This is a genomic window from Pseudomonas sp. T8, from assembly GCF_024610635.1.
GTDB classification, from domain to species: Bacteria; Pseudomonadota; Gammaproteobacteria; order Pseudomonadales; family Pseudomonadaceae; genus Aquipseudomonas; species Aquipseudomonas chlororaphis_I.
Map to the genome: position 1 here is coordinate 623,695 of NZ_CP102374.1, position 56,073 is coordinate 679,767.

59 protein-coding genes and 3 pseudogenes (2 of these 62 cut by a window edge) are annotated in these 56,073 nt (G+C 51.7%); 41 read left to right on the forward strand and 21 right to left on the reverse strand.

All coding sequences use genetic code 11. The features are described from left to right. Positions 1–462, reverse strand: partial view of a glutathione S-transferase gene (locus NRG23_RS02685; protein ID WP_110175483.1) — the 5' portion only. Its footprint begins 219 nt before the window's first position; the window shows 462 of its 681 coding nt (coding positions 1–462); it begins with the start codon at positions 460–462; its stop codon lies beyond the left edge, outside the window. A gap of 186 nt (positions 463–648) precedes the next feature. Here NRG23_RS02685 and NRG23_RS02690 point away from each other — a divergent pair, with 186 nt between their 5' ends. The 3 genes and pseudogenes from NRG23_RS02690 to NRG23_RS02700 all read left to right on the forward strand — a co-directional run bounded on the left by NRG23_RS02690 (position 649) and on the right by NRG23_RS02700 (position 3,945). After that, positions 649–1,221: a TetR/AcrR family transcriptional regulator gene (locus NRG23_RS02690; RefSeq protein WP_257373659.1), complete on the forward strand. Its 573-nt coding sequence runs from the start codon at positions 649–651 to the stop codon at positions 1,219–1,221. A 124-nt stretch (positions 1,222–1,345) separates the two neighbouring features. Beyond that, positions 1,346–1,740: pseudogene (locus NRG23_RS02695) on the forward strand (IS3 family transposase); the annotation flags it as partial. A 1,575-nt stretch (positions 1,741–3,315) separates the two neighbouring features. Next, positions 3,316–3,945: a response regulator transcription factor gene (locus tag NRG23_RS02700; protein ID WP_257373660.1), complete on the forward strand. Its 630-nt coding sequence runs from the start codon at positions 3,316–3,318 to the stop codon at positions 3,943–3,945. Positions 3,946–4,442: 497 nt separating this feature from the next. On the opposite strand, the gene NRG23_RS02705 is transcribed toward NRG23_RS02700, so the two are convergent. After that, positions 4,443–5,849 (reverse strand): ATP-binding protein, encoded by a 1,407-nt coding sequence (locus tag NRG23_RS02705; RefSeq protein ID WP_257373661.1) that lies wholly within the window; start codon positions 5,847–5,849, stop codon positions 4,443–4,445. Between the two features lie 527 nt (positions 5,850–6,376). Between NRG23_RS02705 and NRG23_RS02710 the strand changes: the two genes are divergently transcribed. Continuing rightward, positions 6,377–6,679, forward strand: coding sequence for a hypothetical protein (locus NRG23_RS02710; RefSeq protein WP_257373662.1), 303 nt, complete (start codon positions 6,377–6,379; stop codon positions 6,677–6,679). 62 nt (positions 6,680–6,741) lie between these two features. Here the strand turns inward: NRG23_RS02710 and NRG23_RS02715 are convergent, their stop codons facing one another. The 3 genes from NRG23_RS02715 to NRG23_RS02725 are packed head-to-tail and all read right to left on the reverse strand — an operon-like array spanning position 6,742 to position 8,289. Continuing rightward, positions 6,742–7,800 (reverse strand): reverse transcriptase family protein, encoded by a 1,059-nt coding sequence (locus NRG23_RS02715; protein ID WP_257373663.1) that lies wholly within the window; start codon positions 7,798–7,800, stop codon positions 6,742–6,744. Then, the gene (locus tag NRG23_RS02720) at positions 7,760–8,083 is read right to left on the reverse strand and encodes a helix-turn-helix transcriptional regulator (protein ID WP_257373664.1); all 324 of its coding nucleotides are present in this window, start codon (positions 8,081–8,083) and stop codon (positions 7,760–7,762) included. The genes NRG23_RS02715 and NRG23_RS02720 overlap by 41 nt, the downstream gene beginning before the upstream one ends. A gap of 41 nt (positions 8,084–8,124) precedes the next feature. Next, positions 8,125–8,289, reverse strand: coding sequence for a hypothetical protein (locus NRG23_RS02725; RefSeq protein WP_257373665.1), 165 nt, complete (start codon positions 8,287–8,289; stop codon positions 8,125–8,127). Positions 8,290–8,940: 651 nt separating this feature from the next. Here NRG23_RS02725 and NRG23_RS02730 point away from each other — a divergent pair. From NRG23_RS02730 to NRG23_RS02820, 19 genes are all read left to right on the forward strand, one after another. Next, on the forward strand, positions 8,941–10,542 hold the full coding sequence (locus NRG23_RS02730; protein WP_257373666.1) for a hypothetical protein: 1,602 nt from the start codon (positions 8,941–8,943) through the stop codon (positions 10,540–10,542). Continuing rightward, positions 10,535–11,527 carry a hypothetical protein gene (locus tag NRG23_RS02735; RefSeq protein WP_257373667.1) on the forward strand — a complete coding sequence of 331 codons (993 nt, stop codon included), beginning with the start codon at positions 10,535–10,537 and terminating at the stop codon, positions 11,525–11,527. Before NRG23_RS02730 ends, NRG23_RS02735 begins: the two co-directional genes overlap by 8 nt. Next, complete coding sequence (locus NRG23_RS02740; protein ID WP_257373668.1) at positions 11,527–13,296, forward strand: KAP family NTPase; 1,770 nt, start codon at positions 11,527–11,529, stop codon at positions 13,294–13,296. The genes NRG23_RS02735 and NRG23_RS02740 overlap by 1 nt, the downstream gene beginning before the upstream one ends. A 211-nt stretch (positions 13,297–13,507) precedes the next feature. Continuing rightward, positions 13,508–14,212, forward strand: a complete 705-nt coding sequence (locus NRG23_RS02745; protein WP_257373669.1) for a hypothetical protein — start codon at positions 13,508–13,510, stop codon at positions 14,210–14,212. A gap of 49 nt (positions 14,213–14,261) precedes the next feature. Next, entirely contained in the window at positions 14,262–14,885 is a 624-nt protein-coding gene (locus NRG23_RS02750) for a hypothetical protein (RefSeq protein WP_257373670.1), read from the forward strand. A gap of 540 nt (positions 14,886–15,425) precedes the next feature. Then, positions 15,426–16,001 carry an abortive infection family protein gene (locus NRG23_RS02755; protein ID WP_257373671.1) on the forward strand — a complete coding sequence of 192 codons (576 nt, stop codon included), beginning with the start codon at positions 15,426–15,428 and terminating at the stop codon, positions 15,999–16,001. A 154-nt stretch (positions 16,002–16,155) separates the two neighbouring features. Beyond that, a complete protein-coding gene (locus tag NRG23_RS02760; protein ID WP_257373672.1) occupies positions 16,156–16,374 on the forward strand; it encodes a hypothetical protein in 219 nt (72 codons plus the stop codon). Between the two features lie 595 nt (positions 16,375–16,969). Then, entirely contained in the window at positions 16,970–17,983 is a 1,014-nt protein-coding gene (locus tag NRG23_RS02765) for an AraC family transcriptional regulator (RefSeq protein WP_257373673.1), read from the forward strand. 532 nt (positions 17,984–18,515) lie between these two features. Then, positions 18,516–19,880: a DUF1329 domain-containing protein gene (locus NRG23_RS02770; RefSeq protein WP_257373674.1), complete on the forward strand. Its 1,365-nt coding sequence runs from the start codon at positions 18,516–18,518 to the stop codon at positions 19,878–19,880. A gap of 21 nt (positions 19,881–19,901) precedes the next feature. Next, positions 19,902–21,755, forward strand: coding sequence for a DUF1302 domain-containing protein (locus NRG23_RS02775; protein ID WP_257373675.1), 1,854 nt, complete (start codon positions 19,902–19,904; stop codon positions 21,753–21,755). Between the two features lie 67 nt (positions 21,756–21,822). Continuing rightward, the gene (locus tag NRG23_RS02780) at positions 21,823–24,183 is read left to right on the forward strand and encodes an RND family transporter (RefSeq protein WP_257373676.1); all 2,361 of its coding nucleotides are present in this window, start codon (positions 21,823–21,825) and stop codon (positions 24,181–24,183) included. A 15-nt stretch (positions 24,184–24,198) separates the two neighbouring features. Then, positions 24,199–25,173: a YCF48-related protein gene (locus NRG23_RS02785; protein WP_257373677.1), complete on the forward strand. Its 975-nt coding sequence runs from the start codon at positions 24,199–24,201 to the stop codon at positions 25,171–25,173. A 288-nt stretch (positions 25,174–25,461) separates the two neighbouring features. Next, the gene (locus tag NRG23_RS02790; protein WP_257373678.1) at positions 25,462–26,685 is read left to right on the forward strand and encodes an amine dehydrogenase large subunit; all 1,224 of its coding nucleotides are present in this window, start codon (positions 25,462–25,464) and stop codon (positions 26,683–26,685) included. Next, positions 26,679–27,242: a MauE/DoxX family redox-associated membrane protein gene (locus NRG23_RS02795; protein WP_257373679.1), complete on the forward strand. Its 564-nt coding sequence runs from the start codon at positions 26,679–26,681 to the stop codon at positions 27,240–27,242. Before NRG23_RS02790 ends, NRG23_RS02795 begins: the two co-directional genes overlap by 7 nt. Before the next feature lie 10 nt (positions 27,243–27,252). Further along, the gene (gene mauD, locus NRG23_RS02800; RefSeq protein WP_257373680.1) at positions 27,253–27,882 is read left to right on the forward strand and encodes a methylamine dehydrogenase accessory protein MauD; all 630 of its coding nucleotides are present in this window, start codon (positions 27,253–27,255) and stop codon (positions 27,880–27,882) included. A 2-nt stretch (positions 27,883–27,884) separates the two neighbouring features. Next, on the forward strand, positions 27,885–28,403 hold the full coding sequence (locus NRG23_RS02805; RefSeq protein WP_257373681.1) for a methylamine dehydrogenase light chain: 519 nt from the start codon (positions 27,885–27,887) through the stop codon (positions 28,401–28,403). A 4-nt stretch (positions 28,404–28,407) separates the two neighbouring features. Next, positions 28,408–28,875 carry a hypothetical protein gene (locus tag NRG23_RS02810; RefSeq protein ID WP_257373682.1) on the forward strand — a complete coding sequence of 156 codons (468 nt, stop codon included), beginning with the start codon at positions 28,408–28,410 and terminating at the stop codon, positions 28,873–28,875. Continuing rightward, positions 28,859–29,479 carry a cytochrome c gene (locus NRG23_RS02815; protein WP_257373683.1) on the forward strand — a complete coding sequence of 207 codons (621 nt, stop codon included), beginning with the start codon at positions 28,859–28,861 and terminating at the stop codon, positions 29,477–29,479. The genes NRG23_RS02810 and NRG23_RS02815 overlap by 17 nt, the downstream gene beginning before the upstream one ends. Positions 29,480–30,333: 854 nt before the next feature. Next, entirely contained in the window at positions 30,334–31,173 is an 840-nt protein-coding gene (locus NRG23_RS02820) for an enoyl-CoA hydratase/isomerase family protein (RefSeq protein ID WP_257373684.1), read from the forward strand. Between the two features lie 135 nt (positions 31,174–31,308). On the opposite strand, the gene NRG23_RS02825 is transcribed toward NRG23_RS02820, so the two are convergent. The 5 genes from NRG23_RS02825 to NRG23_RS02845 form a co-directional block, all read right to left on the reverse strand. Then, on the reverse strand, positions 31,309–31,542 hold the full coding sequence (locus NRG23_RS02825; protein WP_257373685.1) for a cytoplasmic protein: 234 nt from the start codon (positions 31,540–31,542) through the stop codon (positions 31,309–31,311). Between the two features lie 112 nt (positions 31,543–31,654). Continuing rightward, positions 31,655–31,939, reverse strand: a complete 285-nt coding sequence (locus tag NRG23_RS02830; protein ID WP_257373686.1) for a Rho-binding antiterminator — start codon at positions 31,937–31,939, stop codon at positions 31,655–31,657. Between the two features lie 10 nt (positions 31,940–31,949). Continuing rightward, on the reverse strand, positions 31,950–32,204 hold the full coding sequence (locus tag NRG23_RS02835) for a DUF2024 family protein (RefSeq protein WP_257373687.1): 255 nt from the start codon (positions 32,202–32,204) through the stop codon (positions 31,950–31,952). Then, entirely contained in the window at positions 32,201–32,941 is a 741-nt protein-coding gene (locus tag NRG23_RS02840; RefSeq protein ID WP_257373688.1) for a hypothetical protein, read from the reverse strand. Before NRG23_RS02840 ends, NRG23_RS02835 begins: the two co-directional genes overlap by 4 nt. Before the next feature lie 10 nt (positions 32,942–32,951). Then, complete coding sequence (locus tag NRG23_RS02845) at positions 32,952–33,182, reverse strand: thioredoxin family protein (RefSeq protein WP_257373689.1); 231 nt, start codon at positions 33,180–33,182, stop codon at positions 32,952–32,954. Positions 33,183–33,286: 104 nt separating this feature from the next. Between NRG23_RS02845 and NRG23_RS02850 the strand changes: the two genes are divergently transcribed. From NRG23_RS02850 to NRG23_RS02880, 7 genes are all read left to right on the forward strand, one after another. Beyond that, positions 33,287–33,853, forward strand: coding sequence for a MarR family winged helix-turn-helix transcriptional regulator (locus NRG23_RS02850; protein WP_257373690.1), 567 nt, complete (start codon positions 33,287–33,289; stop codon positions 33,851–33,853). A gap of 117 nt (positions 33,854–33,970) precedes the next feature. Continuing rightward, complete coding sequence (locus NRG23_RS02855) at positions 33,971–34,660, forward strand: MOSC domain-containing protein (RefSeq protein ID WP_257373691.1); 690 nt, start codon at positions 33,971–33,973, stop codon at positions 34,658–34,660. A 270-nt stretch (positions 34,661–34,930) separates the two neighbouring features. Beyond that, complete coding sequence (locus tag NRG23_RS02860) at positions 34,931–35,671, forward strand: hypothetical protein (RefSeq protein WP_257373692.1); 741 nt, start codon at positions 34,931–34,933, stop codon at positions 35,669–35,671. Positions 35,672–35,712: 41 nt separating this feature from the next. Continuing rightward, positions 35,713–36,330, forward strand: coding sequence for an isochorismatase family cysteine hydrolase (locus NRG23_RS02865; RefSeq protein ID WP_257373693.1), 618 nt, complete (start codon positions 35,713–35,715; stop codon positions 36,328–36,330). A gap of 20 nt (positions 36,331–36,350) precedes the next feature. After that, positions 36,351–37,817 (forward strand): catalase, encoded by a 1,467-nt coding sequence (locus NRG23_RS02870; RefSeq protein ID WP_257373694.1) that lies wholly within the window; start codon positions 36,351–36,353, stop codon positions 37,815–37,817. Positions 37,818–37,911: 94 nt separating this feature from the next. After that, complete coding sequence (locus NRG23_RS02875; RefSeq protein WP_257375119.1) at positions 37,912–38,460, forward strand: cysteine hydrolase family protein; 549 nt, start codon at positions 37,912–37,914, stop codon at positions 38,458–38,460. A 133-nt stretch (positions 38,461–38,593) separates the two neighbouring features. Continuing rightward, entirely contained in the window at positions 38,594–39,541 is a 948-nt protein-coding gene (locus NRG23_RS02880; protein ID WP_257373695.1) for a helix-turn-helix domain-containing protein, read from the forward strand. A gap of 12 nt (positions 39,542–39,553) precedes the next feature. Here the strand turns inward: NRG23_RS02880 and NRG23_RS02885 are convergent, their stop codons facing one another. Beyond that, positions 39,554–39,961: a helix-turn-helix transcriptional regulator gene (locus NRG23_RS02885; RefSeq protein ID WP_257373696.1), complete on the reverse strand. Its 408-nt coding sequence runs from the start codon at positions 39,959–39,961 to the stop codon at positions 39,554–39,556. Between the two features lie 203 nt (positions 39,962–40,164). On the opposite strand from NRG23_RS02885, the gene NRG23_RS02890 reads away from it, so the two are divergent. From NRG23_RS02890 to NRG23_RS02910, 5 genes are all read left to right on the forward strand, one after another. Then, complete coding sequence (locus NRG23_RS02890; RefSeq protein ID WP_257373697.1) at positions 40,165–40,701, forward strand: hypothetical protein; 537 nt, start codon at positions 40,165–40,167, stop codon at positions 40,699–40,701. A gap of 232 nt (positions 40,702–40,933) precedes the next feature. Beyond that, positions 40,934–41,758, forward strand: coding sequence for an alpha/beta fold hydrolase (locus NRG23_RS02895; protein WP_257375120.1), 825 nt, complete (start codon positions 40,934–40,936; stop codon positions 41,756–41,758). Between the two features lie 60 nt (positions 41,759–41,818). Beyond that, the gene (locus tag NRG23_RS02900; protein ID WP_257373698.1) at positions 41,819–42,319 is read left to right on the forward strand and encodes a hypothetical protein; all 501 of its coding nucleotides are present in this window, start codon (positions 41,819–41,821) and stop codon (positions 42,317–42,319) included. A 180-nt stretch (positions 42,320–42,499) separates the two neighbouring features. Next, positions 42,500–42,850 carry a Rho-binding antiterminator gene (locus NRG23_RS02905; protein WP_257373699.1) on the forward strand — a complete coding sequence of 117 codons (351 nt, stop codon included), beginning with the start codon at positions 42,500–42,502 and terminating at the stop codon, positions 42,848–42,850. Next, positions 42,847–43,380, forward strand: coding sequence for an HD domain-containing protein (locus tag NRG23_RS02910; RefSeq protein ID WP_257373700.1), 534 nt, complete (start codon positions 42,847–42,849; stop codon positions 43,378–43,380). Before NRG23_RS02905 ends, NRG23_RS02910 begins: the two co-directional genes overlap by 4 nt. A 222-nt stretch (positions 43,381–43,602) precedes the next feature. Here NRG23_RS02910 and NRG23_RS02915 read toward each other — a convergent pair whose 3' ends face one another. Beyond that, positions 43,603–44,151, reverse strand: coding sequence for an AAA family ATPase (locus NRG23_RS02915; RefSeq protein ID WP_257373701.1), 549 nt, complete (start codon positions 44,149–44,151; stop codon positions 43,603–43,605). A 44-nt stretch (positions 44,152–44,195) separates the two neighbouring features. Beyond that, the gene (locus NRG23_RS02920) at positions 44,196–44,774 is read right to left on the reverse strand and encodes a TIGR02391 family protein (protein ID WP_257373702.1); all 579 of its coding nucleotides are present in this window, start codon (positions 44,772–44,774) and stop codon (positions 44,196–44,198) included. A gap of 260 nt (positions 44,775–45,034) precedes the next feature. Between NRG23_RS02920 and NRG23_RS02925 the strand changes: the two genes are divergently transcribed. Further along, a complete protein-coding gene (locus tag NRG23_RS02925; protein WP_257373703.1) occupies positions 45,035–45,352 on the forward strand; it encodes a hypothetical protein in 318 nt (105 codons plus the stop codon). A gap of 414 nt (positions 45,353–45,766) precedes the next feature. Further along, positions 45,767–46,147, forward strand: coding sequence for a histone-like nucleoid-structuring protein, MvaT/MvaU family (locus NRG23_RS02930; RefSeq protein WP_257373704.1), 381 nt, complete (start codon positions 45,767–45,769; stop codon positions 46,145–46,147). 147 nt (positions 46,148–46,294) lie between these two features. On the opposite strand, the gene NRG23_RS02935 is transcribed toward NRG23_RS02930, so the two are convergent. Next, entirely contained in the window at positions 46,295–46,477 is a 183-nt protein-coding gene (locus NRG23_RS02935; protein WP_373922245.1) for a type II toxin-antitoxin system CcdA family antitoxin, read from the reverse strand. Positions 46,478–46,660: 183 nt separating this feature from the next. After that, positions 46,661–46,975, reverse strand: coding sequence for a helix-turn-helix domain-containing protein (locus tag NRG23_RS02940; protein ID WP_257373705.1), 315 nt, complete (start codon positions 46,973–46,975; stop codon positions 46,661–46,663). Positions 46,976–47,066: 91 nt separating this feature from the next. Between NRG23_RS02940 and NRG23_RS02945 the strand changes: the two genes are divergently transcribed. From NRG23_RS02945 to NRG23_RS02955, 3 genes are read left to right on the forward strand one after another with little or no spacing between them, the layout of a single operon-like run. Continuing rightward, on the forward strand, positions 47,067–47,480 hold the full coding sequence (locus tag NRG23_RS02945) for a hypothetical protein (RefSeq protein WP_257373706.1): 414 nt from the start codon (positions 47,067–47,069) through the stop codon (positions 47,478–47,480). Continuing rightward, positions 47,473–48,069: an MbcA/ParS/Xre antitoxin family protein gene (locus NRG23_RS02950; protein WP_257373707.1), complete on the forward strand. Its 597-nt coding sequence runs from the start codon at positions 47,473–47,475 to the stop codon at positions 48,067–48,069. Before NRG23_RS02945 ends, NRG23_RS02950 begins: the two co-directional genes overlap by 8 nt. Further along, entirely contained in the window at positions 48,066–48,569 is a 504-nt protein-coding gene (locus NRG23_RS02955; RefSeq protein WP_257373708.1) for a hypothetical protein, read from the forward strand. Before NRG23_RS02950 ends, NRG23_RS02955 begins: the two co-directional genes overlap by 4 nt. Positions 48,570–48,996: 427 nt before the next feature. Here NRG23_RS02955 and NRG23_RS02960 read toward each other — a convergent pair whose 3' ends face one another. The 4 genes from NRG23_RS02960 to NRG23_RS02975 all read right to left on the reverse strand — a co-directional run bounded on the left by NRG23_RS02960 (position 48,997) and on the right by NRG23_RS02975 (position 54,148). Then, the gene (locus tag NRG23_RS02960; RefSeq protein ID WP_257373709.1) at positions 48,997–49,596 is read right to left on the reverse strand and encodes a hypothetical protein; all 600 of its coding nucleotides are present in this window, start codon (positions 49,594–49,596) and stop codon (positions 48,997–48,999) included. A gap of 128 nt (positions 49,597–49,724) precedes the next feature. After that, on the reverse strand, positions 49,725–50,609 hold the full coding sequence (locus tag NRG23_RS02965; RefSeq protein ID WP_257375122.1) for a hypothetical protein: 885 nt from the start codon (positions 50,607–50,609) through the stop codon (positions 49,725–49,727). A 192-nt stretch (positions 50,610–50,801) separates the two neighbouring features. After that, a complete protein-coding gene (locus NRG23_RS02970; protein WP_257373710.1) occupies positions 50,802–52,427 on the reverse strand; it encodes a UvrD-helicase domain-containing protein in 1,626 nt (541 codons plus the stop codon). Positions 52,428–52,429: 2 nt separating this feature from the next. Continuing rightward, positions 52,430–54,148: an ATP-dependent endonuclease gene (locus NRG23_RS02975; protein ID WP_257373711.1), complete on the reverse strand. Its 1,719-nt coding sequence runs from the start codon at positions 54,146–54,148 to the stop codon at positions 52,430–52,432. A gap of 424 nt (positions 54,149–54,572) precedes the next feature. On the opposite strand from NRG23_RS02975, the pseudogene NRG23_RS02980 reads away from it, so the two are divergent. After that, a pseudogene (locus NRG23_RS02980) lies at positions 54,573–55,106 on the forward strand (DUF808 family protein); the annotation flags it as partial. 59 nt (positions 55,107–55,165) lie between these two features. Here the strand turns inward: NRG23_RS02980 and NRG23_RS02985 are convergent. Together NRG23_RS02985 and NRG23_RS02990 are read right to left on the reverse strand one after the other, a co-directional pair. Continuing rightward, a pseudogene (locus tag NRG23_RS02985) lies at positions 55,166–55,258 on the reverse strand (DUF808 family protein); the annotation flags it as partial. A gap of 53 nt (positions 55,259–55,311) precedes the next feature. Further along, positions 55,312–56,073: the 3' portion of a site-specific integrase gene (locus NRG23_RS02990; protein WP_257373712.1), read on the reverse strand. The gene runs 645 nt beyond the window's last position; only the last 762 of its 1,407 coding nucleotides appear in the window; its start codon lies off the right edge, out of view; it ends in the stop codon at positions 55,312–55,314.

A 56,073-nucleotide genomic window follows, 5' to 3' on the forward strand; every position in this document is an offset into this window, starting at 1 on the left:
GTGTTCCAGAAGACTGTCGAAATAGCGCATGCCTCGCACCGCCTTGTCGCGCATACGGAAGCCCCATTCGGGATTTTGATAAAGCTCGACCTGCGGCCCAAGGCCTGCAGTGGCGTGATGAAAATACACGCTGACCGCATCCAGGAACTCGATTTCAGCACGCTTAGTCATCATGTGGATGAGGCCTTTCTCCAGAGGCGTCTGGCCCGTCAGGGTGGGGTTGCCGTCCAATGCGTCCAGGTACTGGGTAATGGCTGTGCATTCAGCGATGAGGGTGCCGTCATGCAACTCCAGTACCGGAAGCGTCCCGGAATAATTGATCGCCAGGAAATCTGGCGTCTTGTGCTGGCCTGTCCAGAGATTGACCGATATGAATTCAACTCGTGAAAGCAGGCCTTTTTCTGCCAGCGCGATACGGACGCGAGCAGGGTAGGGGCCATCGAACCAATCGTGAATTTTCATTACGGGAAGAGTGGATATGTCGAATTGCGGTATTGAAATCGCCATGATTTTTCTCCCTGCCTGTCAGTTGGTAGGTAAAGATTGTGCCTATTCCATGGGTACGTCAACCCCTACCTTCCAGTTGGCAGGTGCACTGGATGGGAGTTAGTATTCACGGCATAAGCTTGACCAGTGAAGGAATCCAATATGAGTGCAAACTCCCGAGAAGCCATCATGGCTGCTGCAAAAACGGCAGCGCAGCGGCACGGATACAACGGCATAAACTTTCGCAGCATCGGTGAAGCGGTGGGGATCAAGAACGCCAGTATTTATTACCACTTCGCCAGCAAGGCTGAGCTTGGCGCCGCTGTTGCACAGCGCTACTGGCAGGACACAGCCAGCGTTCTGAAGGGGATACGCGAGTCCAATCCCGACCCGATTCGGTGCCTGGAAATCTATCCATCGATTTTTCGCGCGTCGCTGGAAGACGGTAACAGGCTGTGTCTATCGAGTTTCATGGCGGCGGAATATGAAGACTTGCCCGAAGAAGTCATGCATGAGGTCAAAGCATTTGCGGATATCAATGTCACATGGCTGACGCAGATGCTGGTGGACGCCGGGCCAGGTAGCACAGAGAGCTGTGAATGCCGTGCCCGCGCGATTTACACCGCTGTTGCGGGCGCTCAATTGATCGCCCGTACCCGGGTCGATATCGGGCTGTTTGACGAGCTAATTCGTAGCTACCGGGAAGTGTCGCTTATACCTACGTCTCGGGCTTGACCACTATGGCCGCTTTTGACCGATTTCCGCCGGCACCCACCGGTTGAGGCCACAGTCGGAAGCTGACAGTCGTGGAATGCGTGGCTGTTTACGGAGTAGGAATGAAATGGTGCTCCAGGATTTTGTGCCCGCTTCCGAACTAGCCGATGCGCTTAAGCAGATCCGTGAGCTACAGCGCATGCTCGGCAAGAAAATCATGTAGGTCGAGATTCTTCAGGAGGCCGTGGAGATTGCTCGGTCGTGAAAATGGATTGCGCACTCAACCTTGTCGCCGGGGGGCGACCAGTGAAGCTGATCAGTGAAAGTCTCGGTGTAGTGTGCTCGCAATTGACGGTTCGACTTAACCCTGCTGCTCAGATCGAGCGGCGTCGTCGAGTGCTGGACGATACCGCGTTGGTCAATGAGATTCGCACTGAGGTCAGCGAGTTACCCAGCTATGGCTACCGCCGTGTTTGGGACTTACTGCGACACCGGCGTGAAGCGCAGAGCCAAGCGCCGGTCAACGTGAAGCGGGACTACTTGAACACGGTGGCTCAGATGGGAGGGCTTTCACAGCTTGATGTTGCTAAGTGGAGCGGTCGGGCGAAGATTACACATAACAGATGCTACGATCATCAATCTGATCGAGACATTCTCGCTCTGGCCAGGGAGGCGTTAGGCAACCCGGAGAAATCAGCAGGTCACGTTGCAAGTCTTCCCCCAAGTAGTTTGATTACGCGTGATCAATTTGCTGAATTGAAGATTTTGACTGCCCACACTACTGATCTAGGGTATTGCGCGCATGATTTTTCAATGCTGCCTTGCCAGCTACATCGAGACTGTTCGAATTGTGATGAGCATTTTTGTATAAAAGGGGATCATGTTCGAGAATGCGCCATACGGCAACACCATTAAGAAACGGAATCACTTTTGCAACAGGCATTGACAGCGCTCGGTGAAGAGCAGTTTGGCGCTAATCGTTGGGTGGAGCATCAGACGCTGACGTTGAAGCGGCTGAACGATTTGTGCGCGATCTTGGACGACCCGTCCGTTCCGATTGGCGCAGTGATCAGACCTAGTGGCGTCTTACCTGCATCGAAGCTGTAGCAGTTTGTGGGCGCTATCCAGGTTCTGCAGAGCTCCAGTGAGGTAGAGCTAAACCTTGAAAGACCAAATGTGCGCCAGGTCCTGGCTTCCGACGGGGATACAGCATGAGCCGCTCAAGAAATCTCACCCCATCAGCAATTGAACAGGTCGTATCAATCCTGGACGGATGCTCCGGGAGATTGACCTGGGACTTGTTAATCGTTGCAGTCTCTCGGCATTTGAGGAGTACCTATACGCGACAAGCTTTGCATAAGCATGAGCGTATCCGGCACGCATTCGCCCTGCGCAAGCAAGTGCTCACGGCTTCACCTGCATTGAAGAAAGCTTCTAGCCCTGAACTGCAAGTGGCTGCCGATCGTATCGCGCTTGGAGGGGGAAAATCAGCGCCTTCGAATGGAAAATGACCAGTTACTCGAACAGTTCGTGCGGTGAGCCTACAACGCTTACAGCCGGGGATTGGATGAGCAATTTCTATCCCGCCCGCTACCCATCATCAATCGACAGCAGACTCCCTAGCTATAATGGCTTGCAATCGAAAACGCCCGTGTTCGCAATCAGCGCGATTTTCAGCTCAGATTAACTGCGACTGACTGAGTCCTACGGCTCACTCTTTGGCATAGGAGCAGCGGGAGGAGCTAGCTTGGCCTGGGGGGACGAGCCTGCGTCGCTAGTATTTTGGATTGGGCAGGTGGATGTAGGATAAATCTGATGAAGGGGTTCGTTTTGTCTGGATGGGCATTTGGAAACGTGTACTTTTTGCCAGGTGGCTATTTGGGTAAGCTTTTCCAGCTCTCCAGAAATCAAGTGCAGAAGTTAATCTGCCGTCCAATTAAACTTGGCGACTTTACGTACTCAGCTTATTTTTCTGAGCGACGATTCGTCGGGCCCTAGTCTTGTGTGGCCGCGGGAGTGAAGGGCAGAACTCTCTGCGCTTGAAGTACCGGAGTTTCGGACTGCGCCTTCGGCATTTGCAGACAACAGGCATCGATTTTTTAGGGAAAGCTGCACATGGGTAGCATCGTTATCGTTGATGATCATCCCCTGATCCGTTTGGCGGTCAGGATGATGCTGGAGAAAGAAGGCCATACGATCATGGCCGAAGTGGATAATGGCTCGGATGCGTTGGAGACCGTGCGCAAGCTTCTGCCCGACCTGATCATCCTTGATCTCAGCATTCCCAACATGGATGGCTTCGCGGTGATTTCCTGCCTCAAATCCATCGGTCTGGCGGTGAAAGTCCTGATCCTGACTTCGGGTGACTCGCGTAATTTCGCCATGCGCTGCCTGCAGGCAGGAGCGGCTGGATTCATCTGCAAGGACGATAACCTGGATGAGCTGGTGGGGGCGGTCAAGGCCGTGCTGTCGGGGTACTCCTATTTCCCTGCGGACACCCTTTTCATGCTGCGGGAAAATGTCCAGGCGGTCAACCAGGAAAGCACCCTCATTGCGCAGCTTTCCGACCGTGAAATAACCGTGTTGAAGCTGCTTGCCCAAGGGCTTGGCAACCAGGAAATTGCAGAGACCCTGATCATCAGCCACAAGACCGTGAGCACTTATAAAGTTCGCTTGCAGAGAAAACTCAACGCACCGAACCTCGTGGCCCTGGTTGAGTTGGCCAAGCGCAACGACGTTGCGTGATCGTAGCCAGGTTCGACTCCACTTTCCCGATCGGCAGCTGGTCAGATAATTCTGAGTTAGTTTTCGATAAATCCTTAGGGGTACGAATAATCTGCTGACATTCGGTCTGGCAGCATTTGGATAGCATCAGGTCTCTCCTTATCCCTGGCTCGGCCTGATGTCGATAAACGAAACTACCCATCCAAAATTCATCTTGTATAGCCAATCCCCGGGATTGTTGTTGCAGTACTGGGCTTCGCTGAATGCCCTTGGGATTTACAACGTAATGCCGTGCTCTACCTGGGCAACCCTTATGCAACGTCCCCCATCAGATGATCGCTATGATCTGCTGCTGTACGATCATTTTGGCGTCGAGAAGTGTCTGAGCGATGTGTTACCACGCCTGGCTGAACGAAGGTTGGCCCGGCAGATCATTGTGCTGACTCATACCCAGCCCGCGTCCCGTCATCGATTGTTGGCCTGGGGTATAGACGAGGGAATTGCGCTGCTCGATGTCGTCAATCCACCGGTGGGCAGCAGGACCTTGCTCGGTCTGCTGGAAAAATGGGGCGCCGGTCATCAGCAATCCCTCTGTCCATCAGGCTGAGTCCGCGCTCCAGTTCGAGCATGGCCTGTTCTACCAGGGCAGCTTTATCCCCAAGCACCGATAGGTCGCTGGAGCAGGCCTCTTCTATTTCCCGGCAATAGTCGATCAAATGTTTGGCCTTTACGACGCTAGCGGCCCCCCTTATCCGATGCGACAACTCGCAAAATGCCCGGATGTCTCGCTTTTGCAAAAGCAGACGGAGCGTCCCCAGATCCTGTCGGTTGCTCCTCAGTAATTCGCGCACCAGATCCTGCACCAGTGAAGCATTACCTCCGGCCATTCGACTTAAGGTGCCGATACCGATGCGATACTGATCGTCTTCGGTTTTTGCTGGCCGTTGAGGTTCGGCAACGTCGTGTTCTTGCGTTGGCCCGCGGCCGAGCGTGAGCGAGGACAGGCGCGTCTCCAGTTCATCCAGGCTGGTCGGTTTGATCAGGCAGTCATCCATGCCGATCGAGAGGTAGCGCTCGATGTCCACTTGCCGGGCATCGGCAGTCAAACCCAGGATCACTGTCGGAGTGAGGCCCAACAGCGGTTCTTCCTTGCGCACCGCCATGGTCAGTTCGGCCCCTGTCATGACCGGCATATGGCAGTCGGTGATGATCAGATCGCAGCGAAGATTGCGCCATGCCGCCAGGGCCACCTCGCCGTTCTCGGCACCAGTAGCCTCATAGCCGAGGAACTGGAGTTGTTGAAGGAGCAACTGGCGGTTCATGACATGGTCATCGACGACCAGTATTTGCATCCGGCCATGACGCGGTGGCACATTTATCGACCGGGGTGGGGGCTCAAGTGGTGGTAGCGCGTCGAGTCGTGTCAGCATGAGGCTCACCTTGATCCGGGTGCCGTTGCCTGGCGCACTGATCATGTGCAGTGTGCCGCCCATCATTTCGCACAGCGAACGGCTGATGACCAGTCCCAGCCCGGTGCCGCCTCGTGCGTTCGCCGGGTCCTGATTCACCTGTACAAATGGACGGAACAGGCGACGCTGGTCTTCCGGCGAGATTCCGATTCCGCTGTCCTCAACCAGCAGCGTAAGCGCAAGGCTGAACGGTTCAACCAGCTCGCCGCCCACGGTGATTTTTACGAAACCTTCGTGGGTGAACTTGATGGCGTTGCTGACCAGATTGGACAGCACTTGCTTGAATCGCAGCGGATCGATGAGCACATCGCCATTGATGTTAGGGTCCACGTCCAGAATCAGCTCCAGGTCTTTGTGCCGAGCCAGTCCATCGAAAATCCGGAATACCGACTCCACCAGTTCCCGCGGATAGCTGCGCTTGGGCGCAAGGCTAAGGCGGCCGGACTCGATACGCACGTTTTGCTATTTACGCCAAGATAAACAATTTGTTGTCATTCTTTTTCTAAATCATATTATGAGCGACAGAAAAAATTAAAACTCAAATTCTGTATCAGTGATGTGCGTTGTTTTGTTTGAATTTAGTCATTACTTACAGATTTTTTGTATCGGCAAGGCTTGGAGTTTTGAAATTACTAAGAATTTATAGAGCTGGGCAGTAAAAAACTGAAGGTTTATTGGTTTGTGGCGCGTTATGGGTAGCTCGGTGCGCTTGCAGCACAATTTTCAGTGTTGTTTTATTTTGTCAATCTGACAGTTTCTGAAGGCCGAGCCTGAGGCTGTGTGAAGGGTTAGTTTGGTTTTTTTCTGGAATATGAACTCAGGTTTAAGTTTTAGGATAAGTGATGTACTAAAATATAGGCGGAGCTAGTTTTAGGTGATTGGTTCAATACGTCTTTTAACTCGGCTAAGGTTTTATATGCCCCCATAGGGGTTTGTGTGTTTTTACATGATATTCTTTCCGAACTAAAGGAAAAGGAGAGAAGATGAATACCTATGGTTTTCGCGCTGAATGTCTGCATGATGTTTTAAATTTTTTAGCCGTAGTGGGCGAGCGTTCAAGAATTTCTGCATGCCGCTTACATCAGGATGCAGTATTTCCAGATGTTGAAGTTGAATTGGTTGTATTTATGTCTCTGGTGGAACTCCGCAAGGTGGCTCATGAGATTATAGATTTACACGTTATAGTAGAGTCGTTAGAGCTGAAGCGAAGATGGATTTGCGATGGGTTTGTACTGACGGCTTTTCAATCTTTAGTTTTACAGTCTTCGCTTATCATTGCTTCATAAAAGCACCATTGGCGTTGAAATAGTGTTGCCTCTGACTGGTACTAGATTATTGGATGCAGCTGTTAGTCTTGCCAAGGCGGGACGAAATTTTCGTCGATGTTTTCTAATTTTGGAGGGTTAGAATACCCCTGCTCGCTGCCGCCTGATGTGAGAAGAAACTTCTGCGTAGCTTTTCCAAACTCAATTGCAGCAGGTAAATTACGCGGGTCGAGGTACGCGGCCTCTCCGAGTAAACCTCCAAGTTTGTATTCAAGCTCTTTTTTTGTCAGCCCATAATTCTTCCCATTGCCTTGAATCGCCGCCTTGATCAGCCTCATTTTTCGGTATCTTACATTCGGTACTCGAATACCGCCCTCATGGACTACAACGCCAGTGATGTGTTTGGGAACGTCAGCGTCAAATACTCTGGTTTTTTTGGAAGCGACCACGTGTCCGTATTTGCGAATCATGTCTTCAATCTGCCACAAGAAATTGCGGCTAATGCTTTTGCCTGAAAAAGTGAGGTCGTCCACGTAACACGTGAAGGTCAGTCCGTGCTTGCTAGCAATCGCGTTTAACTCATCGAACAGTGATTTATTCGCATAAAATGATAGTAGTGGGCTAAGTGGACTTCCTGTTGGTAGGCAATTTTCAAAGGTCGTCAAGTCGGCATACAAGTTTGCTACATCACCTGGCGCTTTTAATGGGCCGCTGAAGAAATTGAAGACTTTAGATTTGGATGTTGAGCCAAAAAAATTACGAATGTCTAACGTTGCAACGCATTTTCCTGAAAGATGCATTTGGGCATTATTTTTGTATGAAGTACCTTTTAGCGCAAATTGCATATATTCAGGAACTTGAACGCAGCGAAGGAGCCTCAGGATTCGCTCATGCATCGCAAGAAGTCTTGGATTTGGCTTCTGGACCTGCCGAACCTTAGGTTGCTTGCCTAGTTTGAAGGGATCTAATTCAGGCACTAGCTCGAATTGTTTGTAATCACCGATGCAATCGGTGATGTTTTTAATGTCAGTAGATAAGGCAGCTGCAAGCTTCGCTTTGGTAGAGGTGTTATATAAAGCGCTTTGAGAGATGTCGTAAGACTTACGCTCTTTTTTGGTTTTCTTTTCTCGTCTTGGCTTCATTCTTGTTTTCCATCCATTCCAAGAGATGAATCACTTTTTTTGCGACGCTTGTTCTTAACTTTGTCGTAGGTTTCGCGGCGTCCATATTTTCCGAGAAAAATAAAATGGAAGACAACGGGATCTCAAAATACTCACTGTATTTATTTAGCAGTTCAATAGTAGGCTGCTTTTTGCCTGACTCTAATTCTGATAAGTGCGAGTTTGATATCCCAAGCTCTTTGCAAAGCTCTGTCTGGGACATGTCGTGGTATGTTCGAATCAAGCGTAGTGCCTGGTTCAGCATTATCGATTCCTCCAAAAGTGACAACAGCGGGGGTAAGGCAGTCAGAATAGGTCACGAACGCTTTCCGAGATCTTAGGCCAGTGCTTGTCGATCAGAGCTAAAGCAAATCCGATCCAACGTACGGCACCGAAAACCACCTTTAACCACCTCATCTTGCGTCGTGTCTTAACTGCCGGGCGTTGCTTGGCGGGTTTTTCAATTTTCATCTCTGTGTCCTTATTGCCCCCTCGGATTGAGAGGTCTCGCGCGCAACTGGACTGAAAATTGGAGCAAGCAATACTTTTCCCCCCTTCTGAGCACCTGCTTCCGGCTCGCGCGGAAGCAGTATCCCTTCGCGGCCCGAGACCTGTGACACTGAGGCATCGGAACGCGTGGGGAAGGGTCAGAGGCGAACCTCCACAGGGCCGAGGCCCCCACATCTACGAGTAAATCTCCCTACCGCATGTGCAGGCTATTCTCGGCAAAGCGAAAAGTCAAAATAATTTCGCTATTAGCGAAATATTTTCTTTGGCTGGGCGCTTTCCCACTCCCGTTTTCAGCAGGTTACTGAATCACTAGCTTAAATTTCCCAGCTCGCCAGGTTCGATTTTTTTGACCGCAGCAGGGGCATGGAATGGTCGTCGTGACGATGTTTCTTTAAGGCACGTTTACATCGATCCACCGCAGGATCAGCAATGGAAGGTCTTGCGCTCCAACTTCCCTGGGATTCGTATGACTGTAGCAACACCAATTCGTGGTGCGCCTGAGCGTTCGATGTTAAAACGCCTGTACAGGATTCCGTTCATAAGATTGGCGAGTTACGAACGATGGCACCACGGAAGAACAGAGCATCAAAGGTCGTTGAAGAAAGGGCCAGCGTGAGCACCCGTGACGACTTTTCGGATACGACTAAGATTGAGCTACTAGTGAGAGCGGCGAATCTCTGTTCGCGTTGTCGCGTCTTCACGATTGGCTCCACTGATGCTGGCGACAGGAAAAATAGCATTGGTGTTGCTGCACACATTTGTGCGGCTGCGAGCGGGCCGGGTGCCAAGCGATATGACGCAAGCCAAACGAAAGCCCAGAGAAGGCATTTCGATAATGGTATCTGGATGTGCTATTCGTGTTCAAAGTTGATCGATAACGAAGAGACATTGCACACGGTCGCTCACTTGAAAGAAATGAAGGCCCGTCATCAAGCCTACGTGTCTTCATTGGTCGGCGTGATACCTATGGCACCCTTTGAAGCCCAGCATGAAATACGTGCAGGAATCATCGGAGCTACTCATTTTTTGATTACAAAAGCAGGTAGTCCAGCAAAATTCGATGTCTCAGCAGTCGTGGAAGGATACGAAGAATCGATAAACAGTATCGATCCAAACTTTAGGGTTGTTGTCACTGCAACAAGCGGATCGGTCGTGCATGAGCTGATTCCCGTCGCTAACCCGGCACCTGAAATCCAGATGGTTTTCAATGATGATGCCGTTGCTTCGGCTCACCTCGCTTGGCAAAACATGATTGAGGTAGGGGAGAGTATCCACATTCCCACCAATGACTTTAAATTTGTAGGGTCAAAATTATTTGAATACCTGAATGAAGTTATTGTAGGAGGAACGCTAACTCTCACGCCCAGCAAAAGACGCCTCGAAACGTGTATTTATTTTGTAAGTGATGAAGCTGAATTTGAGCTGGCTACTACTGATTCATTCATGGGGAAGGGGTCAAAACAATTTGATATTGAAGGTTCTGCATTAGACGGATTCTTTACCTATCGTTATTATATTCATGACCGCTACAAGGTAGACGCAACCTACACATTTGATGTGGCTGGATGGCTTGGGCAGCCGATCAACAGTCTCAGACATTATCATAGGATTAAAAAAGCCTATGATTTCGTTTTAAAGTATCCAAAGTATAGAGTTTCTGTGGAGGTTGTGTTGAATGGAAATCCTATGCGTCTATGGGATGGGACATATAGTGACTTTACTGAGCTATTTGCTCGATTGAAAAAAATTGTTGAGGTTGCTGAATGCTCCAAAGCTATTGCTTCGAGAATTTCAGAACAACTGAGGTTAAAGACCCTAGATTTGACATTGCAGGATGAACGATACATTGAGCTATATGCTCAGCTTTTCAAAGGCGACGTTATTCGCAAGCTCGATTATGGCGAAAATATCTTCACTGCTCGCATTGATGATAAAGAAAGTAAGGCTATCAAAACCTTTTGCTCAGAAAATGAGCCTGAAGTCATCATAGCCAAGTCTCCAACTATAGATTTCTTTGGTAACACTGTGTCGCTACCTAGAAGGTCTAAAAAAGTATCGTGTTTCGACATTGTTTTCTTTTCAAGCATTAGAAAATCCGACTGGCAATCTTTGTGGTGTGTTGGAAGAGCCAACCATTCTAGCGATTCTGTAATCTCCATCGCTCCTGATGAAATGCCGCTGCTCTGCGATGATGAGGAAATTATAATTGGATGAGCTTATGCTGATGGATCGGAGTCGCGTTCTTCATGAAGCACTTGAACAAAGTGGGTGGGAGAATCCTGAAGAAGTTATTCAGCGTGTGAAGCGTCTCGACCTAGGGCTACCGGCAGAGGATGAATTCGCCGTCATCTGTAGCTGGCTTGGGAAGTGTTCGCTTGTCCATAAATTGGATCAGCAGCAAATCCCAAAATCTTCCCGAGAAACCTATCAGGTTCCCGATTTGCTGGCGGTTTTCAACACGGAAAATAACCAGTACAGGGTTCTCATCGAGGTCAAAACTAAGCAAGAAAAAAGCCTTAATCTCAGAGCGAAGGACAGGGAAAAATTGCTCAAGTATGGTGAAATGCTTGGGCTACCTGTCTTGTTTGCGTGGAAATATCACGGCCTTTGGATGCTGTTTGATATTTCCTTGTTCAAGCGATTTAACAAAAATTATCGGATTGATTTATTCTCTGCTATATCCAATAGCTTAATGAGTCTCCTGGCGGGTGACATGAATTATCAGCTAGGGGAGGGTGTAGGTCTTCACCTTAAATTAAAGAAAGATGAAATGCATGGCATTGATGAAAATGTTGAGACGTGGAAAACAAGAATAGAAGACGTATATCTTCTTGATTTCAATGGCGAGAAAAATTACACGTTTTCGCCTAAAACACTCTCGATTTTGAATACGTGCGAAATTGAAGAAAATACTGAAGTAGATGATGAGTACATCAGTCAGAGCTTCGTTGTGCGTCCCGGCATGGGGAACATGGCACACAGAGCGATGGAGAAACTTTTAAAGATGGCTGATGCTGATACTAATATTCATTGGCGGTCTTTGCTCGTTGATGAATCACCTCTTCATTCTATCGCTGATTTTCAAAGTGCTTTAGATGAAGCATTGAAACAAAAACTTGTAAAATACATTCTTCTCCAACATCCTCAAGAATATCCCGCTTTCATAAAGGATGATGACAAAGCCAATGGAGTGCATTAATGTCGGTTAGTAAGGTCAAGTCAGCTCTTATAGATTTTGTCAAAGGCGAAAAGGACAGGGCCATTGTTCTGAAAGGGGATTGGGGGACCGGTAAGACCCACCTCTGGAAACAGGTCGTGCGTGAAAGCCGTGATTCGTTTAATAAACGTAATTATTCTTACGTTTCTCTCTTTGGGCTGAATAGCCTGAAAGACTTGAAGAAATCAATCTACGAAAACAAGGTTTATCGGGAGCGTGCCCATATCGCTTCTGATGAAAGCTCGTTTGAAGAAAACCTTAAGGACATTTCAGGTCGATTCGCTGGGTTGATGCGTAAAGGTTCATCATTGTTCAATGATGTATCAGCAATGGGCGTTAAAGGCATTGGGCCTATCGTTGAAAGTCTTCAATTCATTCGTGTCACTGACACTCTTATCTGTCTAGACGATTTTGAGCGGAAAGGCTCAGGGCTGCATGATAGGGAAGTGCTTGGTTTAATCTCCCTGCTGGTGGAAAGTAAAAACTGTCGTGTTGTGATGCTGCTCAATGACGGCACCTTAAAATCTGGTGATGATTTCTTCTCTTATCATGAGAAAGTATTTGACTATGAAGTGACCTTCAATCCTTCAATAGATGAGTCGGTGAATCTTGTTTTTAGTTCTGCTGACAATTTTCATGGAATACTTGCCAAGAACGCGACTAAGCTAAAAATCAACAATATACGTCTTCTCAAAAAGATAGATTATTTCGCCGGTCTGTTGAAAAAGACTTTGCAGGGCTGTAATGCTCAGGTGGTTGAGCAAGCATTACACGTACTCCCATTGGCTATTCTGGCTAAATACGGTGGTGACGCTTCAAAGGCAGATATTGATTTTATACTAAATTATGAAGGAGGGTATGTTGATTCGACGTTGCCCGGTGAGGAGCTAGATGAAGCTGAGATAGAGATTAAAAAATCTATAGAAGCAAAATCAGATTACCTTGAAGAGTATGGTTTCACTCGGTGCGATGAATTTGATATTGCTATCATTGATTTGGTAGAAAAAGGATATGCTGATGAGGAATCATTAGGCGGTGTTATTCAAGCTCTGGAAGCCAAAATCAAACACGATTCAGAAATTGCACTTTTACAGTATGCTTGGGTAATATTTCATGGTTCATTTCTGACAAATGATGATGAGGTATTTGCCGCTTTCGATTTGGCTATTGAAAAGTCACTTGTAAATTTTTCAATCAATGATTTGGATTCTGTTGCATTTGTTTACACCGAGGCGGGCAAGGCCTCCATCATCAATCCTATTATTGATAGGTATTTTAATAGTGTGCTGGCTTCGAGCAATGTTCGTGAGAAAAGCGAATTGTTCCGTTGGCCCCAACATCCTTACGTTCAGCGAAAGCTTGATGAGTATTTTGATGGATTGGTGATTGAGCAAGGCCTAGCTGAGCTTATTGAATACGCTTATAGCGTATCAGGATTCAATAATACGAATATCAGGAATAGCGTTGCTAAAAAAACAGACGGTGAATTTTACGAGTATTTCAGTTCTCTCAATGATGAACATCTGACTCACTATGTAAGAATGTGTCTTAAATGTGGTCAGGTCGCTTCTCCTGAACAGCACATTCAAAATTCCTACAATCAGATTTTCTTGAAGACATTTCGATGTCTAGAAAGGCTGTCTGAGGTTTCTTTGCTGAACAAAGCAAGAATGAACAAATTCAAAGGTTATGAAACACTTTACGCTCAGGCAGTGCAGGAACTGGCTAGTCAACAAGATCGACCTGAATAGCCCCTGCGTGTTGGGAAAGGTGCCACACAGGGAAGGGTTTTTCTCGATGGTGCTGAGCTTCGCCAACGCAAGCGGTAGGCGTCCATCCACGCCTGCCATTAAGCTGACTCATTTTTCCGCGTGGCACAACCCCTGGGGGCCAATCCGTCATTCAGTTGGCTATAGGTGACGGTCCGCACCAAATTCTGGACATATTTCAAAAGGAAAGGGAATGAGCGAAATCAACGTTCCGGCTGAGCAGCGAAAGTCTATCGCCGCATTGGATATCAGCCATCTTGGCAACCTCCTCGACCAATCTCTGCGGGAAGAGCGCCTAGTTGGACTGAGCGATCTTCGTCTCTACGACTGCGGCGATTACATCGGCGAACAATTGAGGAAATTTGAGAGGGCAGTGCAAGGACACGCGGCAGCGAAGGCTCCGAAAAAACGAGCCCAAACGGAACAGGACGTTCGGCGAGCTGGGAGTGCGTTGATTTCTGCTGTGCAGCTGATGCAGGGCAGGGTCGAACAGGAGCAAATAGAAGCTGAGTTATTTGTAGTTGATGATTACGTAGGCCAACCTTATTTGCACAGCAATCGTCTGTCAGTGTCTGTCAGCTACCGCTGGCGTAACCAAGCCACGGAACATTGGGAGATTGGCTGCATTAAATTCACTCATACGCATAATTTCGCACCGGCATATCTGTCTTCTCAGCCAAAGAGGAAACCTAGCGCGGCGGCTCAAGCCACAGAGAAGGAGGCTGAGTTGCATCGCGTCTGGGATCACTTGCGGCGCCTAGCCTTGCACTCTGTGAAAGAGTATTTCCAGGAGGGCGGCGACGGCAGCAAGATCCCCCAAGCCTTCCAAGCCAAACACGGTGCATACGGAGGAGGCCTGAATAACTTCAGCCTCTCGTTCTGGAACGACAAACGCTAAGTTTTTTCAGCCTCATCACCTCCATTGAACAGACCAGAAGACATACAACGTGGCCAGACGTAGAAATAGGAAATCCCAGCCGGATACTGCCAGCAAGCCAGATGATTTTGGGCTATTTAAAAAGGCTCGTCTTGCAGTCATTTCTGCAACCGGTGGCGTTTTCTTGGGGGCTTATACAAGCCTTATCACTGGATACGTGGGACCTTTTCTGACATCGATGGTGGAATGGACTCAAGACCACCTTCTACCGATGCCTGCTGACCAACAAATCGTTGCAGAGGCCCATTTCTTCGTTGCCAAGAAGTCCGGAACACCTCGCTCTGGTGAGGTGATGGGTGTCGCGTTGAGGGGGATCGATTGCCTCAAGCCAGGCGGCGCCAGTGATTACAAGTTGTATGAATTTGGTGACGAAGTCGTATACACGAACGCTCTTCTGCACACCACGTGCCGACCTTCAGGCAAAACCAAGGTGACAATCACCCCGCGCAACGGCAATCCAATGGTCCTGTTCAACGGCTTCATCAACGGCAGGGAGCAGGTTGAAATTGGAGGTGTTGAAGGTAGCTATGAATACGGGATGCTCACAGTTTCGTATGTAGGTACGAAAGAGCCAACCGGACCGTACAGGCCTCTCAATCAGACACCGCCCCCGCCTGCTGAAAACCGCCAGTAAAAGTGTGGAAAGCTCTAGGAGGGTAGGGCTCAGGGGCCTTGGCTTCGATGGGGCTGAAAGAGACCGGAGGCCAGATACCGCGCACGTTGCCGGTGAGTGGGTCGATAAATCCGAGGTCGAGCTGGCCGTGTCGAGCCTCAGACACCAGAAGCAAGCGGGATAGCGAAATAAGACTGAGCGCAATCCCAAGGCACCTGTTTCACTCCTTGTCAGTTTGAGACAGAGGGGCGATCAGCTCTGGCCTTTGATTCCTGACATTGCCAAGGGCTTTGCCGACTAGATACCAATGAAATTCGGCGACCGGTGACATACGTGTGCGGGCTGCTATAACGGGTTGGTACTACAAGACGGTGAAGGTGCGAAATCCATGGCTCTCATTGATGACGTTGACAGCTTGCAATCGATTTACATCAATCGTGCCACCGGAAACGGAAACGGGAACGACGACGATGAGCGGGATTACCCTCTTTACCGGCAGAGCGTTCTTGATGACCCTCGTGTGGCCTCACTGGTTCCCGCGTGGGTGCGTCGTATAGGAACTTGGATCAGTTTTGGGGGTTCATCCAGCCCAAATTTCCAAGCTACGCCGAACGCAGGAAGTTCATCTGGGAAGAGTTTAGGTCGCTCGTTGACTTCGCTGAATCTGGTGGGGGGCACCCTTCTGATATCGTTGTTTCAGAGGCGCTGGATCGCATTGACGCTGAGCACGTTCGTATCGCATGGACCAAGGCGCTTGAAAGGCGCTCAATTGATCCGGAAGGAGCTATCACGATGGCTCGTACTCTCCTGGAATCGGTATGCAAACACATTCTGGACGAAGCCGGAGAAAGCGACCACGAGACGACTCCTGACCTGAACAAGCTATACAAGCAAACCGCTACGCTTCTAAATCTGACGAAGGCGCAGCATGAAGAGGTTGTGTTCAAGCAAATCCTTGGAGGGTGCACAGCAGTTATCGAGGGTTTAGGGGCGCTTCGGAATCGTTTGAGCGATGCCCATGGCAAAGGAAAGGGCGGAGTGAAGGCCGCCCCCCGTCATGCAGAGCTGGCAGTGAATCTTGCGGGTTCGACTGCGCTTTTCCTGCTTGCCACATGGGAGGCAAAAAACGGGGATTGAGTGTGGTAGCGCCTAATAAGGGGACGGATCAAATTCGGTGCGGATGGGTGGTCAAATCAACCCAGTACCGACATATCAGCGGATTTGTATAAGTGACTTAAACCAGGAGTGAATTCAACTAGCCTTTCGCTCCGGACATCCAAGGACGACATTTATGCCAGATAATTCTGAAGCCAACATACACATAGCTGACACTCTCACACTGCTACTGCACAACCAGCATGCCATGGCTGCGGCCATCGAAGAAGTGACGGGTTGGCTTACAGAGAATGGAGTGGGGAATGTCGCCGCTAACGCGATAGCTGCCCTGAACACGTTGGACACAAATGCCAAAGGCATCACAGATTCCATTATGCGGCTACGTCAGTTGTAAGCATCCTCCCCTCCACGATGGAGGCACGACCGCCGACTCGCTCCAGTCTGCTGCGCTATCAAGCCGAGATCTATCTCAGCTCAATAGGCCTAGTGCGGCAGGAAGTCCGGCGCCAACGGCAGAAGCCACTAGCGGATGGGCAAGGAAAGCATTCAGTCGGTTTTTTGCCTCCTCCCTTCGTTCCTTCGGAGCATCTGCTTTGTCGATGGAAGACAGCACCTCTTCCAAGGCGAATTGCAGATTTTGCACGTTGTGTCCACCAATCTGGATGCCTGTAGATCCATGAATGTTGATGTGGTTCCTAGTAGATGATCGGGATCGCTCGGGAAATGCCGAATCTTAGATATTTGAAGGGTGTAGTGCGGCGGTATGCCTCGACCTTTAACCGCTGACCGAAGAGCCCTCAAGCCCCAAGTCGCATGGGCCGGTCTATCGACAATTGAAAGCAGACGAAGTACTTTGGTGACATTCTTTGCAAAATGTTTCGTGATTTCTAGAATCGTGTCCAGTGCAAACCGTTCTCGTATGCATGGCTCACTTTATAACTAAAGATTTCACCGTGATTTGCGGATTTCGGTGGCGGGCTCGGTACATCATGCTCACTCAACATACTCATACCATCCTCGCCGAAGGCTTTTTTCAGCAAAATATGGAGATGTTCGCGCCATTTCTTGCTGAGGTCGGCTTGAGTGAGCAGGTTTTGTGTGCTCCGGAGTCCGAGATTCCATTGTCGCAATATGTCGCCCTTTGGGAGGTTATGGGCAACAAGGTTTGTCCTTCTATCGGTCTACGTCTCGGTATGCAAACCGACAGTAGCGCATTAGGTGCATACGGCCATGCTGTGCGGTCTGCTCCGACCATGTCGCTGGTACTCCGGTGCTTAAGTCACTTCATCGTGGTTTTTAGTCAGGCTACCCAAGTGAACGTCGATGACGACGGCAAGCTCGTCTCCCTTTCCTACCAAGTAACCGCTCCCGCCATTGTGCAACGCCGCCAAGACTCAGAGTTTGCGATGAGCCTTGCTTTGAGCTTGCTGCGGGAGGTCACTAAGAACCCAAGCCTTGTGCCTGTGCGTGTGGACTTCGAGCACGCGTCCCCGACTGATCTAGGGATGCATCAGAGGATTTTTGCATGTCCCGTGCGCTTCAATCAGCCAGACAATCGGCTGTATTTCTCCCGCGAGCTGTTACTGAATATGCCAGTACGCACAGCAGACCCGCGATTGTTCCAGGCGCTGGCTCCGTTTCTGGAGACGCAGCGACAGAGCAGAGCAGCGGCTACGGATTTGCTCAGTCAACTAGGGCGTCATATTGCCAGCGCACTGGGCAGCGGAGGAGTAAGTTTGGAACTCGTTGCAAATGGAGTGGGCATGGGGACACGGACCTTACAGAGACGGTTGGCTGAGCATGGTGTTGAGTTCAGTCACTTGGTTGAGGAGGTTCGTCGTTCTCTGGCTGAAGCCTATGTAACACAGGGCGATTACAACCTTACCGATATAGCGCTGCTGCTCGGATATGCCGAAGCGAGTTCATTCAGCCGAGCTTTTCGGCGTTGGACTAAACTGTCTCCGCAGCAGTATCGCCAGCAAGCCAAGGCAGCAAAATCATAGCTTTGTAAGTACCGACATCATTACAACAATGGGCCGGTTCTACCGGGACCTCAGAAAACCGCGATCCATGTGCGCGCTTAGGCGCTTGCTTACGTTGAAAATTTCCGTATATCCCCTTCATTCATAATTGACTTCTAGCCGTCGAGTGCTTGGATTCCCTGCGAACGGGAGCTTTGACTCGGTGCGGGCGTAGGAAGGTACTGCGCTGATCTGATTTTCGGATCGCTTTGACGCTTCGTCGTTCAGTTGTGGATGCAATGGTTTGCGCATTCCGGAGCCTCATATCGATTGTTGGCGCCTGCTGTCATGAACTCTGACGTGCGTTGGCAAGCCGTCAATCATCCCCCCCTGTAGCTTTCTCACCAAAGGTGGGTATGACTCTCGCTTTCTGCGACCAGGCATTTTTTCTGCCGGGCCCCCACCCTGATGAGCCGACCATTGTTAATAAAGCCGGCCTGTGACTTACGAAATTTTGCCCTACCTCATAGAGATGGGGCGCTCCTGCCAAAATAATTCTAATAGGAGAAAGCACATGAAAAGCCAAATCAGACGATCTTTGGTGAGTGGTAGTTTATGGGCGCTGATTGGCATTACCGATCTTCAGGCAGCTAACTTAGTTGACTTCGCCAGGCTAGGTAATGACTTGACGCCATTCGGCGCAGAAAAAGCCGGGAATGCCAGCGGTACTATTCCCGCTTGGAGCGGCGGTTTAACTAAGGCTCCAGCCGGATGGCAACCCGGTCATGGTGATCCTTATGGTTCTGACAAACCGCTCTATTCAATTGATGGCAAGAACATTGCCGAATATCAGGCACAACTGCCAGCGGGTCAGATAGCTTTGATGAAAGCCTACCCAGGTTACCGAATGGATGTCTATCCGACACATCGCAGTTGTACCTTCCCAGATGAGATCGGCAAGCGCACCAAAGAATTCGCTGCTCAAAGTAAGATTGGTAGCGATGGATGGCATCTAGAGCAAGCCGCCGGTGCATCGATCCCCTTTCCGATACCGCAAAACGGCATCGAAGTCATGTGGAACTATAAGCTGCGCTATATGGCTATGGGGCGGCGTGCGCAGTACTCGCTGTTATTAAGAGAGAGTGGTGGAGCGCTCGCAGAGTTCAAACAGTGGTCCAACGAGTACTACCCTTATAACGACACAGCAGTAAAAAGCCCGGCCGACCTCGAAAACATTGGTAGCAAACAACTCTACGATGTGTTGTCGCCATCCGCCCGTGCCGGAGAGATGTATCTGGTGCACGACTATCTGGATAAACCACAGGACTCATGGATCTACTTTCCGGGCCAACGCAGAGTACGCCGTGCTCCTTCATTCGCCTACGACAATCCAATTACTGGTACCGACAGCCTTTACTTCGTCGATCAAATTAACATGTTCAGTGGAGCCCTGGATCGCTACGATTTCAAGCTGGTTGGTAAGAAAGAAATGGTAGTGCCATACAACTCATACAAGTTGATCGACAAGGCCAATAAGTATGTCGATCTCATCGGCCAGGACTACCTCAATCGTGACGTGCAACGTTACGAGAAGCATCGCGTTTGGGTGGTGGAGGCTACGGTCAAGGCTGACAAGCGGCACACATTTGCCAAGCGCGTGTTCTTCATCGACGAGGACAGTTGGGCGCTATTGCACGTGGACATGTACGACGCCAAAGGCAATCTCTGGCGTGTACAGGAAGGAAGCCTTTGGGCCGATCCGCAGATCCAGTCCTGTACCAGCTACGAGTACACCAGTTACGACTTGATCGCTAGACGGTATATCGCCGATGGCTTTACTCAAGAGGGTGAGGTGCTTGACTTGACAGCCGGCGTTGAAGGACGCGTCAGCGACAAACTTTTCAACGCCAGCGAGTTGCGCCGTCGCGGCGAACGCTAAGTCTAGTTAGGGGAAGAACTCATGAGCAACAACAAAGAAGACACGGCGTCAGCCGTGCCGGGGTTCCTGCGCTCGAAAAACACCCTTGCTATCGCGATAGTGACCACTTCAAGTCTAGTTTGGATAACTCCCAGTCACGCGATGCGATTCGGTTCTGAGGATAATATATCCGGGAGCTTTGATTCTACGTTGTCGTATGGCATGGCCACACGCATGCAATCACGCGATTGCCATTTGCTAGGCGGCGACAGCGGTGGTTGCAATGATGGCACTAATACCGGTACGGGACGGTTCTACAATCTCGAAAAAGGTAACGGTTACGCAAATGCTGATATCAGCTACACCAATGCGGACGACGGTGACCTTAACTACAACAAACACGATGTGTTCTCCAGCGTGCTCAAGGGAACTCATGAGCTGAGTCTGAATTTCGGAGATGGTTGGAGTGCCCTTGGACGGGTGAGTTGGGCGAAAGATTTCAAGATGGATGATACTCGGCGTACTGAGCTTGATGATAATGCCAATCGTGAAGCTACCGAGCGCATTGATCTGCTGGACTTGTGGGTGGCCAAGAGTTTCGATCTGGCGGAGATGCCCGCCAAGGCCAAGGTGGGCAATCAGGTAATCAGCTGGGGCGAGGAAATTTTCGTCACTGGCGGGATTAATCAAATTAACGCTATCAACTTACCAAAATACCATACGCCTGGCACTCAGCTTAAGGAGGTCTTTGTCCCGGCACCGATGGCCTCGTTCAATCTAGGGTTGACTGAGAACCTGAGTCTTGAGACCTACTACCAATTCAAGTGGAATGCCTATGGTCTGGACCCGGTTGGTACCTACTATTCCGGAACTGATGTGGTGGGTGAGGGCAACCGGCCTATCTACTACTCAACCAGCTATGTTGATGGCCTTCTTGGCGCTGGCACCTGCCAGGCGCTGACGCCAACCGGCCATTGCGGCGAGCCGCTAATTAGCGGTCTCGACGACGCGACCCTAGTCGCGAATGGACTGGCAATACCGTATGCCGGTGAGCGTAAGGCAAAAAACAGTGATCAGTACGGTGTTGCCCTGCGTTGGACGGTAGAGGACATCGCGACCGAGTTCGGCTTTTTCTACGAGCGCTATCACGACAAGCTGCCCTTCGTAGGCTACACCGCCATATCCAATCCGGACGCCTTAGTAGTCGACAATTATTACTGGAACTACGGAGAGGACAAGGACCTTTACGGTCTGTCACTCAATACCATGGTCGGCCCTGTGGCAGTGGGTGCGGAATTGTCGTTCCGTCCAAACGACAGCGTCGGGATAGATCCAACGGTACCCTTCGGTTCGGCGTTCACCGGTCAGTTCAACCAATACAGCGTGTTCGATACAGGTAGGCAAAATGGCTTCGTCGAGGAAAAAAAATGGCAGGCTCATGTGAATGCCATCTACACCTTCTCGGCTAGCGATTCGCTGGGATTTATTCCCTTGAGCGTGGGGGCCTCAGACGGCTTTGTGCTAGCTGAAGCGGTGGTCACCCGTTATCCGGATCTAGATACATCGGGCAAAACGCCGTACTTCCTTCCGGACTATTCGCTACCGGACAGGACCTCGTGGGGGTATGTAACCGAACTGGGTATTAACTACCCGAATGTGTTCGGTACTGGCATCACCGTCACGCCGCAGTTGGACTTCACTCATGATGTCAACGGAACTTCACCGAACGCCTTACCGTTCGTTGAGGGGCGTAAATCCCTCACCAGTGCATTGCTATTCAACTACCGAGACCGCTGGAAAGGTGGTTTGCAATGGGTTCAATACTGGGGTGGCGGTGACAACAATTTAATGGCTGATCGTGACTTTTTGAGCGGCAATATTTCTTACTCATTTTGATTGAAGGCCGAGGGCGGGGTAGTCCCGCCCAATGTCGTTTATCGAGCCAATTCAGGAAGACAAACCCATGCTGGCTTCCCTAGTGCTCTGGCTAGAGCGCTTCTTTTTTCGTTTTCGTTTGTCCACGCTTATCGTGTTGGCCTTGGTAACTTTGGTGATGGGCGGCTACGCGTCGCAGCTACGTATGTCTGCCGGCTTCGATAAGCAGTTGCCTCAGCAGCACGAATTTATCAAGACCTTCAACAAGTACCGCGATGTGCTTTTCGGTGCCAACCGAGTCATCGTGGTGTTGCATACCAAGGGCGGTGATATATGGAATAAGGAGGCTATGACCAGGCTTTACGACTTGACTCAGACGCTGTTTTTCATGCCTGGTGTCGACCGACGTACTGTGACTTCGTTGTGGACGCCAAATACCCGAGCAGTGCAGATCACCGAAGAGGGGATGAAAGCAGAGGACGTGGTTGGCGGTGACGTTACCGTCGGTACTCTCGATGATCTCGCCATCGCTGGCATCCGCGAACGCACCATCATCGGCGGCTTTGTTGGTAGCTTGGTAGCTAACGACTATTCCGGCGCTATGGTGGTGGCGGAGTTGGCTGACCCCGACCCGCAGACGGGACAGCATCTGAACTATTTGGACTTCAGTCAACGTCTTGAAAGTGAGGTAAGGGCCAAGTACGCGGACGATAAATATGATGTGCAGATCATCGGCTTTGCCAAGCAGATGGGGGATATCGGTGCAGGCGCCACTTCTGTGATTGGCTTCTTCGCATTGGCATTTTTACTGACTATGACAGCCGTCTTTTGGTACACCCGCTCTTGGGCACTGACGTTTTTACCCTTGTGTTGCTCACTGGTGTCTGTTGTCTGGCAATTCGGCACGATAACGTTGCTAGGCTTCGGCCTCGATCCGTTGGCGATTCTTGTGCCATTTCTGGTGTTTGCCATTGGGGTGTCCCATGGGGTACAGCAGGTCAACTTCATTTCCAAGGAGGTTTGTGCTGGGGCGGATGGCATGACTGCCGCGCGTCGAAGTTTTGCAGGGCTCTTCATACCCGGCACTCTGGCCCTGATTACAGCCTTCGTAGGCTTCGCGACATTAGTACTAGTGCCGATTCCGATGATCCGAGAGTTAGCGATTACTGCATCGGTCGGAGTGGCTTACAAAATCATTACCAACCTAGTCATGTTGCCCGTTTTGGCAAGCTATTTACGGTATGACAAAGCTTATGTCACGCGTGTCGAACGTCTACGTCTTGGGCGCGATAAGGTCATGCTTAAACTTGGGTGTGTTGCCGAAATACCCTATGCAGCGGTGGGCTCAGTGCTATGCCTGGTACTACTGGTTATTGCTGTATGGCAGAGTCAGGGTAGACACATCGGTCATGTATTGCCCGGAGCCCCCGAACTGCATGTTGACTCGCGTTACAACAAAGATGTGGCAAGTGTAGTCAAGCACTTCGGTCTCGGTTTGGACTTGTTCACTGTGGCTGTAGAGACTCCGGTGAATGGCTGCTACAACCGAGAGGTCATGGCTTATACCGACCGCTTGACCTGGTTCCTCGCCAACTTACCAGGTGTACTTTCTGCGCAATCGCTGCCAGCACTGACCAAGCTTTCTGCCTCTGGGGTGAATGAAGGAAATCCGAAGTGGACGGCGCTGCCGGTGGACGAGTCGTCCATTGGTGAAGCTGTGCGTCAGGTACCGGAAGGATTGCGTTTATATAACGCCGATTGCACCTTGCTGCCCATTAATCTTTATCTCGTCGACCACAAGGCAACTACCTTGAAAGCGGTCGTGGGAGCGGTGGAGCAATATCGAGCGGAGCACCATATGGATGGTGTCACGGTGCGGCTGGCCAGTGGGAGCGCCGGCGTCCAAGCAGCCACCAATGAAATAGTAGAAAGCTCTGAGCTGCCAATGATGCTCTATGTCTACCTAACAATTGTGCTGCTGGTCTTATTGGTTTATCGCGATTGGCGGGCGATGGTCGCTTGCTGTCTGCCGTTGACCTTGGCGACATTCCTTGGGTACTGGTTCATGAAAGTCCAGGACATCGGTCTGACTGTCGCCACCTTGCCGGTGATGGTGCTCGCTGTCGGTATCGGCGTGGATTACGCCTTCTATATCTATAACCGACTGCAACTGCACTTGGCCGAAGGGCAGGACATCGTCAGCGCTTTCAAACAGGCACTGCGTGAGGTTGGAGTGGCGACGATCTTTACTGCCATTACCCTTTCAATCGGCGTTGCTACTTGGTCGTTTTCAGCATTGAAATTTCAGGCTGATATGGGGCTGCTTTTGACCTTTATGTTCATGGTTAACATGTTAATGGCCATTACCTTGCTGCCGGCAATTGCCGTGATGCTAGACGTGCTGATTCCGCGCAGGGGGCCAGTACGTGCTCCCCTGATGGCGCATTGATTAGGGAGCAGAAAAATGACCAAGAAAGATTTCACCCCTTTGCGCCTGTTGGTAGTCGTTGCCTTGCTAGTGGCAGCAAGCCAGGTACTTAGCTGCCATGCAGCCGAGTTTACTCCCGCCATCCAGTTGGCGCGCTCGCAACAAGCGCCATTGGTGGCAGTAGGGCACGCCGGCAGCGAGCTGGTTGCAGTGGGTGATCATGGCGTAGTTGCGCTTACGGCGGATGGCCATATCTGGCGACAAGCGAAGGTGGTTCCCGTCGACACGCTGCTGACTGCACTTAGCTTTGTAAATGCTAGCAATGGCTGGGCCGTCGGCCATGGCGGTGTGCTGTTGAAAACCCAAGATGGCGGCGAAAACTGGACGTTGCAACAGCGCATGGAAGGGGAGCCTGTACTGCTTTCTGTGTGGTTTGAAAACTCCCGCCACGGCATCGTAGTAGGTGCTTACGGTTATGCCAGCGAAACTCAAGATGGTGGACAAAGTTGGCAGCGTTTGAGTGTTAGTGCAGATGGTGACGACCTGCATTTCAATCATATTTTCGCCGGTCAAGATCGCAGTTTGTTTATTGCGGCAGAGGGCGGAAACGCATACCGATCAACAGATAACGGTGCGACGTGGGAAGCACTTGATACTGGCGCCACTGGCTCTCTCTGGAGCGGAACCACCTTGAGCGACGGCCGTATCTTGTTGGCCGGTATGAGCGGGCGACTGTTGCTTAGCAAAGATCACGGTGACTCTTGGCAGGAACTGGATAGTGGAACTCATGAGGCGATTACCGCAGTGGCTCAGTTGAACGATGGGCGGGTGGTTGCGGTTGGCAACGGCGGCTTAGTGAGCGTCTCCGATTTGGACTTACGATATTTTCGCGCCAATGTTCGCGCAGACCGTCTAAATCTTTCTGCCTTCGCATCTCTGAACGATGGCCAGCTTGTTCTGCTTAGCCCGCAGGGGGTGTTAGCGCAGGACCTTTCCCTCGCGCGAAAATAGGCCCAACCAAATCTTCGAGGGCCAGGTTTTCACCTTCCGCTGAAAAACGTCTGTCGACTCCGTACACCAATGGATCGCTCCAGGCGTTTTTTTTCGTCCGCAGAATCAGGCTGTTTTTTTAAACCACAGTTTTAGGAGCGCCCATCGTTACTCGCGTCACCAGATGTCATCGAATCTGTCGTCTGGTGGCAAGCCAAGAGTCTGTCATTTTTTTACAGTCAGACTCGCGTTCAGGTGAAGTTTACTGATGACGTTCCTGTTATATCCCAAGCTGATGGAATCCTTTTTATGCTTATGTCTCCGGTCCGATATCTGCTGTGGTGCGGTCTATCGTTACTTCCTTTTGCGACCCCTGTGATGGCGCAAATAGAGCCGGAGCAGGCTTACGTTGCAACTCTCACCGCCCATAAGGACCAGAGGTGGTTCTGGGTGTGGGGTAACAATGCTCCGAACATGGTCGATGGACGTGCTTATTTGTTCGATGCCGATGGCAAGAATCTTGGGCAATTGAGTACGGGTATGTGGTTCAACAGCTTACTTCCCTCACACAAACGGGACGAACTATATGCCATAGAGACTTATTTCAGCCGAGGCACGCGAGGCATCCGCTCGGACATGATCACCGTCTATGACGCCAAGACGCTCAGCCCCAAGCGTGAAATTTCTATTCCCTCGAAACGACTCAATGCTTTGACCAATACCGGACTAAGTGTTCTCTCTGATGACGAGCGCTTCCTTTTGGTACTCAACTTCACTCCAGCGCAATCGATTTCAATTGTTGACCTGGAAAACAACCGTTTCGTTTCCGAGGTAGCAACGTCGGGTTGTGCCTCAATTTATCCAGCTGGCGAACGTGATTTTTACTCAATTTGCGGCAATGGCGGTTTCCTGCATCTGCGTCTGGACGAGCAAGGCAAGCCCAACGTCATGGAGCGTACTGAGCCGTTATTTGATCCGCTTAAAGATCTCCTGCTTACCGCCGCTTCGCGCATGGGTGATACATGGTATTTCGTGTCTCAGCAGAATCAGGCCTATGCAATTCAGATGAACGCGAGCGGCATCCAGTTAACTCGACGATGGTCGCTAATTAGCGATGAAGAAAGGGCTGATGGTTGGAGTATCGCTGGGAATCAGGGCACTGCTCTGCATCAGGAAAGTGGAAGGCTATTCGTGCTGATGCACAAAGATAAGCTGGAGAATTACCAAAAACCTGGCACTGAGGTTTGGGTTTACAACGTGAAGACCAAGCAGAGAATCACGCGGATTGAACTCAAGGAACAAAGCACCGCCATCGGCGTCAGCCAAGGTCCGCAGCCATTGCTCTATAGCGTCGACTGGATAGTACCAATGCCCTTCCTATTCACTACCTGGATCTACCTCACTGAGGGTGAGGAAGGCCTGGTGCCTCTGTTGCGCCAAGGTGTCAATTTGTATGACGCCGATAATGGCAAGCACCTGCGCAGCATCGGTGATTTGCCAGTGGGCTTTCTGAACATGGTGCAGCCATGGTGACGCCCTCAGCTGTGGTGAGCTGCCTCCACGATCCGGTTTTGCACGTGGCTGTGAGCCTGGGCCTCACTTTGCTTTTAGGTGGTTCGGCCTTGCATAAACTGCGCGACTCCACGCGCTTTCAAGTGGTGCTGAGTAGCTATCGCTTGGTGCCCAGCAAGTTGCTGCGTTTCGTAGCGAGCGTACTGCCACTTATTGAGTTGATCGCGGCTCTTGGCGCATTGATGAGTCTCTGGATTCCCTTATGGGCGTCGTTGGCTACGGGTCTGTTGATGTTGTATGCCGGTGTGTTGGCGGTGAGCGTACGTCGCGGCACAGCAATGGAGGATTGCGGTTGCCACTTTGGTAATCAGCGGCAAGCGCTTAGCGTTGAGCTGGTGTGGCGCAATCTACTTTTAGCCCTGCTGGCGGCCAACCTGCTCTACCCGATGATCGAGCGCACGCTAGGTTGGTTTGATCTTGCTATCACATTTTTTGCGTTGCTAACCGGCGCGATTTTCTACCTGCTGGCGAACTTGCTGGTCGCCACGCGTACTTCCCAACGAGATCTATTGCGATGAGTGAATCCTTATGAATCACGCCCTTATTATTTCTAGCCTACTAAATTGGGTCGCGACGCTAGGACTGGCTTTGGCTGTGTATGCACTGGCTCGCCAGATTGGTCTGCTGCATGAGCGCATTAAGCCAGTTGGCGCTCTGTCGTTGGGCAAGTCGATTAAGGCAGGAGAAGTCGCGCCTGGCTTCAGTCTGCCTAGTCTCACTGGCGGTTCGATTAGCCTGGGAGGTGTGAGCGCTGGCGGTCAGAATACCTTGCTGTTTTTCCTGTCCGAAACCTGTCCCGTTTGTAAAACACTGCTACCGATACTCAAGTCAATTCGATCTCAAGAGCGCGCGAGTCTGCGGATCATATTAGCCAGCGATGGCGATACGGACAGACACCGTGAGTTTATCGATACCCACAGACTTCAAGACTTCCCTTATGTGCTGTCGAAGGATGTCGGCTTGGCGTACCAAATTAGCAAACTGCCCTACGGCGTGTTGGTTGATGCAAAGGGGACCGTGGTTTCTCATGGCCTGATCAATACACGTGAGCATCTGGAAAGTTTATTCGAGGCTCAAGCCATGGGGTATGCGTCTATGCAGGCCTACCAGTTAGCCCAATCGGTTGTTGATACCCCCATGTACAAGAAGGTGCTTTAAGCATGGCTATCAGATGGTTTGACGAGGCAACCGAACTCCTTACCCGAAAAACCGCTCGTAGTACCTCGCGCCGCAGTTTTCTTGGTGGATTGGGAACTTTGTTAGTAGGGGCCGGCGCGGCCACATTGCTCCCGGTTTATCGAAATTCTGCGTTTGCCCAAACGACTGTTTCGGAGGAAGGTGATCCGAACGCTTGCGAGTACTGGCGCCACTGTGCGATCGATGGATTTCTCTGTGGTTGCTGTGGAGGTTCGTCGAGTAGCTGCCCACCTGGCACTGTACGCTCGGATATCACCTGGATTGGCACCTGTCGCAACCCTACTGATGGCAAGGACTATGTCATCTCCTATAACGACTGCTGTGGTAAGTCTAATTGCGGTCGCTGTGTTTGCCAGCGAGATGAAGGTGATGCACCAGTTTACCGGCCGCAGAGTTCAAACGACATCAACTGGTGCTCTGGCAGCCAAGCAGACATGCCGTATCACTGTTCGTTGTCGGTAGTGATCGGTGTAAAGGAATAGCGCCATGTGGGCATTTCCTATCATTTTTGGGATGGCAACGTTTGCGCTACTCACGGTCGGCCCGGTTTCAGCCACCGAGCAGCGCCAGTTCGATTACATGATCAATTGCCAAGGTTGCCACTTAGCCGATGGCAGCGGTAATGCGAGCCGCCAAGTTCCTTCCTTTCCTGGGCAATTAGAAAAGTTTCTCAGTGTTTCAGGTGGTCGTGAATATTTGGCGCAGGTGCCAGGTTCTGCCCTTTCTGGGCTGAGCGACGAGCGCCTTGCCGGGGTCTTAAACTGGATGCTAGAAGAGTTCAGCACTACGGCATTACCAACTGATTTCAAACCCTTTACGGGGGGGGAAATTCACCCGTGGCGGGACCAAGTACCTATCGACGTTGGCAAAATACGTGAAGAGTTATTGGAGCGCATTGTTCAAAAAGAAAAACAATACCCGATTGGAGCACTAACTCATGAAGAACTTAACTAGTGCGTGCCTGCTTTTACTTGGTTACGCACTGACTGGTCAGGCAGCAGATGAGTCTACTCTGCTAGCCACGTGCAACGCGTGTCATGGCGCACAAGGTGAGGGCAACGTAACGCTTGGTGCTCCTCGCCTTGCCGGTCAACACGCCAGCTATCTGTCACAACAGTTGCAGAACCTTAAGGCCGGTAAACGAGGTTATGACCCACAAGACAACGCCGGAGCAACGATGCGGGCAATTGCGCAGACCTTGAGCAATACGCAAATTGATGACCTGAGTGCCCGCTTTGCAGCTTTACCATCTCCGCCAGTTTCCAGCGGGCCATTGGATGGGTACCAGAAGGGCGCGGCGCTTTATCAACATACCTGTGCCGGTTGCCACGGCCCCGTTGCCGAGGGGTTCGCATTCTTAAAAACGCCGAATCTGCGCATCTTGGATGATTGGTACATCGACAAGCAGCTCTCGAACTATGTGCGTGGTGTGCGCGGCAGCGACCAACATGCGGACCAGCTAGGCGTCTGGATGCGCGGTATTTCGCTGCAAGTCAATGAGGCTGAAGAGCGGCAGTCGATCATTGGCTATATTGGCACTCTATCTGCCAAACCATAATTGCTCCGTGCTGGGCATTGGAACTAGTTCATCAGATATCTGGTTCACTTTCACGTTTCGTTGTTTTCCTGGGGCTGAAGTTTATAAAGAGTGCATTGCTGACAACGCTTGCTATACAGTCTTATGGGCTAGTTTAGTGCTTGATGCGTGATCTATGTCGGTGAGTTGGAGTTATAATTACATAGGTATAGACCAAAGCTGGAGAGTTAACGAACGTCCATTACGGGTTGGAGCTATAGTGTGGAGGGTTCACTTTTTCTACACGGTATTTTTACCCGTTGATTAAGCCAGCATGTAACGCGCGGATTAATGGGAAGATTCCCCTTCAGGCTCAAAATTTTTAGATCGGTTGGCAGTATCACGGTTGCCTTAGGGGGTGCAGTCGGTTATGCGCAGTTTTCAAACGAGGACGCCTTGCAAGACTGATGTGTCATCGCCCGCCATTTTTGCCGTTTTTACGTATCCCATGCGCGCGAATTTTCGCATGATGCTCCACAGAATATCGGATGGTGCCAGAAAATCAGAAATCTAGTGCATCAAAGTAACTTAATTACATAACGGTGTCGTAGAATTTGCCCCATATGGCTGAAGTTAACTGAGCTTTTCATCGTCCTGCCGGGTGGAGTAGTGCTGCGGTTTTCGTATTGATGTTTTTTATGTCATTTAAGCCCGGTTGATCCTCTGCTTCCACAACCATTACTTTTCGACAATGCCGTGTATGAAGTGACGTTCTTTGCTTGCTTATCAAATATTAGCACCGTGCCAATTGATCAAAGGTCGATCCTGAAAACCATGTGGCCAAAGCGCTGGGGATGGATCAAATTTACACACCACCGTTTTTGGAGCATTCCCCAATGACTGATACCGGTTCTAGCCTAACGATTACAAAGGTGACAGATGCTTATTGGCGGGTAATCATCAGCAACCCACCGATCAACCTGTACGACCCCCGAATGTTTGCCGACTTACGCATTTTCATGGATGCCGTCGAGCAAGACCCGTTGGTAAAAATCGTCGTGTTCGAAAGCGCGGACCCCGACTTTTTCATCGCTCATTACGATGTCGTACGGGGGCAGGAAATGCCTAACAGTCCTGGGGCGGCACCGTTTACCGAATGGCCGGATTTTGTGGCGCGATTATCACAGTCGCAGGTCGTCAGCGTTGCTTTGATTCGTGGACGTACGAGGGGGCATGGAAGTGAGTTTGCCTTAGCCTGCGACATGCGATTTGCGAGTCTGGAGAAGGCGACTTTCGGTCAAATAGAGCTGGGGCTTGGCGTAGTGCCAGGAGGTGGGGCGATAGATTGGTTGTCACGACTCGCTGGCCGCTCACGCACCCTTGAGATCGTCTTGGGCGCCGATGATTTCAGTGCACTGAATGCGGAACGTTATGGCTGGATCAACAGAGCACTGCCTGACGATGAGCTAGACGGTTTTGTCGACAACTTGGCGAAACGGGTTGCGGGCTTCGACAAGCAAGCTATTCAACTGGCCAAGCGCTTGATCAACGCGCGATCCAACGTTGTATCAGAGTCCGATCTGCGCGATTCAAACCTTGCGTTTATTCAGTCAACTCAATGGAGTGAGGTCCAGCCTAGGGTGGCTCGCGCGCTACAATTGGGGTTGCAGCAACCGGGCGACTACGAACTCAATCTTGGAACACACCTTGCGGATTTGCACGAGCAAACCAAGTAAACGGCCCTGCGCTTAAGCATGTCGACGAAAGGGATGTTAAGCAATCTAGTTCCACTAGCAGAACAAAAACTCCATTGCCGATGAAGAGTTACACGCCTGTTCAGTAGCCTATGTTGCTGAGTCTTGGTCGTGCTGTTAGCGCAAAGCTGTACTCTTGAAAATTGTTTCGCTGTACAAAACTTGAATTCCCTTTGGCCCGCTTTCCAGCAGTCGCCGTTCACCATCTGCGATCAGGAGTTCAAGAGTGTATCCAGCTTCGCTCAGGCAACGCGAGATGTCCTGCACCGCATCTGCTGCCCAAGGCGTATCTGATTCAAAATGCCCCAACAGCTTGTCGCTTTTGCGAACGATGAGTCGAAATTTATTCATCTTGGTTTTCTCAGCTGTTCAGCGCTTCTGCTTGGTGGAAAAGCACGTAGTGAATGTCGTACGCGTTATGGGTAAGAAATTGCAGTGTTTCTTGCGCCGCCGCAGCGAAGTATCAAAATGCGCAGTAGGCTCCTGCGAGCGCTATTCGACCGAAACTGGCATTAGAGTCGAGTGGTGTTATCGCCAGCAATTGATCGAGTCGTACCTCGGCCACGCCCTGGCCCTCTTCATTCTCCAAAACGAGAAATTCTTCCTTGCTCGGAGCGGTGCGTGTGGTCAGCGCCCTGGCCACGAAACCTGGCCCTTGGAGCAGTTCGATATGCAGGTCGTATTGGTGCATACAGGCTATCTCCAGGTAGTCATGCAGGTCGCAGTTCAGGGGCTGATACGCTTTCATCTAATTTCTCCTAGCAGCCTTGTAGCTTAATGATGAAGTAGCCTTGGCTGACTATTGCGGCAGCAACTTCTGGATTGGCGGGTTCGCTGTGACAGAACTGGCAACGGCTCAGTTCGATGTCAGCATCCTGAATTCCTCGATGTATCATCCATTCGCTTGCGTACTGCTTGGCGCGAGTCTCATCGTTGCCCTCGATCAAGACGTCGAAGTGCAGGTATCGTCCATCGCGCGTGCGCACATGGGTATCAAAGACATTCACTTTCATTTTTTGTTGTCCTTCCAAGTGGCGGGCAACGACAGATCACCGGATGCGACATCCCAGACGCTAGATACGCACAGCAGCGGATTGTGGAGGTCGGCATTAACTTGCAGTGCGGCAGTAACACCGTCGTAGTTGAAACTTTCCGGGAAGCCAACGGCGGCTAACGGCACCCGTATCTGTGCGGCGTTTTTCTTGACGTTGAGCGCATAGCCGGGCGAGTCGATGAAAATTGGTGCTCCAGGCCAAGTAGATGGCAGCTTGGGCTTGGCCCCCTCAGGTATATCGCGGACTTTGAGGCCGCTGGCGCCGCAACTGGCGTCCTTGGTCAATACCACCCAATGTGAGTGCCACAGACCACCATCGTTGCCTTTGTCGCCGTCGGCATTTTCGTCCAGTTGAGGGGTGTCGTCGAAGTCAGGGTGCGAGGTCAACGCCAAGGCAAGGATGCCCGAGCCTTTCTCAAAACCCACTGATCCGCTATCCAGACTGGTAGGCCAGACGTAGCTGTAAACCTGGGCGCCCGCGAAACTTCCTTTGGCCGCAGGCTTGCGGCTTCCAGCCTTGCCATCGACCAGTTGTTCAAAAACCAGGTCCTGACCGTCTTTGAAAACGCGGGTGTTAACTAAGTCGAAAGCTGCTTCGACCTTTGCGGTTTTTTCGCTGTGGATGCCCTCTGGGCCATGGGCCCAAGCAGTACCAGCAAGCAGTGTTGAAAGCGCAAATGCGATAGGCGTCTTCATGCTCAGCTCCTTATTTCAGATCGGCGATAGCCGCGCCAAAGTTCAGGTGCAATACCTGACCTTGATACACAAGCGCTGGTACTGACTCGACCCCTGCCAATTCGGCTTCGGTCACCCGGTGTGGTTGTTCGCCGAGATGTACAACCTCAATTTTAAGCGACGGGTCCAGCAGGTTGAGCAGCGTCTGTTCGGCCGAAATGCATACGGGACAGCCGGCATGGTAGAAGCGAGGATTGGCCATAGGTGTTCTCCAATTGGTATCGAGTCGATACCTAATTAGATTACGCCCAGAATTCCATTTGTCAAGATAGTTTTTAGTCGATACTATGTTGATAGGAGTGACCCATGACTGATTCAAACTTGTTCGATCTGCTCGAAAGATTTTCCAGCCTGACCCGCATCTGGTTTCGTCAGCATCCGTCGCTGGCAGAACTGCAACCCATTCAGTTGAGCGCGCTTATGTACTTGGCGCGCTGCAACAACTACTCCAATACCCCGCTCGGTGTGACCGAATACTTAGGCTTGACCAAGGGCACAGTGTCGCAGTCGCTTAAGGCATTGGAAGGCAAGGGGTTGATTGTTAAAAGCCAGGATGCGCGAGACAAACGCAGCGTGCATATGCATTTGACCGATGCCGCGCGAGGCGTGCTGGATGCGTCATTGCCGCCCGCCTTTCTCGCCATGGGTGAAGCGCGCATGGGCGCGCGTGGAGTCCAGTTGGCGACGCTTTTGAGCGAGTTGCTCAGTGAAGTTCAGCGCAATACTGACATTCCGAGCTTCGGGCTTTGCGCGACCTGTCGTTTCCACGAAGAGGTCAATGGGCTGCCATTCTGCGGCCTGACTCAGCAACAATTAGCTCCTATCGATGCAGAATTGATATGTCGCGAACATCAATTAGCGATCTCCACGTGAGCCTTCCAATGTCATCTTTTGACATGCAATTTAGCTGTTGTGCGTGATCAGTACGTGATGTCGGCGACAGCAATCCGAATAATCAGTTGAGCGAATCTACAAAGCGGCGAGGTGGAAATGTCTGACTTCTCGACTATTAAGACGATCCTGACAGGCAAGGCAGTGCCCTATACACGAAGAGGATCGTTGAGCGGGATTTCGAAGTCGCCTCGTCATCAGGTCACCGTGACCGATATGGGTATGGTCGGAGACGAGCAGGGTGATCAACGCGTTCATGGCGGGCCGGAGAAAGCGATTCATCATTACCCCTTCGACCATTACTCCGCATGGGTCCGAGAGCTTGGGCCGATTGCCCTATTGCAAGCCCCTGGAGCATTTGGTGAGAACCTCAGCACGCTGGGATGGACCGAAGAGACGGTTTGTCTTGGAGACTGCTTTAAGGTGGGTACTGTCACTTTACAAATTTCCCAGGGACGAATGCCCTGTTGGAAACTCAACGACCATTTGGCTGTGAAGGATATGTCCTTGCGGGTCCAGCAGTCCGGCCGGACGGGCTGGTATTACCGAGTGCTGGAAGGGGGCACTATGGTCACCGGTGATCGGATCGAACTGGTAGAACGGCGCTATCCAACCTGGAGCGTCACACGTGTCGCCTCAGTGCTTTTTAGCTCCGAGTTCAATAACGAACAGATTGAGGAATGTCTCGGTTTGCCGCTAACTGCCTCTTGGCGACGAACCCTTGAAAAGCGGTTGGAAAAAAGCCAGATCGAAGATTGGAGCCCGAGACTGGAAGGTCCTCGGGTCTAGGGCAGTTCTGCCTCGCGTAAATGCCTCGTCCATCATAGGACCGGGATCCTCGCCAGTTACTCGTCCGTCACGTCACCGAACCCGGTTCGCAATTTGCCGGTTTTACGTAGCCCACCTGTTGGCATTTCTGGATCATGCGTTCCTTCAGAAGATTTGGATGGTGCCCAACGGCTGAGCGCTGCCAGTGGTTAATGGACTACACAATGCTGGCGAAATTGACGCGAAAGTCCCACGTGCACTGAGCTGACCATTTTGTTCGAGGGGCAGGGCATGCGACGTTTAATGTGTTTGGTCGTGACTTCAGCTGTGAGCGTTCACTTGTTAGCCCATGAGCCTGGAGGTATCGACAGCGCTAAAAGTCAGACAGATGCCGCGTTTGATCTGGTTCATACACACATTTATCGCGATGGAAGCAATCTCGTCTTTCAACAAATCGTCTCTGGCACGGCAGGCAGTAGTACGCCCAAAGCCACCGGTAAATTCGCCGGGTCAGACGTATATAGCTATGTCTGGCCAACTAGTTTGGACAGTGACACCGTAGGGTTCGAGCCCAAGTCCGGCATCCTGGCGCTGGCGCTCACCTCCCACCCCGATTTCGACGACACCCCACAGCTGGATGAAAACAAGGACGGTAAAAAAGACAACGATGGCGGGTTATGGCATTCCCATTGGGTCGTTCTGACGAAGGAGGCCAGTTGCGGGCCTAGCGGCCTCAAGGTTCGAGACATCCCCAAAGATATGAAGCCAAAGATGCCAGCCACATGGCCTGGCGTACCGCTGTATATCGATTCTCCCGGCTATGGGCTCAAGGTGTCCAAAGACACGGTCACGATCCAAGTCCCGTTGGCGGCCGTCGGCTTTCCTGAAACCTTCAAGTACGACGGTGTCACGGCGGGGTTGAAGGTCAACGCTGACCTGCACGATCCGCTGCTGTGTGTCAGTTCGGTATGGGATGTCGCCTCGGGTGATCTTTCATTGCCGGCCACGTGGAGCACCAAGGATAAACCTTGAGTCGCAACACACTTGTTCTTAACAGTTGCTGGGAGGTTCTGATGAGTGATGTCATTTATTCTAGCGAAAGCACCGGTTTACTACTGGTGGATCCTTACAACGACTTCCTTAGCGAAGGTGGCAAGCTCGCCGGTCTGGCCAAGGTGGTGGCTGACGAGGTCGACACGCTGAACAATTTGCGCCGGGTAGTCACCGCAGCTCGTACAGCAGGATTGAAAGTTTTTTACGTACCGCATCATCGTTCGACTCCGGAGGATTTTCAGGGGTGGAAGCATCCCAGCCCTTATCAGTTAGGAGCGGGTAAAGCGCAGGTATTTGCAGCGGGTAGTTGGGGAGGCGAATGGCACCCGGATTTCGTGCCGCAACCTAACGACGTCGTCGTAAAGGAACATTGGGGCGGCAGCGGCTTTGCAAATACGGATCTAGATTTTCAGCTCAAACAGCATGGCATCGATACGGTCATCATCGTAGGGATGCTGGCTAATACCTGTATCGAGACGACCGCCAAATTTGCGGCGGAGTTGGGTTATCACGTCACGCTGGTGAAGGATGCGACCGCAGCGTTTTCCAGGGAAGCCATGACCGCTGCCCATGTGATCAATGGACCAACCTACGCGCATGCCATCGTTACCACTCGCGATCTGGCTGAGTTGCTTTAATGCCTTCAGAGGTCAATCTGATGAACGATAAAACGCTCACTCACGCTACCGGTGCACCGGTGGTCGACAATCTCAATAGCCAAACGGCCGGCCCACGTGGGCCGGTGTTGTTGCAGGACATCTGGCTGCTGGAAAAGCTAGCGCACTTCGACCGTGAAGTGATTCCTGAACGGCGCATGCACGCCAAGGGCGCCGGCGCTTACGGCACTTTTACCGTCACCGCCGACATCAGTCGATATTGCAAGGCCAATGCACTGGCCGAGGTCGGTAAACAGACGCCCGCCTTTGTGCGTTTTTCCACGGTGGCCGGTGAGCGTGGTGCGGCGGATGCCGAACGCGATATTCGCGGTTTCGCGGTGAAGCTGTATACCGAGGAAGGCAACTGGGACATCGTGGGCAACAACACGCCTGTGTTCTTTTTTCGCGATCCCCTTCGGTTTTCCGACTTGAACCATGTGGTCAAGCGCGACCCGCGCACCGGGCTGCGATCAGCGACTAACAACTGGGATTTTTGGACGCTCCTACCTGAAGCATTGCATCAGGTGACGATTGTTATGAGTGACCGGGGCATTCCCTCCAGTTACCGGCACATGCACGGGTTCGGTAGTCATACCTTCAGCCTGATCAATGCGCGGAACGAGCGTGTGTGGACCAAGTTTCATTTCGTGTGCCAGCAATCGATTACTAACCTGAGCGATAGCGAAGCGGCACAGGTCGTTGGCAATGACCGCGAAAGCCATCTGCGTGATCTCTATGAGTGTATCGAGCGTGGGGAATTTCCGAGCTGGAAATTGTGCGTACAGACCATGACTGAGGAACAGGCGCGTGTGCATCGGCACAACCCGTTCGACTTGACCAAGATCTGGCCTCATGCAGAGTTTCCGCTTGAGGAAGTGGGCATTCTGCAATTGAACCGTAATCCCGATAATCATTTTGCCGAGGTGGAACAAGCAGCTTTTTCCCCGGCCAACATTGTTCCTGGAGTGAGTTTTTCACCTGACAAAATGCTTCAGGCGCGCCTGTTTTCTTATGGTGATGCGCAGCGATATCGCCTCGGCGTGAATTTCAATCACATCCCGGTCAATGCGCCGAGGTGCCCGTTCCACAGCTATCACCGTGACGGGGCCATGCGCACCGATGGCAACCTCGGCTCGACATTGTCTTACTACCCCAACAGCTTCGGCGAGTGGCAGGACCATCGGCAACTACACGAGCCGGCATTGGCGCTTGAAGGCGATGCGGGGCATTGGGATCAGAGCATCGTTGAGGACCATTTCGAGCAACCCGGCAACCTGTTTCGTCTTATGACGCCGCTTCAGCAGCAGCAGCTTTTCGACAACACAGCGCGGGCGATGGGCGACGCGCCGGTGATGATCAAGCATCGACATATCGACAATTGCTCGAAAGCCGACCCGGCCTATGGTGCCGGTGTGGCGAAAGCGTTGGGCTTGAATCTGGTCGCGCAGGAGTTACAAACGACGAACTGAATCCGGGGCATCCAGCAGACCAGAAGGAAGCAGGTAAGCAGGCCACCCCATTTGGCAATCTGTCATCGGGAGAAAGATCATGAGTAATGGTGATTTGAACAAAAAAGCACTTGTGGTCGTTGATATCCAGAACGACTACTTTCCAGGAGGCAGATGGGCACTTTCCCACGTCGAGGACGCTGCCGCACAGGCGGCTCGGGTGATTGACCGGTTCCGCGAGCGGGGTGACCTGGTGGTCCATATCCGCCATGAATTCAAGGACGAAAATGCGCCTTTTTTTCGCCCCGGCAGCGAGGGTGCTCAAATACACGACAGTGCGAAGAATCGCGAGGACGAGCCGGTGGTGCTCAAGCACTTCATCAATTCGTTTCGTGAGACCGAACTGAAAGCCATCCTCGACCGGCATGGGATCAACGAAGTGGTTGTAGTCGGCAACATGAGCCACATGTGTGTGGATGGCATGACTCGCGCAGCCGTAGATTTCGGCTACACCACGACGGTGTTGCACGATGCGTGCGCCACGCTAGACCTTGAGTTCAACGGGGTCAAGGTTCCCGCCGCGCACGTGCATGCGGCATTCATGGCGGCGCTGAGCTTCGGTTATGCGCCAGTCATCTCCACCTCGGAGTACCTGAGCCGCTGAACCGTTGCACCGAGTGGGCAGATGGACGGCCATGCGCGTTCGTCTGCCTACCGTTTTTGTAGTCTATGCTCATCGTCTGGACCGTTTTGGCGTGGAGGCTGCCTTCCACTATATGGGTTGAGTGAGGTGGGCGATGCAGCTGATCTGTTCAGAGTTCGACGAATTCGAAGAAGCGTTATACGGGGTGCAAGGCCGGTACGTGCTGCGCACGCGGCAGCAGCGCGATTGGCAACTCAACGTCGTTGACTTGAACGGCGTAGCACTGATGAGTGGCCGCGAGGGCGCCGGCACGGTTTACACCGGCATCGGCCTGCCAGGTTACTTCAACATCTTTCTACCGCTGACGGGGCATGAGTCCACGGTGGTCGACGGCCATCTCTTCAACCGCCGACGAATCGGCTGGATGGTGCCCAATGCCATGTTCCACATCAACGCGAAAAGCCCGGCCAGTTGGCTGACGGTGGCGATGTCCTGCGAGTTAGTGCTCCGATGGGCGTCGGTACGTGAAGATGAGTTCGACTTTTGCGTGTTGCATCGCAACCTCGTCAGCAACGCCCAGCGCAATCTCGGCCCATTGTTGTGGCTGGCACGTCGTCTGTTCCACATCGAGGCCCAAGCCCCCGAGGTTCTGCACAACGAGGAAGCTGAGGAGGCCGCGCGCCGGGAGGTGATGGATGTGGTCTTCCGCATGCTGCTGCCCGTAGACCCGCTTCACGCCGCACCACGGCACCATCGCGATCACAGAGAGATACTCAAGCGTGCATTGGAGTTGCTGGATACGCTGGAGATCCAGTCCGTTTACACTGAAGACATCTGTCAGGCCACCTGTGCCTCGGAACGCACGGTACGCAATGTATTCAACGAGTACCTCGGCATGAGTCCGCATCGATATCTGATGATCCGCCGCTTGCATGGGATACGCCACGCCATCCGTCATGCTGGTTCGGAAGATACAATCACCAGCATTTGCGCACGCTTTGGGGTCTGGGATTTTGGCCGTTTCGCCAGCCTGTACCGCCAGTATTTTGGAACGCTGCCGGCGCAATCGCTCAAGGCCACGAAGGCGTTGTCGCATCCATGATGCTTGAGACGTTCACAGCAGCGTCCGAATCAGGGTTTGGCGGGGGTATTCCCCGAACAGCCTCTGATAATCGGACGCCATTCGTCCACTGTCGGAAAAACCGAAGCGCGAGGCGATATCACTGACGGATGTCGTGTTGGCATTGGCTACTGACAGTGCGGCACGGACCAGATGCAGCCTGCGAATGTGTAAGTAACGATTCGGCCCTATACCGAATACCTCTTTGAAAATGGAGCGCAAGGTGCGCTCGCTAATGCTTGCATGGCGGCACAACTCGGATAGGTGAATCGGTTTTTCCTCATACACAAGCAGTAGGTCCAGCACCTTGGCGACGTTTTCCTGGTGTTTGGCACCTTGCCATCCGGCTCGCAGTTTTTGTGGGTGTTCTGCGTGTTGGGTCGATACAGGGACCTTTTGCATTTCAACCTGCCATTCAACTCGTTTCAGGTCGGCTAAGGGTCTCTTAATTCACTGCACTGAACTACGTAAAACAGGCAAAAACACTGAGTGCATGGATCGGCGAAGCTCCGATTCTAAATTGCCGTTTTTACGTAGCTCAGCGGCTTTTGCATTGGGATCATCGGCTGCATGTCATAGATGAACTTTCCACAAGGTCATTAATCATGAGCAGTCAGGTGCTAGCAAACTCCACTCGCAGAAGCGTCATCAAAGCCCCCATTGAGAGTATCGATTTAAGCGAATGGCTCTTCACGCTGAGCGATGAAGAATACCAAGCCTGTTCGGTGGCCCACATTGCTGCCGGGGCCAGCCGTCTGCCGGACGGTCGGCGCGTCTCCATCAATGTCGAGAAGCCTGGCGATACGCTGATGGTCCAACACTATGTGGAGGAGGTGTCCGAGCGTCAGCGTTGTTTAGTGTTGTCATTGACGGACGCGTTCTCGCCGCTTGGGCGCACTAAGTGGGAGGTTTGCTGGGAGGTAAGCGTGAGTTCGATTGACGCGTCATCTTGCGAGTTCGTTAACCATTTTGAGGTCACCGCGACCGAGGCATTCTTAGCGGTTTTGCAAGCCAACAGCATTCCCTTTGACGCTGTAACGAAAGTTGCTCAACAAAAGGCTGATGAACACAACGAAGAGGAAACGCCTCTTTTCGCTGCTGACATCCAGGGTAAAGCGTTACGCGGAGTATGGATTACGTAATGCCTGCTCCAGTCGGTCACCGCAATACCAGACTCGTCCACATCCAATAAAACCGGCTCATCTCTCATTCGAGGGAATCATGACAAAGTCTCAAATCGATCAAGGCCGACGTCATCTCATCTTGGGTGCCGTGGTGTTGGCAGCGGCGCCCTTGCTACCCGATTTTTTCCAAGCGGACGCACAGGCATCTGAATCCAATCCCCCTCAAGACAACCATGGAGTCGATAAGACCATGAGTACTTTCACCACCAAAGATGGCGTGGAAATCTATTACAAGGATTGGGGCAAGGGCCCGGTCGTGGTGTTCAGCCATGGCTGGCCGCTGGACGCGGACAGTTGGGAATCGCAGATGTATCACCTGGCCCTAAACGGCTTTCGTTGCATTGCGCATGACCGCCGTGGACATGGCCGCTCCAGCCAACCTTGGGATGGCAACGACATGGACCATTATGCCGATGACTTGGCGCAATTGCTCGATCACCTGGACGTAAAGGATGCCACGTTGTTTGGTTTCTCCACTGGAGGAGGTGAGGTGGCGAGATACATTGGTCGTCATGGCACCAAGCGTGTGAAAAAGGCCGGGCTTATTTCTTCCGTCCCCCCCCTGATGGTCAAGACTGAAGCCAATCCCGGCGGCCTGCCCATTAAAGTCTTCGATGACATCCGCGCAGCCTTCCTAGCCGACAGGTCGCAGTTATTCATCGACATCCCGAGCGGTCCTTTCTTTGGCTACAACCGCCCTGGTGCGAAGCCATCGCAAGGGGTCATCAACGCCTGGTGGATGCAAGGCATGTTGGGTGGGCACAAGAACACTTACGACAGCATTAAGGCCTTCTCGGAAACCGATTTCACGCAAGATTTGAAAAAGTTCGATGTACCAACGCTGATTATCCACGGTGACGATGACCAGATCGTGCCTATCGATGCGGCAGGTCGTGCTTCAGCCAAACTGATCAAGAACAGCAAATTGATCGTCTACGAAGGCGCCCCTCATGGTATTACCGACACCCATAAAGAACGACTGAATGCCGACCTTTTGGCATTTGTAAAATCCTGAGAAGCACATAGCCGGAACGGCGCGTAGTCCCTTCGACGCGCCTTACCTGGAGGCATTCTTATGTTGGGTATGACACCTTTCGGCATGCTGCATACAGCCCTCGCCCTGATAGCGGTGGCAGGGGCAATTGTTACGCTCCTGAGTCACGGCGAAATCAGCTTTCGCACACGATCGGGGCGAATCTATGTGTGGTTCACCGTAGCAACCAGTATCACTGGGCTGTTTATCTTTCACCACGGAGGTTTTGGCGCTCCGCATGTCCTGTCGATCACAACACTAATCGTGTTGGCCATCGCCTACTTGGCAGAGATCCGCGCCAGCCAGCGTGGCCTTTCGCGGTACATTGCCGTTTTGGGTTACTCACTGACTTTCTTCTTCCACTTCATCCCCGGTCTCACTGAGACGGGAACGAGAGTGCCCGTGGGCCACCCAGTTTTTGCTGGTCCGGAAGACCCAACACTCAAGATGCTGGTCGGGGGCTGTTTCCTGATTTACCTGGCAGGCGCGGCCGCGCAAGTTGTGAGTATCCGCAGGTCACACCGACTAGCCGGTACCGCGTGACGCGGCTCGCTACTAGCAGACACGTATCGTGGTGGGCGGGGCGTTGAATGCAAAAGCGTGGCCGGAGCTAATGCTTTTCAACCTGCTTATCAGGTTCAGGTTGATCGAGACTCCCTCCTTATTTAATTAATAAACCTTCGACGACTGCTTCTGATGTCCAACCTTCAAGGATGAGATTTGATGATATTGAACCAGCTTTCGGGAAGCGCGTACGAGCCAATTAATCGTGAGCTGCATGAGTATTTAGCGATCACGTGCAGGCATCACTACCGTGTTCTGGTAGAGCTGACGGAGGGGAGCCAGTTCGCAGCCTTGGCGTTAATGATAAGAACCAACCAGCATTGCGAAGAATTCTTATGTCTCGGTTTCGCGGAGGCGGTGCGTGAAATCAGGCTGGACCGTATACAAGCCATTACTCCTTTAGAACTGAGCGCCATATTCACAAGATTGGTGCTATCACCGGATGACACGGCGCTACTAAATACTGAGTATGCTGAATACCGAATCGAGGCACGAAAGGAGGGAGGATGATCACCAAAATCGAACTGCTAGACGATCTTCTTCAACGGAACCACATGGCGTTAGGCTCGGACTTTTTGGCCTATCGAAATCACGTATACCGCATGATCAATTTTTGCTCTTTGCTGAATCTGCTTAATGCGGCGGAGCTTGAGAAAGTCGCCATCGCCGGCGCTTTTCATGACCTCGGTATCTGGACTCACAAGACATTCGACTATTTGGCTCCGTCTGAAAGCCTAGCCAAGGATTTCCTTGAGAAAACCGGTCGTCATGGCTGGAGCGAGGAGATCATCGCTATGATTCAGAGTCATCATAAGATCTTGCGCAGTAAGGGCGACCCGCAAGGACTGGTAGAGATCTTCAGAAAAGCTGATTGGGTGGACGTAACACACGGTTTGCTCGCATTTGGCATCGCGAAGACCCAGCGCCGATTGGTATTTGATTATTTCCCAGATGAGGGGTTTCACCTTCGTCTTCTAAAATTGTCTGTGAAGCGGCTGCTTACCCATCCATTCAGTCCACTCCCGATGATGCGGCTTTAGCTCCTATTTGCTTCGACTATTTTGACTGGGGAGGAAGTGTAGCAACTACCTATGTGGCCGTTATTGACCCAAGCGGGCTCACAGAGCAAGAACGTTCCCGTCATCTACGCTATCGGCCAGTAGTGGCCGGTCGAAATGACCGATTCCGGTCCAAAAGCTGACGCTCAGCAACATCAATATCGTGGTCTGACCCTAATTGGTAAGCGTATAGCCAACACACGTTCACATGACCGACGGTGTGTGGTTCAGCCCGTCGACTGCATCCAGTATTTGCTGTACCCGATCAGTAACGGACATGTCCCCCTCAAGCTTTAAGACAGCACAAGTAAGCACAGACAGCCACTCCTGATGCCTGGCCAAGCTCCGTCCAGGGACGCCTCCCTCATCATACTGAGCTGCCCAAGCCAGAAACTCCGGTCTTGCTTGACCGAAGCGTTTTACCTCTCGACGTTTTAATCTCTCTAGCCTGAGTTCAACAGGAAGATAAAGGAACACCACAAGATCAAATTCATTCTCAAGCGGTTGACCCCAGCCCATTACTGATCCGGCAACCACGGCACGGCCATGAGAGCGCATTTCTTGTAGCAAGCGCTCTCCTCGCTGCGTTTTGTCTGCCAGATGCTGATATGGCGGGTTACTCGGCAGCCACAAAAAATCATCTGCTTCCAGGTGAGTTGTGCTCAGTTCCTTTGCTAAAGAATCCGCTAAGGTCGAGGTGCCGGTACCTGCCGCGCCTGTGATCAAGATGTAACGTGCCGTCTCTTTTGTCATTTCGCTTTCAGCCACTCTAAAACGAGTTTGCCATCTCCGATAAATTAACAGTGCCCCACTAGCACGCGATCTACCAACGGTGCTCCGTCATCGGTGAGGCCTGTGCGCTCCCTCATCTTTGCTGCAACGCTCTTCACGGCTTCCTGGACAGCGTGGAAGTAGTTGTCCGCTAACAGTTCCGAGCGACAAAACCTCAGAACGTCGGGATGGACTCCTCGACTTTCAAGGTCCGCACGCAGATCGCGCGCTCTGCGCTGAGCCTCAGGTAGGGTCTGCACCGCCTCTGCTGAAATAAGATTACCCGCTTGATCCACCATGAGTGAGGCGAACGCCAGAGCTTGGTTGACGAGTGCGCGCATCGGCTCGAAGCGTTCTGGAGATCGACTATATCGGGCTGGTTTCATGGCGAGGCGTATAAATTCCAACACGTGAGTGCGGTTACGCTTGGCATTTTGGCTTTCAACAAACGCGATATAAATCCTGATGCGTTTTGTGATTTTGCCCGGGTCGTTCATTCTGGCCGAAGCAAAGAAAAGCTCTATTTCAGGACCAGTGAGGCCCGTTTCTGTGTCACCTAAGGCATTTGCGATTGCTTCAAGTTGATCTTGAGAGAATAAGGCCATTGTTCATCCGTGATTCTGAAATATGAACGGGCCACACGGGCGGGCACCGTGCCGGTGAAACGAAGCCTAGCAAAAGAGAATATCTCCTAGCGTTTCTTACGTTGTGATTTTTTGCCCGCCATCAAGTCGCCTCAGTGGTTCAGTTAGAATGCGTCGAACAAGTCCGATCAATTGGGCTGCCACTTCTGAAGGCAGCGATACGGTCCTGAGTTTTCACCATTTACTACTGGTCATCCAGCCAAAGCAAACGAGACATCTGCATGAACGAGAATCTGAGCGAAGAAGAAATGCGCAAAGCGCTTTTCGGCACGACGAACAATGAGGCCATACCGGAAGCTCTTGACCTGCGGGTTACGTCAGATCAGCAGCACGTTTCGAAAGCCCGGCGAGCACCGACTTCTCGCTCACCGAAGCTGAGGGTAACGCTCCGTGTGACGTTAGAATTTGAGGGCAAAGCCGAGACGCTTGTTTACGAGGCGAGCACGCTGAGTAGCCTCATTGCTGAGCAGGAAGCGAAGGCGGAAGCGAAGAAACGCAAGTTTAAGTACTTCGAACTGGTTTCGATTGAATCTGTTTAACTACTTTGCTCGCATCGCCTTCAATTCTCGTTTCAACCAGCAGCTGCGACAGGGCCCCTCAAAACATTATTGATGCATTGTTGAGTACCAAGCAAGGTAGTGAAAAAGCTGTATATCGTCAGGGGCAATGGCCGAAACCAGTTAAGCGGTTCGCTCGCATAGAAAGGTCGGATGGGAATTTTCCAATCTCGCCACAGTCATTTAGATAACATCAACTGAAAGCGACTTGCGGGTTTCCATTTTGCCTTTGTTTGTTCAGAGCGCAGTCTCCGGTATCGGGCGGTGCTCAGGATAGATGCAGTAATGAGCCGTGCAAGACCTGCTAGATTACCTTCACCACTTGGCTGGAGCAGCTTTCACGTTGCGCGAAAGCAAACTTGACTAGCAGTCACCATTCGACCTGAGGAGCATTACATGTCCAAGCTTGCAGAATATCGTCAGTTAGAAAAACATTTGGCCGAGCAGTTAGAGGCCCTTGAAGCACTGAAGGGTGACGCCGGGCTGAAAAAAGAAATTGAATTTGAAACGAAGCTTCGCGATTTACTTGCGAAATATGGCTTCAGTCTCAAGGACGTCGTTAACCTTTTGGACCCAAAAAGCGCACGTCGGGGGGCTGGCGCTGCCGCTACCGCTGATGCTACGAAAGCTGGAACTCGGAGAGCGCGCGAGGTGAAAATCTACGAACATCCACAAACGGGTGAGCGCGTTGAAACCAAAGGTGGCAACCACAAGATTTTGAAGCAGTGGAAATCTGAGCATGGGTCTGCGACCGTCGAGTCGTGGCTCAAGAAGTAATCTTTCTGTAGCAAGAAAATAGGGCTCGGCGAGGCAAGCCCTTTAGCTTAAGGTTTTGAAATTTTGGAGCGCATAGTTTTACCTGATGCTGTGCGCTTCATCATTCTGAGTATGCACCTTGCGGAAAATTTTCGTTCTTATGAAGGGTCAGAAGCTCCGTACGTCGTCGCTGAACACCCCGTTGGTTTTGACATATTCGTTGTAGGCATTTATGGCCTCGCGATTCTCTTCCAGCCATTGGTTTCTCTGATTCTGTTTAACAACCTCAACCAGGGCCTGCTCTAAAGTTGCAGAGAGGTTGATATCTAACTCCTTGGCTTTGTTGAGCAAGTCACCATTAATGCTGAGGTTGACAGCTCGTTTGGGTGTATGAAGGTTGTAGGCAGGAAGCAGGAGTCTTCTCCTGTGTTCTCACGCGCATATTGTCCGTTTTTTTCCATGCCTTAAGCGAACGGCTTGCACTGCCATGGGCCTTAGCCCACTCCAAACACAACGTTTTGGCGCGCTGAGCGCCTAGCTATCCCCATCGTTTTTGAGCCCGTCATGGATCATTTCTGTCCTGATTTCGCGCGCCGCTCTTGAAATCAGCGCATCAAAAGTAGTGCTCGGATCTCGGTGTAGGTAACACTGGAGCACCAGTGTCAAAGGCGAAATGCCCATGACATGGGCCAGGTCATCAATCGTATTCAAGCTGGGTGATCGCATTCCCCGCTCCATCAAGCTGACGTGCTCTCGGCTGACCATGGGCGGAAAATCAGTCTGAGACAGATCGGCCTTGTGCCTCATGTCTCGCAAAGCTTGCGCAAAAGCGGCGTTCAGATCGCTCACACGGCTACCCCCAAAAGGGAGTATATAGCCACATTGAGCTGCGTTTAGCAGCGTACTATAGTACGCTGTTAAAAGTTACTGGAGATTTAACATGTTTGAAACTCACGAGCAAGCACGTGTGCAAAATCCTTTCTTCGTGCTTGAGGAAGGCGCACGCCGCTGGAAGTACATCTCGCAAACGTCAAATGACGAGTGGTTTTTTGTCACATATGAAGTAGCAGGCGAGGAGGGTTCTTCACAGCAGCAGTTCATGATTTCGAAAGTACAATTCCTCTTGGATTTGGCCTCAAGAGATACGCCCGGGCAGTTCATTCATGAAGTTCAGCTCGTATCGCCCCCTTGGCTGAACCAAAAGGGTAAATGGCTGATGGAGCCAATTCGGGAGATTCAGGAAGTGGACGAGCGGGTCTGCTACGAGCTGATGGACGGACAGGTGTATCCATCAAAATTACTAGGTCAGACCCGCGTCCCGTTGTGGTCAAAGCGGGCAATGGGCAATGAATAATTTAATCGAAAGGATTCTTGCAGCTCAGTACCGCTCTCTGCTTTTTCCGAAAGACAACTGCGGAGATGCAATCTTCGGTTTTGAATGCAATGACGGTTGGGGTGATCTGATCCAAGCAACTTTGTGGCTTGTTCAGCGACGTGCCCCGATGAGCGCGCTCGACGTGGAGGTCACGCAGGTGAAAGAAAAGTTCGGTCAGCTCAGGATCTACCATCGCGGAGGTGACGAGAGCATCGGTGCCGCTTTCGAGATCGCGGAGGTGGTATCAGGTAGTGTTTGTGAGATGTGCGGGATGCCAGGTGGGGTTATAAGTGTTGATGGTTGGCTTCAGGCTCGCTGTAGCCAACATTCAGCGGCGGGAAAAATAGCTAGGGTTAAAAACGTTAAGAATAACGACAATTACATCGCAAGCTATGTAGAAGCCGTAGACGCGATTTTGTCGTTTTTCGGAGAAGGTGCAGTGCTTTGGGTACAGCAAGAACGCACCGCTTTTGCTGGTCGGCGACCGTGCGAGTTGCTGGCAACGGAGGAGGGGTGCCAGGCGATTTACCTGATGCTCAAACGGCTTGAATATGGGGTTGGCGTTTGACTTCGCAACTGGTTCGCGCGACTTGTGTGGTGATGGCTACCCACCCAAACCTAGAGAATCATTTGCGCGGTGAATTGGAATGGGAATTCAATCAAGGGCTTGTGGACTTACGCCACGTTAGGAGCCTCGTATCGTCGCCTCGATTGGTATCAGTGTGCGTCCGTGCTTTCAGCCATCCCGCACTAGCCGAAGCTGGGGACACGTTTTTGGATTCGCGCACGCGGTTGGCGGACTACCCTCAAAAAACCATGGCCATATCGCTCACGAATTATCGACTTTTGGAGGGCACGATAGAGGTTGTTGAAGAATACAGTCACAACGACTCGACGCTGATGAAACTTCAAGTCTGGCCATTCGAACCAGGAGAGCTGAATGAGTTTGCTATGGCGGTCGCGGTGGCGTTGAGTTACACGCCTGCGGAGCTGATAGCTGAGTCGAGGATTTCGCTCGCAATAGATGAATTGGTCGGTAAATGGGGTTTCTTTACAGATGGGTTCTGAGCCGATCTCATGAACAGATTTCGTCTGCCTACAGGGTCGCTCGCGCATCGGACGGATCTGGCGAATTGGATGCCGAAGGCTCCACAGGGCTGTCATCCTATCGAGCTAAAATTCCTTTCCCTCCGGTGCCATTTTTTCCCAGGCTTCGTCTCGATTGTTCTCGGGAGTTTCTGCTAGCAGGCTCTCCAGGGAAAACTTCGTAGGCTTCAATGGCGCTACAGAATGGACCTGGCTCGATGAGCCCGTGCGCGGCTTAACCCTTGGGTCTTCAGGTCGTATCTGTGATTTTTTTCGGGTCATGGGCTTCCTCCCCCTTGTTCATACGAGTTTAGTGTCCCGCCGGGGGAGCAGGGCTTCAAGGGGATGAATGGATGAGCCGCTCGGCCACTCTTCCTTCGGCGAACCATCGGCCAGTGGTGCGAACGCATTAGGACGCTACTGGCACATCCAGATACTCAGGCGGTACCAAAGCGCCCGCGCAGATAAACCTCATTTTCATCTGGAGACGGCTCCAAACCTCGCTTTCCCAAGGCGACGCCTTGAGCAAATCACAATACTCGCGAAGCGATTCTTCGAGCGCAGATAGAAATCGTGTGGCATCGATCACCAAGTTTTCCGCGTCAAACAGTTGAGACGTATCCCTTCGAATTCGCCACCCTCCGGTTGTTTCGCCTTGGTGCATGACTCCGCAACGGACGTGCTTGTAGAAAAGTCTGCCGTGCTCTCGCAGGGATGAAAAATGATCAACACGGTCGAAGAAATGACTGAAAGCAACTCCGCTAAGACCCGACTTCGCGGAGCCAGTCCAGAAAGCCTCTAGCGTTTCGATCATCAGGCACGCACACGCCATCATCGCAAAACCGTGCTTATGCTCCTTAGACTCGAAGGGCTTGAGATAGCGCTCCTGAAATCGTTGGTACACGAAATCAGCGATTCTTACCTTGTCCTTTGCTCGTTTGAAAGCACGGTAGTCGGCGACGGTGACCGTACTTGAAAGCAAAACATCCGAGGGCGCGCGTTTATCCATGATGAGCCGATCCGAAGAGGATTGATGATTGTAGGATTTACGTCGGCCAGGAGCCCGGAAACTGAAGGTTCAAAGGGCGATGTTTTGAAGGCTTGAGTCGTCTGGTCGACGCTGGAGCTTTACTCTAATTACCTGCTAATTTGACTCAGCACGCGGGCTCGCGCTTTCGTCCATAGAGAGGGAATAGGGACGAATAAAAGTGATACTGCTTTTAAAAATAAAGGCAACTTCTTACCAAACGGCGTGATCGGTTCACTTGCAATGTGCATCGCGAATAGATAGCGATACACTCGACGGCTACTGAGTGGTAGCAGACCAGCTTGCTCCAGAATAGAAGGGCCAATTTGACCCACCATCCCAGTGACCATAATCCACAGAAGGATCAGTTCGGCGCACAGAGCGGTGGCAATCAGAATGTTGGCCACAATCGTTTTCCAATCTTGCAGAGCTTCGAAAAACGAATCGATGTTGCTGCCGAGTGTTACTACAGTGGCGAAAATCGCGAAAATAGCAGTCAGCAATCCTAGAAATCTCGCGGGGTCGGGAAGTTTCAAGAACGCAGCGAAGCGTGGCCCCATCGTGTCGTTGCTAGCCAAATTCCGGATCTCCTCGCGCTCCTCCCAGAGGAGTCTGATCTCCCGTGCTTTGTCCACAAGCTTGTCGGGTGTGCAGTCATAACGGGCGCACAGCCATTGTTGCTTTAAGTGCAATCGTTCAATCAAGGAAGTGGTAGGGCCAGCTCCGAGGCGTGTTGCGCGCACCTGTGAGGATACTTCTCCCATGTGAACAGCGCATATCATCGTGATCATCAATATCGGTAGTAGGGTAGGGATGAAATCAGTGAGCATTACGTTAGGAACAGTTACCAGGCCCCATAAAAGCGCTATCAGAATTGCACCTGTCCAAAGCAAACAAATCTTTGCGTCGTGCCTCTGCCAAGCAGCTCTGAGCGGAACACGTTCAAATAGCTGAAAATGTTCTTCTATGTCGGCTTGAAGCTGCTTAATGTTCATGATGCCTGCTTTGAGTCTTAGAGTAGACGTCAATACACCTTCATCATCACGTGTCATCTAAGTAAACACCTCGTTGCGGTCGATGGCTAACAACGCGCCGGGGCGTTATCGGCCGCATTACCGAAATCGTCCCAGGGTTCGATAAAAACCTATTGCTCCTCAGCAGCGTACTGGATTGCCCCATCTTTGACGTTACCAAGGAATGGATATTGCGCTAGTCCCGTTCCTCCCAATGAACTGTGATGGAGCACCGTTTTTAACCTCCCCTTGTCCATTGATGCGAGAGGTCGACGTCATTAACACACAAGCCTTAATTGCCCGTGTAATACCCACGTAATGCAGATTTAGGCACTGAATTTCATTCGCAAAGATAACCTGAAACGTATTCGGAGGATAAAGGCGAGCCGGGATTACGTGATCGTAAAGGTCGGCATGGAAAACGATGTCGAATTCCAGCCCTTTCGCCTTGTGCAGCGTCATGATCTGAACGGCATCGCGACTTGGGCTTTGAAACCTGCGGAGCTTGTCGGCATCCGCGCAGATAGCCCTAAGTTCCATGGTGCCCGCTGGCGAGGACTGCCGCCCCGTTAAACGTATGGCCGCGTCGAGTACGGTCGTCACCAGGTCGCCTTCTACGCAAGACCGGCAACTTAGAATCGCCCGGCGGAGTGCACGTCGCTCTTGAGAGGCAAGCTTGAGCGCACCGGCGCGCTCAATCAGTGTTTCGGCGGTCAGCTGTTGGTCGTAGCGCAAATTCAGCAGATCCGAGTAAATGCTAGCCTCGGCCGACGGTGTGGTTTCGAAGGGGGGCACCTCGACAAGATGGTGGGCAAGATTCAAGTGGTCAGCAATCAATCTAGCCGAGTGCTGATGTCGGCACAGAATGGCGACCCTTCCGGCCGACTCCACTTGAAAGTGTTGCATGAGATGAGGAATGGCTGTTTCTAACCAAGTACCCATTGCACGCTGGTTCCCATCGATCGTCTTAATAAACACCCGCATTTCGTTCGTCGGCGCGATCGGGTGATTTGGGTTGAGCAGGCGAAGTGCAAAGTCGCTAATGGATGGATGACTGCGAAAGTTGGTGGTGATGGCGAAGTAGGCAAAGCCGCTGCCCGGAACCGTAAGTGCTAGGAGGTAGCGCGGATCCTTATGCGCGAAAACATAAATGGACTGGTCACCGTCGCCGACTGCAACGGCGGTTAACCCCAGAGTCTTGAGCTTCAAAAAGAGTTGGTGTTGGAAGTACCCGCTGTCTTGGTACTCATCGATAAACACGCCGCAATACCTTGCCGTGAGGTATTTCTGGCAGGCAAGGGACTGGTCGATCACATGGCTGGCGAGCATACCCACGGCCTCCAGGGGGACGAACCCCTGTGCGAGTGCCTCCTGCAAGAACGGTAGAAACTCGGCCGTGTTTGCAACGGACCCGTTCTGAATTGGTGTTGCCGGCAGCATGCGCCTCACCGATTCAGGTAGCTCTCCAACCTTGACCGTTTCCAATTCAGCGGCCATAGGCATCAACTGTCGCGCGAACGGAAAAACGATTTCGCGTAGGCAAAAATCGTCGATCGTGCCGAAGAAAGAGCTTTTAACGTCGAAGGCGTCTGCCTTGCATCGGCGTTCCAACTCATCGCTCGCTTTGTTCGTGAAGGAAATGGCGATGATGCCCTGATAGGGGCGCAGTTCGGACACCAAATTTCGGACCTTGCATGACAGGACGCTGGTTTTTCCGCTTCCGGGGCGGGCGACGATAACCATGTCGCCCTCGCATTGAATGGCTTGGGTTTGTTCCAAGCTAGGCGTAAAAACAGTCATTTCTAGGCCTGCGCAGCTGCGTTAATACAATGAATGAGCGGTTTTAACAGATGGCCATCTTCTGGGGCACGGAGCAGAGCACCGCAGTGCTCAATGAACTGCTGCATGCGGATGGCTTTTTTGCCTTGTAGGTAAGTGACAGCTTCAGCCAACTGATGGCCTTTAAACCCAGTTAGTAGCGTCGGGAGTTCGGTTGCTATGTCGTGCTCTAGATCGATCCGCGAGAGAAAGATCCCTGAAGGGGCTGCGGCAGCACTTACCGCGTGCCAGTTGCCATCTGCCAAAGAGGCGGCTTGATCGTAAGGCACTGGGCGATGTGGCTGGGGAGGTAGGCCAGCCATCGCCAGAGCGCGATTGATGCCCGCCACTTGGCGCCAAGTCACTTGCGCCCCTTGGGGGCCAAGCGAGATATTCGAGATGTCGTTGTCGGTCCGCATGGACCATGGAATTTCCAGCGCATTCAACACGCGCCTGTAAACCTCGAACGACACGCCATCAACAGAAAGCAGGGACACGTTGCTCTGATCAAGATCGATGCTATGCGCTCGTGCTAGGGCGTTGTAAAAAAGCATTTCCGATGGCCCCTCGACCAACATGACTGCCGAGGCAAAGAATGCTTCCGCTGGAAGAATGCTCATTCGATAGCCTAGCCCTGTCCATGCATTGTCAATGCAATTGGAGCATCCATGATTTGCCGCGCGGGAGGCTCCGTTTTCACGCAGGAGGCGCACAATCGAGTCCGGTCGGTAGCTTGCAGCGATCTGCGGAGAATGCGAAGTAACAATTGTCTGGCCGGGCAGTGCGCTGATGAGGTAGCTCGCGAGCTTGCGTTGCTGGTGTGGGTGCAGGTGCGCCTCGGGCTCCTCGACGCAGTAGATCACCACCTCGCTGTGCTGATCGTACTCCAGCACGCTCTTGGCCTTCCACAAGGCCAGGAGGATCTGATTGTTGCGACCATCGCCCCCGAGCATCACGCGCGAGCCGTTGGTGCTTGCGCCCAGCTCCAGCTGTTCGATGAACTGCTCAATGCCGATCGCACCGGTATCTAGAGACACGTTGTAGCCAGCGTGATGGTGGGAGAGCGCCTTCAATTCGTCGTTCAGATCTTTGGTCGCTTCCGCAACGTAGTGCAGGTTCTTCACCCCTTTATTCACGGATTCCAGCAGCTCGCTGAGCGCCACCAGTTGCGTAGTGTCTGCGTCAGTCTGCGTCTGGTCACGCGCAGCCTGCGCGAGACGCAGTAGGTGCTTTTTTTCCGAGCGGATATATCGCAGCAGATCCCGCTGGGAATGGATGTATTTTAGGTGCAGATACTTCAGATAATAGCGGCTAGGAATAACCTCCATGTTAGCGAGGTCATGGCCGGCAGCGATCTCGTAGCTGTGGTCCGCACTGTAGGCGCGAAATTCAAGGAAAAAGTGACCACTAGCGCTGACAAGGCCCTTTAGCTGGGAAAGTACAGCGTCCTGGGTCACTTCAGAGAATGCAATACGAATGGAAAAGGAGTCGGCCTGAGTGCCATCCTGCGCGCAATGGAAATCGCGTGTCGAAGGTTCGATATCTGCGTCCGATAGGCTCTTGTCCAGTAAGAGTCGCAACGCATGAATCATGTTTGTTTTGCCAACGTCGTTGCTTCCGATCACCAGACTGTTCTTGGCAAAATTTATGTGCGCGTCCGCGAAGTTTCTGTACTTTTTAAGTTCGACGTAATCAATTTTCATAATTGTAGTAGGGGCCTTCGCGCCTTAGTTGTTGTAGGCCCTTTCAACGATGGACTCCTGAAACTCGGATATCCGTAATTATGGGCGATTAGTAGCGCCATGCTAGACCACGTACGGCAAAGTAACCAACCACGCACACTGAAAAGCCGAATTCATTTTTTCGTCTGGCAATTTGGATTGCGGATCCCCAGTGTGAATAGCTCAAAAGCGGTCGTTCGTAAGATATTGGTCTGCGAATTTGTACGAACGTCACTGAGAGCCGAGACGCAGTTGCACATCGAGTCCTACGTCCACCACTGCAAGCTGATGAGAACGTCGAGACGTCACCGATGTCTAGGGAGTGAACCCAAGGAGTTAACCGATGGCGAGCAGTTTTTTTGCATTATTCGACGACATAGCAACGCTGCTGGACGACATTTCGGTGATGAGCAAGGTGGCCGCGAAGAAGACGGCAAGCGTACTCACCGATGACTTGGCGGTGAACGCTGAGAAGGTGGTTGAACTCAAGGCTGATCGTGAGTTGCCGGTGGTGTGGGCCGTACTCAAGGGATCGCTTGTTAACAAGGCCATCCTGGTTCCCCTGGCGCTTGGGCTGAATTACATCTCCCCAGTTATCGTGCACGGCCTTCTGGTTATCGGCGGCATATACCTCTGTTATGAGGGCATCGAGTCGTTGATTGAGAAGCTAGCTCCTAAGGACAAAGGGGACGGCACGCGCAAGGTGAAGGTGCTCAGCGAAGAAGAGGCGAAGAGGTATGAAGCCAAGAAGATTAAAGGCGCAATCACCACGGATTTCGTGTTGAGCGCTGAAATCGTAGTCATCACGTTGAATGTTGTCTCTGAAGCGCCATTCCTTCAGCAAGTCGCTACGCTTAGCCTGATAGCCCTACTGGTCACGTTTGGTGTTTACGGCTTGGTCGCTGGTATTGTCCGGATAGACGACCTAGGCCTGCGTATGGTCAAGACCACCACTCGTGGCATCTTCGCGCAAGCGGTACGGGGCGTAGGGGAGGGCTTAGGAGCCTCTGACACGACGTTCAGTGTGATCACGACTATCTCCGCGCTCAAAACGAAATCGGTGGTAATAGCGCCTTTGATCTTCTTGGCTTCATACCTCTTCGCCTCGGTGTCGCGGAACCATGTCTCTTCAGGAATAACTCTCCTCACGAAGAGCTGTTCATTTCATTGTCGATGGAAAGCAATGCAGCAATCCTGGTTTTGATCCTCTCTATATCGACCGGTAGTCCGCTCATTGCATCAATCTCAGAAAGAACAGAAATTAATGTCGTCTTATAAACGTGAAGTAATTCTTCATTTTCTAATATTAGTTCTTTGACAGTCATGTCAGCCGCTTTCTTATCGTTATCGTGTACGTATCGGTAAGCCGACCTTTCGTCAATGTGCCCAGCAAACTGCATTAATTTTAACGTTCTTATTCGTACAGCTCCAGACGACTGGGCGTATGTAGCTCCCCCTTTTTTCGCGTAATCTTTCATGAGTAGGGCCCAATACCACCGTGTGATCGCCAGGTGGCGAAGTTGATGAGCATGTGCTTTTTCCTCAATTCCTGATTTTTTACGCAGCTCCTGAAAAATATTAGTAATGTAGTTGGTGGACAACGGTTTTCCTGTACGTACGCTAACAAATAAAAAGCCGTGGTCTTTATCGCCTTTCCAATTACTGTCCATTACAATTTTACGTTGAGTCTTTACGAACTCCATTGCTTCTTCCAACACAAAGCGAAAAACAGGTACTTCTCTCGTTTTTCCCCTAGCCCCCTTGTATGATGACATCATCAAGTTGGTCATGAATTCCCCACTTTCAAGGGCTGATTCGATATCTGAGATTTGAAGGTTGACAACTTCCCCTCTTCGTCCTCCAAGGTGTTCGTAAAACATAAGCATCAACTCGGTGCGACGTTTTAG

Bases quoted from the DNA above. Each gene is read 5' to 3' on its own strand.
- NRG23_RS02945 (WP_257373706.1), top strand. From the start codon at position 47,067: ATGTTTGAAACTCACGAGCAAGCACGTGTGCAAAATCCTTTCTTCGTG.
- NRG23_RS02690 (WP_257373659.1), top strand. From the start codon at position 649: ATGAGTGCAAACTCCCGAGAAGCCATCATGGCTGCTGCAAAAACGGCA.
- NRG23_RS02770 (WP_257373674.1), top strand. From the start codon at position 18,516: ATGAAAAGCCAAATCAGACGATCTTTGGTGAGTGGTAGTTTATGGGCG.
- NRG23_RS02850 (WP_257373690.1), top strand. From the start codon at position 33,287: ATGACTGATTCAAACTTGTTCGATCTGCTCGAAAGATTTTCCAGCCTG.
- NRG23_RS02795 (WP_257373679.1), top strand. From the start codon at position 26,679: ATGGTGACGCCCTCAGCTGTGGTGAGCTGCCTCCACGATCCGGTTTTG.
- NRG23_RS02910 (WP_257373700.1), top strand. From the start codon at position 42,847: ATGATCACCAAAATCGAACTGCTAGACGATCTTCTTCAACGGAACCAC.
- NRG23_RS02975 (WP_257373711.1), bottom strand. From the start codon at position 54,148: ATGAAAATTGATTACGTCGAACTTAAAAAGTACAGAAACTTCGCGGAC.
- NRG23_RS02715 (WP_257373663.1), bottom strand. From the start codon at position 7,800: ATGAAGCCAAGACGAGAAAAGAAAACCAAAAAAGAGCGTAAGTCTTAC.
- NRG23_RS02780 (WP_257373676.1), top strand. From the start codon at position 21,823: ATGCTGGCTTCCCTAGTGCTCTGGCTAGAGCGCTTCTTTTTTCGTTTT.
- NRG23_RS02840 (WP_257373688.1), bottom strand. From the start codon at position 32,941: ATGAAGACGCCTATCGCATTTGCGCTTTCAACACTGCTTGCTGGTACT.
- NRG23_RS02950 (WP_257373707.1), top strand. From the start codon at position 47,473: ATGAATAATTTAATCGAAAGGATTCTTGCAGCTCAGTACCGCTCTCTG.
- NRG23_RS02760 (WP_257373672.1), top strand. From the start codon at position 16,156: ATGCCAGATAATTCTGAAGCCAACATACACATAGCTGACACTCTCACA.
- NRG23_RS02845 (WP_257373689.1), bottom strand. From the start codon at position 33,182: ATGGCCAATCCTCGCTTCTACCATGCCGGCTGTCCCGTATGCATTTCG.
- NRG23_RS02725 (WP_257373665.1), bottom strand. From the start codon at position 8,289: ATGAAAATTGAAAAACCCGCCAAGCAACGCCCGGCAGTTAAGACACGA.
- NRG23_RS02885 (WP_257373696.1), bottom strand. From the start codon at position 39,961: ATGCAAAAGGTCCCTGTATCGACCCAACACGCAGAACACCCACAAAAA.
- NRG23_RS02855 (WP_257373691.1), top strand. From the start codon at position 33,971: ATGTCTGACTTCTCGACTATTAAGACGATCCTGACAGGCAAGGCAGTG.
- NRG23_RS02765 (WP_257373673.1), top strand. From the start codon at position 16,970: ATGCTCACTCAACATACTCATACCATCCTCGCCGAAGGCTTTTTTCAG.
- NRG23_RS02890 (WP_257373697.1), top strand. From the start codon at position 40,165: ATGAGCAGTCAGGTGCTAGCAAACTCCACTCGCAGAAGCGTCATCAAA.
- NRG23_RS02790 (WP_257373678.1), top strand. From the start codon at position 25,462: ATGCTTATGTCTCCGGTCCGATATCTGCTGTGGTGCGGTCTATCGTTA.
- NRG23_RS02825 (WP_257373685.1), bottom strand. From the start codon at position 31,542: ATGAATAAATTTCGACTCATCGTTCGCAAAAGCGACAAGCTGTTGGGG.
- NRG23_RS02820 (WP_257373684.1), top strand. From the start codon at position 30,334: ATGACTGATACCGGTTCTAGCCTAACGATTACAAAGGTGACAGATGCT.
- NRG23_RS02930 (WP_257373704.1), top strand. From the start codon at position 45,767: ATGTCCAAGCTTGCAGAATATCGTCAGTTAGAAAAACATTTGGCCGAG.
- NRG23_RS02960 (WP_257373709.1), bottom strand. From the start codon at position 49,596: ATGGATAAACGCGCGCCCTCGGATGTTTTGCTTTCAAGTACGGTCACC.
- NRG23_RS02745 (WP_257373669.1), top strand. From the start codon at position 13,508: ATGAGCGAAATCAACGTTCCGGCTGAGCAGCGAAAGTCTATCGCCGCA.
- NRG23_RS02810 (WP_257373682.1), top strand. From the start codon at position 28,408: ATGTGGGCATTTCCTATCATTTTTGGGATGGCAACGTTTGCGCTACTC.
- NRG23_RS02710 (WP_257373662.1), top strand. From the start codon at position 6,377: ATGAATACCTATGGTTTTCGCGCTGAATGTCTGCATGATGTTTTAAAT.
- NRG23_RS02870 (WP_257373694.1), top strand. From the start codon at position 36,351: ATGAACGATAAAACGCTCACTCACGCTACCGGTGCACCGGTGGTCGAC.
- NRG23_RS02835 (WP_257373687.1), bottom strand. From the start codon at position 32,204: ATGAAAGTGAATGTCTTTGATACCCATGTGCGCACGCGCGATGGACGA.
- NRG23_RS02830 (WP_257373686.1), bottom strand. From the start codon at position 31,939: ATGAAAGCGTATCAGCCCCTGAACTGCGACCTGCATGACTACCTGGAG.
- NRG23_RS02925 (WP_257373703.1), top strand. From the start codon at position 45,035: ATGAACGAGAATCTGAGCGAAGAAGAAATGCGCAAAGCGCTTTTCGGC.
- NRG23_RS02880 (WP_257373695.1), top strand. From the start codon at position 38,594: ATGCAGCTGATCTGTTCAGAGTTCGACGAATTCGAAGAAGCGTTATAC.
- NRG23_RS02860 (WP_257373692.1), top strand. From the start codon at position 34,931: ATGCGACGTTTAATGTGTTTGGTCGTGACTTCAGCTGTGAGCGTTCAC.
- NRG23_RS02895 (WP_257375120.1), top strand. From the start codon at position 40,934: ATGAGTACTTTCACCACCAAAGATGGCGTGGAAATCTATTACAAGGAT.
- NRG23_RS02900 (WP_257373698.1), top strand. From the start codon at position 41,819: ATGTTGGGTATGACACCTTTCGGCATGCTGCATACAGCCCTCGCCCTG.
- NRG23_RS02970 (WP_257373710.1), bottom strand. From the start codon at position 52,427: ATGACTGTTTTTACGCCTAGCTTGGAACAAACCCAAGCCATTCAATGC.
- NRG23_RS02920 (WP_257373702.1), bottom strand. From the start codon at position 44,774: ATGGCCTTATTCTCTCAAGATCAACTTGAAGCAATCGCAAATGCCTTA.
- NRG23_RS02775 (WP_257373675.1), top strand. From the start codon at position 19,902: ATGAGCAACAACAAAGAAGACACGGCGTCAGCCGTGCCGGGGTTCCTG.
- NRG23_RS02815 (WP_257373683.1), top strand. From the start codon at position 28,859: ATGAAGAACTTAACTAGTGCGTGCCTGCTTTTACTTGGTTACGCACTG.
- NRG23_RS02915 (WP_257373701.1), bottom strand. From the start codon at position 44,151: ATGACAAAAGAGACGGCACGTTACATCTTGATCACAGGCGCGGCAGGT.
- NRG23_RS02965 (WP_257375122.1), bottom strand. From the start codon at position 50,609: ATGAACATTAAGCAGCTTCAAGCCGACATAGAAGAACATTTTCAGCTA.
- NRG23_RS02865 (WP_257373693.1), top strand. From the start codon at position 35,713: ATGAGTGATGTCATTTATTCTAGCGAAAGCACCGGTTTACTACTGGTG.
- NRG23_RS02805 (WP_257373681.1), top strand. From the start codon at position 27,885: ATGGCTATCAGATGGTTTGACGAGGCAACCGAACTCCTTACCCGAAAA.
- mauD (WP_257373680.1), top strand. From the start codon at position 27,253: ATGAATCACGCCCTTATTATTTCTAGCCTACTAAATTGGGTCGCGACG.
- NRG23_RS02905 (WP_257373699.1), top strand. From the start codon at position 42,500: ATGATATTGAACCAGCTTTCGGGAAGCGCGTACGAGCCAATTAATCGT.
- NRG23_RS02785 (WP_257373677.1), top strand. From the start codon at position 24,199: ATGACCAAGAAAGATTTCACCCCTTTGCGCCTGTTGGTAGTCGTTGCC.
- NRG23_RS02740 (WP_257373668.1), top strand. From the start codon at position 11,527: ATGTCGGTTAGTAAGGTCAAGTCAGCTCTTATAGATTTTGTCAAAGGC.
- NRG23_RS02700 (WP_257373660.1), top strand. From the start codon at position 3,316: ATGGGTAGCATCGTTATCGTTGATGATCATCCCCTGATCCGTTTGGCG.
- NRG23_RS02720 (WP_257373664.1), bottom strand. From the start codon at position 8,083: ATGCTGAACCAGGCACTACGCTTGATTCGAACATACCACGACATGTCC.